We start from the raw sequence: 52,589 nt of genomic DNA, 5'->3' as shown, positions 1-52,589 counted from the left end.
CTGTCAGCCCGACAGATAGGTCCTGGTAGCTGGCGGTTCCCAGGACCTTCCTGGCAGGTGGAATGTGAACCGCCCATCGAAAACCCATCACCAACCCCGCCGCTCAGCGGCGCCTCATCGCGTCGTGCTCGGTCACTGCGGGTCGGCTGTCGATGGCCCTGGTCGTCAGGGCGTCGGCCATGCACCTGGCCGGCATGGACGATATGGCGGAGCCTTCGGGCCCGTGGAGTCTGGAACCACTCATCGACATCGAGGAGCTGGCCGAGTACCTCGGCGTCCCGGTGACGACGATCTACGACTGGCGCACCCACGGGAAGGGTCCGCCGGCGCATCGGTTCGGGAAGCGGCTCAAGTTCGCGGTCTCGGACGTGCGGGCGTGGCTGGCCGCGCAGCGCGAGCCCGGGGCGGGGTGATCCGCGATGCCTAGGCCCCGGCTGAAGCTGTCCGAGCGGTCGCTGTTCCAGGGCTCGTTCACCCAACTCACACCGGACAGCGGGTTCCCCGCCCTCGTGGAGTACTGGCTCGAAGACCTCGACCTCGAGGACCGGCTGTCACCGTCCACGCGCCAACTCTACGAGCGCGACATGCGCACCCTCGTCCTGCCGGCCTTCGCCGAGCTCACGCTCCGCGAGATCGGCGTCGCCAGATGCGACCGATTCATCAAGCAGCTGGCCAAACAGAGCTACAGCCGCGCCAAGCACGCCCGCGTCGTCCTCCGCCTTGCGCTCGCGCTGGCGGTGCGGCACGAGATTCTCCCCAGGAACCCGATGGACCATATCGCCCGCCTGCACCGCACTCCGTCGACTCCGGATGCGCTCACGGTCGCCGAGGTCGACGCCGTCCGGCACTGGGAGTCCGGGCTGTCGCGGTCCGGGCCGCGTCCCGATGGTCAGCTCGGCCAGATCATCGAGGTCATGCTGGGTTCGTCTGCCCGCATCGGGGAGGTGCTGGCGATCCGGCGCTGCGACGTCGACGTCGCCGGCTCGCCTCCGACACTGCGGATCGCCGGAACCATCGTGACCCGCTGTGGCGAGCCCGCTCACCGGCAGGACCACCCGAAGACCGCCAAGTCCCGTCGGATCGTGGCGCTGCCGTCCTATGCGGCCGAAGCGGTGCGCCAGCGGCTCGCAGTGATGGGGGAGCGGTCCCCGGAGGCGCTGCTGTTCTGCAGTCGCAACGGGACACCGCTGACGCCGAACAACGTGCGGCGCCAGTTGCGTCGCGTCATGAAACTGGCCGAGATCGACGGCGTCACACCGCACGCCTTCCGCCGCACCGTCGCGACCGCGGTCAACGCGTTGATGCTGGCCAAACACGCCGAGGACTACCGGATCGAGTACAACCAGACCCGCCCGCACGAGGCCATCGCCTGGAACCGGCCCCAGGGCGTCCATCTGGCCCGGCCGACCCCGCCACGCCCACCCTCAACCAAGATCAATGCCTGCCGACTACGTGACGCGAGACATCCCACCACCACGACGACCATGATCCACTCACTGATGATCAGGTGCCGTTGCAGTATTAGAACCTGGGTGCCACGATCTCGCCCGTCGCGCAACCCGCGGCGTCGAGCAGCCAGCCCAACCGCTTCCGGGTCGCTAGCGCCACGGCGCTGTCGACCAGCCGCAGCGTGGGACGTGCCTGAGCGATGTGCCGCTCGATGCGCAGCAGGTCGCCGACTGAACGCGTCCACGCCGTGAACATGAAGTTCGCGTCCCCCGCCACCGAGAAGCAGCCACGGATCTCAGGAACCGTCCGCAGGAACTGAGCCGTCTCAGCGTGCTGGCGCGGGTCGACCCGACAGAACCAGGTGCAGCAGATCGGCCAGCGCGAGCTTTCCTGCGAAACCTCGCATCGGAAGCGCATGCTGTCCGATGCCACCAGTTTGGAGAACTGGCGGCGCACACTCGAGGTGGAACGGCCACTCACCCGGGCGAGTTCGGTGAACGTCATCCGTCCGTCCGCGACCAGGAAATCGAGGAGACCGGTGTCGACCGGCCCTTCACGCGCCGCGCAGGGTGTGTCGGTCGCCTCGATACGTGTCACAGCTGCGATCTGCTCACTGTTCAGCGCATCCAGACGCCAGTCGCTTCCCTCCTGGTGGATCGCGGTGACAAGACTCGCGCGGTGCCGCAGGATCCCGTCGACCTGGAGTCGCGTCAAGATGAGGTCGGAAAGTGCGGTCCAGTCCGAGCTCACGACGGTCAGGAACAGATCCCTCCCTCGAGCCGAGATCTCGATCGAGATGATCTCAGGTGAGGCGCTGAGGGTTTCGAGGACACTGTCGCGTCGTGTTGGCAGGCAGTCGACCTCGACGAAGGCCATCTGCGTTCCGGACCCGCGGATGACCGGGTGCACCGTCACCCATGCCAGCCCCGAGGAACGCAGCCGGGACCATCGAGCGGCCAGCGCCGCCGGTGAGCGTTCCAGCACGTCCGACAATGCCGTCCAGGTGGCGCGAGGATGAATCTGCAGCGCGTGCAGAAGGGTCAGATCCTCCTCGGACAGGACTGAGATCGGCATGAACTACCTCCGACGACCCGTATTCTGATGGATTCCGCTGATCTGTGAGCCAGACCTCACGACGTTCCTAGCGTAAGGACGACTCGGCCGGCCCCACGCGGGACATGGAGTCACCGGGTGCACCCGACGCCTCGGACGAAGGAGACCCCGTGAGTGAGCTGCCCCGGTCCATCGAGTGGATGGAGCGCCTCATCGGCTTCGACACCGTGAGCCGGCACTCCAATCTTCCGCTCATCCACGAGGTGGCCGATCGCCTCGATACGGCGGGCTTCGTGACCGCGGTCCGACCGGACGTGACCGGGGACAAGGCCAACCTCGTCGCGACCCTGCCCGCGGCGGACGGCTCGATGGACGGTGGACTCGTCCTGTCCGGGCACACCGACGTCGTGCCGACGGAGGGGCAGGAGTGGACGAGCGACCCGTTCGCGGCGACCGTCCGCGACGGTCGGATCTACGGTCGAGGGACGTCCGACATGAAGTCGTTCCTCGCGGTGGCGCTGGCGGCGGTGCCGACGATGCTGGAGGCACCTCTGCGCGAACCCGTCCACTTCGCGCTCACCTACGACGAGGAGGTCGGCCTGTTCGGCGGCGCTCAGATCGTCGGTGATCTGCGCGATCTCGGTCTGACACCGGCGCGCTGCATCGTGGGCGAACCCACGGGGATGGCGGTCGTCGCCGCGCACAAGAGCATCACCCTGGCCCGGATCGTCGTGCGTGGGCTGCCCGGACACTCCTCCATGGCACCGCACCTGGTCAGCGCCGCCTTCCACGGCGCGCAGGTGATCACGTTCGTCCAGGAGCTCGCCGAGGAGTTCGAGCGCGAGGGTCCCTTCGACGGCGGCTACACGGTGCCGTTCAGCACCATCAGTGTCGACTATCTGAACGGTGGCAGCTTCAGCACGACGGTGCCCGGGGAGTGCGAGATCAGGTTCGACCTCCGCACGATCGACGGCGTGGAGTCTGACGACGTCGTGGCACGCATCCGGGAGCGGGCAGGGCAGGTCGAGGCCGCGATGCGGGAACGCCACCCGAGCACCGGCATCGACGTGACGGTACTCGCGCAGGCGCCCGGACTGACGGCGACGACGGACTCCGCGCTCGTCGATGTGTTGACCGCGGCCGGTGCGGAGGCGCCGGGTGTCAAGGTGGCCTTCGGCACCGAGGCCGGCTTCTTCTCCTCAGTCGGCATCGACACCGTGGTGTGCGGACCGGGCCATATCGAGCAGGCGCACATCGCCGACGAGTACGTCTCGATCGAGCAGATCCGCACCTGTGAACGGGTTCTCGACGGTGTCATCGCCACCATGCGGGACGCGTGACATGGGCGAGACGACGGGCAGGGCCCGGTCGGAGGTCGCGCCGAGCGGGCGGTCGCACACCCGGCGGGCGGTGACGGCCGCGTCCATCGGCAATGCGCTCGAGTGGTACGACATCATCATCTACGGCTACTTCGCCGCCGTCATCAGCCGCCTGTTCTTCCCGGGCGGGAGCGACTTCGAAGCCCTCATGCTGACCTTCGGCACGTTCGCGGTGTCGTACCTGATCAGGCCGGTGGGAGCGCTGGTGATCGGCAGCCTCGGCGACACCCGGGGGCGCAAGCTCGCCCTCAATCTCACGATCCTCTTGATGTTCACCGGCACGCTGCTCCTGACCGTTGCCCCGACCCACCAGCAGATCGGAGCGGCGGGCGCAGCGATCGTCCTGTTGGCCCGCCTCCTGCAGGGGTTCTCGGCCGGCGGAGAGTTTGGTTCCGCCACGACGTTCCTCACCGAGCACGCTCTCGAGCGCAAGGCGTTCTACGCCAGCTGGCAGACGGCCACGCAAGGTGCGGCTCTGCTTCTCGCGGCATCGGTCAGCCTGATCGTGACCGCGACGCTGAGCGACGTCCAGCTCGACTCGTGGGGCTGGCGGCTGGCCTTCGCCATCGGGTTGTTGATCGGACCGGTGGGCTTCTACATCCGGACGACGATGGACGACCCTGCCGAGTTCAAAGCCGTCGAGGTACTCAGGTCGCCGATCGGTGAGCTCCTGAAGAGTCATGTCGTCCGGGTATGCACGGCGGCGGGCTGCGTCGGGTTCGCCACCGTAACGATGTACCTGTTGATCTACCTGCCGACGTACGCGGTCAAGCACCTCGACCTTCCGCTCTACTCGGGCTACCTCGGCGGCATCATCGGCGGGGCGTTACTGCTGGCGTGCAGCCCGGCGATCGGAGCATTGGCCGACCGGCGAGGGTGCGTGGCGGTCATGCGGATCGCCGCCGGCCTCGGCGTCTTGACCGTCGTCCCCATCTTCCTGCTCGTCACCCAGCAGCCCAGCGTCTGGATGCTGACGGTGGCACAGGCGGTCTTGGGTGTCGTCCTGGCCTTCTACTTCGCGCCTCTTCCGGCGCTGATGAGTTCCCTGTTCCCGACGCAGATTCGGACCTCGGGCGTCTCGACGAGCTACAACCTCGGCGTCGTCCTGTTCGGCGGTACCGCGCCCTTGGTCTTTACCGCGCTCGTGGAAGTCACGGACTCGCTCGTAGCGCCGGCGAGCTTCGTCACCGCTGTCGCCGCCATCTCATGGTGTGCCGTGGGAGTGGCTCGATCCAGGTTCGGACAGCGCTGACGGAATCGGCCGGTCGAACCTCGGATGCTGAGGAGGATCGACGGGCACGGCTGACGTGCGAACGCGGCTAGTGTGGTACTGCTGAATCTCCTGTTCGTCACCACGCGAACCGCTCCGCACCCGGTCATGGTCGGCAGCCAGTTCCCCTGGAAGACCACCTGCGCCCCCGAGCGCGCCAGCACCAGCCCAACAAGTACCCGAGCGTTAGAGCCGGCTGGGTGGCGTCGGTGCGCGACAGGGGCGGGTCGTGATCGGCGCCGTCCCCCAATGGAGCCTGGCGATCGCGGCGTTCGGGTCCGCCATGGAACGGTGGCTCGCGCTGACCCCTGCTCGAGCTCGCCGACGTCCGGTCGAGCATCTTCGGGCCACCCTGCTGTGGGTGAGCGTGCCGACCGAGCTGTGCGGTCGGCTGAAGTCGTTCGTGGTCGCGACGGCAGCGACCATTACATGACGGTCATCCTCGTCAGGCAGCGGCAAACCCCGACAGCCGTCTGTACGCGGCGACAGGAAGAACGCCCGGAGGAAGTGGCGCGACCGCTCGGGTTCGAGAACATGACTCCCCGATGCGTTGTCAAGGCTTCTGATCGCCGAGTACCCGGCTCAGATGCTCGCCGTGGACTCGAGCGCGGTTGCTCGGCTGCGCGGTGCCACGGACGCATCGAACATCGTGGCGCCCGAGCGTGCGCGCGCGCCCCGATCGCGGCCGACAGGATGGTGCCTCTGCTGGAGTAGGCCGGCATCGCTCTCGGCTGAGACGGCACCACCGCGTGCTCCATCGCTTACCCATCGCAAACAACCCGCATTGACCATCGGAGACCCGATACAGTCGGAGAGCGAGAACCAACCGGTTCCCAGCTAAGAGCAGGGGATCCGCAAGCTTACGAGATGACCGTAGGTGCTTTGACCAGCGGTTTTATCCAGGGGTCGCAGGTTCAAATCCTGTCAGCCCGACAGATGGGTCCTGGTAGCCGGCGGCTTCCAGGGCCTTCCTCGTTTGTGGGATGTCAGCCGCTCATTTGATCGCCATCTCAACCCCTGGTGCCGCCGTGCGGCTGCATGCGTGTGCTGCGGCTCGCGCGCGGGTGCCTCTGGTCGACATCGTGCTGGCGACGCATCTTGCCGGCAGTCGTGCATCCGCATTCGGGTGTCAGAGCCGCGGATGCCCAGGCGGCTGTGCGCCCGTGCTAGGTGAACGCGCCGCGGGCGATGCCGTAGCCATCAGCCCCTGCGGCCCAGGAGCATCCTGTTGGCGGCGATCGTCGCGGCAGCGATCGTGGCGGCTTTCGCCGCGAACGCCATTGGAGCTGCCGAGGTGGTGAAGCAGGTGAAGGTCCTCCGCCGCAGGGCCGGGGTCTTAGCTCGCGCTGCGTCATTTGCCGCGAAACGACGCACCTCGTTGGATGATGTGTCCCCCGACCGCCTGGAGTGGTCGCATTCGCTATTGAACGTTCACGGCGTGCTCATTGTCGCCCTCGGCGAGAGCGTCACGCCCTCAAAGTTGGTTGGTGTGGCCGGCTGACACCTGCGTCGGCGTTGGTTGAGGCTGATCGGAGTGAGGGCATCAACGAAGGTCACAGGATCCACCTTGCGACAGCCGGTTGACCGCTTGCCGCGCGAACCCGAGCTACTCGCCGAACCATGTACCGAAGCTCACGGAGGGCGTAGTGCTCGACGGGGCCTCGATCTGGAGGAACGACACGCTGTTGGCCCGTCGCCCTCTCATCTGCCTAGCCGGGAAGTCGGCCCTAAGAGCCGAGGTTTGAGGAGCTACTCGCTGTATGGGTTCGGCCGCTATGGCGGCCGAACCCATACAGCCGCTCGTCCAACGCGGTGACGACGTTGTACCACCACGGCCTGCCCTGATCGTCGTAGCGCCCTAGCAGCTCGTCGAGCTGGGTATCGTTCCAACGCGACATCAACTGGTCGAGCGCAACCATCCGGAGGTCCTGGCTGTCCAGGTACAGGGCCTCCTCCAGGTCCGCGTCCGACACTTCGGGCTGACGAAGCTCCCAAGCACGACTCGAGTCCCGCAGCGTCTGGATGTCGCTATCCCGCCAAACCGGTACGACCATCCTCCCCAACGGGCTGTCCAGGACGAGGTCCATGTCGTTCGAGAACCCATAGCTGTCAAACACCGAAAGGTCGCCGAGATCCGGCACGGTGCGGTCGGGGTCCGCGTCCAGCCGCTCAACCATCGTCACCAATGCCAGGAGCGCATGGGAGCGAGATACGTAATGGTCGCGCCGAAGCTCTGTGACGACACGCTGGACGTCTGCCTCGGTGATCTCGGCAGCTTGCGATAGCACGCTACATGCCGCACCCTTGGCTGTCGCGGTCGTGTGGTTAGCGATCGCGGCGTACTTTTCCATCAGCGGCGCATTGCGCTCGTTGAGCCACTCGGAGGTACCGTCCAACACCTCGCGTGCCGACTCAAGATAGCTGTTTGGTTCCCGAATCGTGAGGGCCACCCATGTCGTTGCGCTGAGCGCCTCGTCTCGATCGAGACCCTCCAGGATCTCTCTCGGCAGGGCCGCTGCCATGATCCGACTGACCAAGTCCGCGGACCCGTACTTGTCGAGATCTGCCAGTTCCTGAATCTGGGTAACTGCCCAGTCGAGATCGCTTTTCGCGCGCTCTACGAGAGCCTGTTCGACGTCGGCGGATCCCAGCTCGAAGATCGCCTTCAACTGCTCCGCTGAAACATTCTCGTGCTCAACGATCTGGATGGCCGCCGCAACAGCGATCTGTCGATGGGTTCCTGTCAGCAAGCCGTCCCACTGCTCGGCCGTCAACTGAGGAATCGAGTTTACGACGAGGTCACGAAGCGCCGACGTGTCGTCCCCGCTGTATCTAGTCGGTGCGAGATCGGTGACAGACTTCGAGTCGCCAGCCACCACATTGGCGGCGACCCGAATCAGATGTCGGGTTCGGTCATCGGGTCCGTCCGATTCGGCAACACTCGTGAGGAGCTCGGCATCCTGCGGGCGCGCGACCGTAACCACGTAGTTCAGAGCCGAGTCGATGCCCGGGAATCTCTCGAACAATTCGGCCCACCGAGCTGCCACCTTCTTCGTCGTCCGCGACTCGACGAATACACCTTCGCCATCGACGTCGGCTGGGTTGGGCTCCCAGAGCGACTCTGGACGGACCTGATGTTCGGTCATGAACCGCAAGACTCCTCGCACTACGTTCTTGTCCTCGTCGGACGCCAACGCTCCCAAGTCGGCGATGAGCCGGTCATCCAACCGGTCAGGCTCGACCAGACCCCACATCGGAATGATGCGGCCGGCGCGCTCAGTCGATGCGTAGCTCTCGAAGAACGTTCGGTACCAGATCCTGATCTCGCCGAGCGTCAGGTAAAGGTCGTCACGATCGCTGAACAGACGGTTGACGTGGTGCGGCCCGAGCGTCCGGACGTCCTGTGCGAACGCCGCGGCAGCCAGTGTCACGCGATCACGAGCGCCCGGATCGATAGGCGCGCGACTTGAGAACATATTCGAGAACGAGGTCAGCGCGGAAACGATCTGACGCTGTGCCGAGTCCAGCCCTTCCGGCGCTGCGTCGGCCGAGGAGCCGTCATCGGCCTTGGTCTCGGCCGCCTCCAGGGCCTCAGGCTCGTCATCCGCAGGAGTCGATCCCGATGAACCTGAACCCTGACCCCCCGCCCCGGCTGGCACTTCGTCAGCCAGACGCAGCACGTGCGGCAGCAGGAAGTTCATCACCTCCAAAGCGAGGTGAGCTGCGCTGCTGAACGGCTTATGCAGGACCAGCCGCTCGGCCTCGACCCGCTCCTTGAACGCGAGCACCGCCTCAAGCTGCGGCCCCTTGTCTCGCAGCCGCTCTGGGTCGATGTCGCGGAAGTACATCCCGATCGCCGGCGTGGTCCCGCTTTCTTCGCGACGCCTCAACGCGATGTTGAACTCCTCGGAGAAGCCGGACGAGTCATTGTCAGTGGGCGTGCCCCAGCGCATGTTCAGTAGGCCGACGAACACGTCGCAGTCGTAGACCAGGGGGTTGATCAGGTCCTGGGGGGCGCCCGCGTCAGGCAGCACCTCTTCCCAGCCCTCGATGGAGACACGGACGCCTCGCCCGCGGAGCATCGCGTTCAAGCGGCGCTCGAGGTCACGAAGCGCATCACGCTCGTCGGTCAGGTCCCCAGGAGAGGCCATAAAGACGCGCAGCTCGCGCAAGTCCATCTCCACCACCACTCCTGACCGCAGGATCCGGTCCTTGGGTTTGCCTGCGAAGCAGACTAGTGGATCACCACCACAAGGACTCGTCGCATCAGATGCGCCCAATTGCCATGGCTCTGGGCCGCGTCGTCGAACAAGCCATGTGAGCTGAGCACGCTTGCCGAGGTGTCACTGAGCGAACTGAGCGTGGTCTTATCTAGGTCGGTGGCGACACCGGCGCGTCATTCTGGGCGGAGTGACTCGATGAGGTGATGTCTTGGCTGTGTCGCGCCGGCTGCGCGGTGCCACGGACGCATCGACCATCGCGGCGCTGCGGCGTGCCGGCGCGCCGATTGCGGCCGACAGGATGGTGCCTCTGGTGGAGTCGGCGGGCATAGCTCTCGATTGAGGTGCTCGCCCATGGTGTCGCGGCCGGTCATTACGCTGAACCGCATGCCGAGAGCCCGAGCGTCGTTGATCGGCCGCTCGCGTGAGCTCGCCGCACTGAACGAGACGTTCGACGAGGTTCGCGGTGGGGCTCGACGCACGGTGGTGATCGGTGGCGAGGCGGGTATCGGCAAGACGCGCCTGGCGACGGAGTTTCTCGGGGTGCTGCCGGACGACGTGCTGGTGTTGCGCGGGCAGTGCGCCGATTCAGGTGGCGGACCGGTGCCCTACGCGGCGCTGACCGACCTGGTGCGGTCGCTGGCCGATGTCGTGGGCCGCCAGGCGCTGATCGACGGCGCGGGCCCGGCCGCAGGCCTGTTGGGCAGGCTGTGGCCAGGCTTGGTCGAGGCTCCCGCGGACGGCGACCGGCACGGGATCCCCGACCTCGTGGCCGACCTCCTGGCCGCTCGGGCGAGTGAGCGGCCGCTGGTGGTGCTGCTCGAGGACCTGCACTGGTCGGACGACGCGACCCGTGCGCTCGTCGTGCGGCTCGCGCGTCGGACGGCGGAGGCGCCGCTGCTGGTGCTGCTGACGGTCCGGACCGATGACGTGGGGCCGCGGCACGTGCTGCGGTCCTTGCTGGCCGAGCTGGAGCGGGCGCGCCTTGCCCGGCGACTGGACCTGGGGCGCCTGGCGCAGGGCGAGGCCCGGCGCATGGTCCGGGCCCTGGCCGACGCCGGAGAGCGCGGCGACGTCGATGTCGACCGCGTCGTCGAGCGGAGCGGCGGTGTTCCGTTCTACATCGAGGAGCTGGCGAGCGTCGCCCGGGACGAGCTTCCCGACTCGTTGCGCGCGATCCTGCTGGTGCGCTACGAGGAGCTGACCGGCGACGCGCGGGCGTTCTGCCGCGCCGTCGCGGCCGGTGGGATCTCGGTGCCGCACGACCTCGTCTCCTCGGTGCTGGCCGATGCTCCGGCGAGCGATACCGCCATCCGGGAGGCCGTCGACGCCCGGTTGCTGCAGGCCGACGCCTCGGGCTTCACGTTCCGGCATGCGCTGGTCCGGGAGGCGGTCTACGGGGAGCTGCTGCCGGGCGAACGACGTGACCTGCACGCGGCGTACGCGCGTGCGCTGGAGCAGCAGTCGGAGTCGGTGGCAGGTCTCGCGCGGGTCGCCGATCACTGGTGGCGGGCGCACGACCTGGAGCGTGCGCTCGGCGCCGCGGTGCGCGGCATGCGGGCGGCCCGTGCGGCCTTCGCCGCATCGACCGCCGTCCAGCTGGGCGAGCGTGCCCTGGACCTGTGGGACCGGCTCGAGGCCCCGGAGCGGGTCGTGGGCGTGACCCATGCGGCGCTGCTGTACGAGGTGGCCGATCTGGTGCGAGAGGACACCCGCCCGGACCGCGCCCGGGAACTGGCCTGGCAGGCCTACGAGGAGTGGCCGAGACACGATGTGGCCGGGCGGGCCGAGCTGCTCGGCGGCCTGGCGCGCATGTCGGCGATGGCCGGACGGGACGACGGCCCGGCCTTCGTCGAACGCGCGCTCGAGCTGCTGCCGCCCGGGGAGCATCCTGCGATCCGGGCGGAGCTCCTCCTGGAACGGACACGTTCCACGCTTCGGGCCGGCCGGGACGAGGAGGGCCTCGGCCACGCGCGTGCGGCGCTCACCGCGGCCGGCGACTCGGGGGACGAGCAGTACGTCTCTCGTGCGCTCAGCTACCAGGCCACCGCACTGGCGCGCTTGGGCGACCCCGGCGCCGCCGTCGTGTTCGAGGCCGCCCGTGAAGCGGCCGGCGACGACTGGCGGGCCCAGGTGGTCTACTACACCACGCTGGCCGACGTGCTGCTGCTGAGCGGCGCGTTCGCCGACGCGGCCCGGGTCGCCCGCGAGGGTGCCGCACGGGCCCGGGAGCTGAGGGCGGGGCGGGGTGCACGCCTGGCTCTGGAGAACACCCTCGCCGAAGCGCAGCGCGCCCTCGGCGAATGGTCCAGTGGCCCGGCCCTGCTCGCGCGGTGGCTCGACGTCGTCGGCGAGGACACCTACACGACGCATCTGCGCGTCGACCATGCGTGGCTGCTGCTGTGGATGGGCGACGTGGAGGGCGCCGAGTCGGTTGCCGCGTCCTGGCGGGCGACCTGGGAACGGCATGCACGGACGCAGCTGCAGGTGCGCTCGCGGATGTCCGGCGTGCTCGGCCAGCTCGCCCTGATCCGGGGCGATCCGGACGAGGCCCTGCGGCAGGTGTCCTGGGTGCTCGACGACGATCCCCGGCCGAGTCCGCCCTACGTCCTGCCGTTGCTGTTCATCGCCGCGCACGCCGTCGCCGACCTGCGTACGCGTGGCCGTGCGGCGGACGACCTGCCGTACCGGGAGGTCCTCGTCCGCTGCTCGGACTGGCCGACGTTCGCGGTGTGGTCGGCGCTCTTCGCCGCACAGCTCGGTGAGGGCACGTGGTCGGCGGTCATGGACCTACCCGGCGCGGCGATCCATCGCCCCTACGCGCTGTACCGCGACGGCGCCGACCTGATCGAGGCCGGCGATCGACTCGGTGCCCGCGACCGCCTCACCGCGGCCCTCACGGAAGCACGGGCGATCGGTGCGGGCCTCGTGGCGGACCGGGCCGCCGCACTCCTGGACCGTGCGGGGCTCACCAGGCCGCCCGATCGCGGGCAAGGCGCTGCCGACGGACCCGAGACCCTGACGGCCCGGGAGGAACAGGTGCTGGCGCTGGTCGCCGACGGGTTGACGAACAAGCAGATCGGCGAACGGCTGTTCATCTCGCCGAAGACCGTCTCCGTGCACGTCTCGGCGGTGCTGCGAAAGCTCGGCGCGGCCACCCGGACCGAGGCCGCCACGCGCCGTCGTGCCTGACCCGGTGTCGTAGCCGGCGAGCCTGCCGGGCCCGGGAAATACGGCATCTGCCTGATCCGGAGGCGGAGCCCGGCGATCGATGCTGGCGACCATGGCATCGACAACACCCGCCCAGCACACCGACGCCGAAGCGTCCGTCCGCGCAGTCGTCGCCGAGCTCGAACGAGCGCAGCAGACCGAGGACGTCGATGCGTTCGTGCGCCTGTTCCGGTCCGACGCGGTCTGGACGACCGCCCATGGCCGGCGGCTGACCGGGCTGGCGGAGATCGCGGAGTTCACCGGCAAGGTGCTGCCCGGGGCGATGCGCGAGACGACCGCTCGGTACGAGGTCACGCACGTCGTCTGGGTCCGCGCGGACGTCGCCGTCGTGAACGTCGCCCAACGCGCCGTGGACCTCGACGGCCACGCGCTCGACGAGATCCCGCAGGGCAGGCCGACCTACGTCGTCGCCCGCGGGGAGGAAGGCTGGCACCTGGTCGCCGGCCAGAACACGCAGATCGTGCCGTGACGGCGGTGACGTCGTCCCGCGTCCTGGTGGTCGGCGCCGGGCCGTCGGGCTTGACGATCGCCCTCGAGCTGGCCCGCCGCGGGGTGCCGGTCCGCGTGATCGACAAGGCCCCCGGGCCGAGCGGCGAGACCCGCGCGCTCGGCATGCAGGCCAGGACCCTCGAGCTCTTCGAGCGGCACGGCATCGTCGGCGAGTTGCTGCGACACGGGCTCCGGGCCACGCGGTTCAACGTGTTCAGTGAGGGAAGACCGATCTTGGACGCCGACTTCGGCGACCTGGACTCGGCCTATCCGTTCCTCCTGATGATCCCGCAGGACCGCACCGAGGCGATCCTCGCCGCCCAGCTCGCGACCCACGGCGTCCGGGTGGAGCGCGAGGTGACCCTCGCCGGGCTGACCCAGGTCGACGGCGGGGTGCTGACCGTACTCGAGCACGCCGACGGCACCGCCGAGCACTCGAGCGTCGGCTGGACGGTCGGCGCCGACGGTGCGCACAGCACGGTGCGCAAGCAGCTCGGACTGGACTTCGCGGGCACGTCGTTCGAGGAGAATTTCACCGTCGCCGACCTGCGCGTGGAGTGGGCCCGCCAGCACGACCAGTTCTTCGCGTTCCTGAACCGTGGACGGTTCGTGGCCATGTTCCCGATGCTCGAGGGCTGGCACCGGGTCGCCATCGCCCGACGTGCCGACGACCCGGGAACGGGCGACGTCACGCTGGAGGAACTCCAGCGCGCGTTCGACGCCACGGTTCCGGGGCCGGCCAGGATCGTCGAGGTCCGCCAGTCGGGACGATTCCGGATCAACCAACGCCGGGCGTCTCGATACTCGGTCGATCGGGTCTTCCTGGTCGGTGACGCCGCGCACATCCACTCGGTGGTGGGTGCGCAGGGCATGAACACCGGCATCCAGGACGCGTTCAACCTCGGCTGGAAGCTCGCCGCGGTGATCCGCGGCGACGCCTCTGCGGACCTGCTGGACTCCTACGGTTCGGAGCGCACCCCCGTCGCCGAGCGACTCGTCGACGGCACGCGCCGGATCACCCGGCTGACCCTGCTGAAGGGTCCGGTGCGCACCTGGTTCCGGCGGCATCTGGCGCCGCGTGTGCTCAGCCGGGTGCGGACGCGACTCACCCGTGCGGTCGCGCAGCTGGACGTCTCGTACCACGACCGGTCCGGGGCCGCGCCGCGCGGGCGGGCGGCCGTCGGTGACCGGGCGCCCGACGCGCCCCTGGTGCGCGGCGCCGGCGGGGCGCGCCGCGTGCACGAGCTGCTGGACGACCGCGGCCACACCCTCCTGTGCTTCGACCTGCCGGACGGGGTCGCCGAGGAGGCGACCGCGGGAATCGCCGCCGGCGGCGCCGGGCCGGTTCACGTCGCTCATCTGACGGGCGAGCACGAGGCCGCGTCGGCCTACGGCCTCACCGCACCCGGTGCGGTGCTCGTCCGCCCCGACGGCTACGTCGCGAGGCGACCAAGGCTCGAGCACCCGGGGAACGACACCGCCGCCGACCGCGTGAGGAGCCGGACATGACGAGGATCCAGGGCAAGGTGGCCGCCGTGACCGGAGCGGGTTCGGGGATCGGGCGAGCGCTCGCGCTCGGACTCGCCGCGCGCGGGGCACGGGTGGCGGTGTCCGACGTCGACCAGCTGGGGCTGGCCGGGACCGTCGAGCTCCTGACGAGCGCCGGCGCGGACGTGTGCTCGTCGGCGGTGGACGTGAGCGACCGGGCGGCGGTCGCGGACTGGGCCGAGCAGGTCGCGGCCCGCTTCGGCGTCGTGCACCAGATCTACAACAACGCCGGCATCGGTGTGCCGATGACGTCGGTCGCGGAGACGTCGTACGAGACCTACGCGAAGGTGCTCGACATCAACCTCTGGGGCGTCATCCACGGGACGAAGGAGTTCCTGCCGCACGTCATCGCATCGGGCGACGGGCACGTGGTGAACGTCTCCAGCGTCAACGGCTTCGCCGCGCAGCCGAGCCTCTCGGCGTACACGACGTCCAAGTTCGCCGTGCGCGGCTTCACGGAGAACCTCCGCGCCGAGATGATGCGAGACGGGCTTCCGGTCCAGGTGACCGTCGTCCATCCCGCCGGCGTCGCCACCGACATCGCGAACAGGGTCCGGACCGGGCCGGACGCGGCAGCCCTGGTCACCGACGCCGACGGCGAGGTCGACACCGCCATGGTGGCCCAACTCGCCCGCGAGTCCGAGGTCTACAACAGGGACCTGCTCAAGACTCCCGTCGACGTGGCCGTCAGGGCGATCCTGACCGCCGTCGAGCGGGGCCGGGCGCGCGTGCTGATCAGCGAGGCCAGGCGGCTCGACCGGCTCGTGCGCCTGATGCCGAGCAGGTACGTCAGCCTCATGGTCGGCTTCGACAAGCGGGTGTTCGAGCGAGCACGGCGATCCGTCGGCACCACACCTCCCGGGGACGAAGCCCGGCCTTGACCTCGACCCGGCGCGCTCGACCGAAGAAGCAGGTCACCGCCGCATCCTCGGATCGTGCGTGGGGTCGGGGTACATGGGACGGCAGCCGTGGACGACGGCGTCGGGGCGCAGTTCGTAGTGCCAGGGCTCGTTGGCGTAGATCTGGCACAGTCCGTACCGGGCGCCGTGCTCGGACAGCCACGCCCTGGCGTCGGAGCGTCCGATGTCGACCGCGTGGCCGAGCACGTGGGCCGACGTGTCGGGGGTGGCGACCCAGCGGGCGGCCTCCTCGGCCGAGCCGTACTTGGCGACGGCGTCATCGAGCAACCGGATCTGGTAGGCCGGGGAACGCCAGCCGCTGTTGACGAAGAACTCGACGCCGTCGTCGGCGGCGTCCGTCGCCGCCTTGCGCAGGGCCTGAAGCAGATCGGGGTCGAGGTTGGCGACGCCGGGGTACTCGTCGAACACGGTCGCGCCGTCGGGGAGGACGCCGTCGGCCTGGGTCGTCGTGCCGGCGTGGTCACCCGGGGCGACCTCGGTGAACGTGTGCGCCGACGACGACGCCGACCGATAGACGGCGGTCGCGATGATCGCGGCGGTGACGACGATCAGGCCGAACGCCGTGGGCCAGGGAGTCCGGGGGGACCTCGTTCGTGCTGCTGCCGTATGACTCATGCCGCCAGTCAAGGCAGCGCCGTGTTGTCAGCCCGTATGTGGTTTTCGGTATGCCGACGATATGCGCCGCCTCGTAGCATCCAGAGCATGCGTGTGTTGGTCGTCGAGGACGAGCCCTACATGGCGGAGGCCATTCGCGACGGCCTGCGCCTGGAAGCCATCGCGGCCGACATCGCCGGTGACGGCGATGTCGCGCTCGAGTTGCTGAGCGTCAACGCCTACGACATCGCGGTCCTCGACCGCGACATCCCGGGCCCTTCCGGCGACGAGATCGCCGAGAGCATCGTCGCGTCCGGCAGCGGCATGCCGATCCTCATGCTCACCGCCGCCGACCGCATCGACGACAAGGCCACCGGGTTCGAGCTCGGCGCCGACGACTACCTCACCAAGCCGTTCGAACTGCGAGAACTCGTGCTCAGGCTCAGAGCACTGGAGCGCAGACGCACGCACAACCGGCCGCCCGTGCGAGAGATCGCCGGTCTGCGGCTGGATCCGTTCCGCCGCGAGGTCTACCGCGACGGCCGCTACGTCGCGCTCACCCGCAAACAGTTCGCGGTGCTCGACGTCCTCGTCGCCGCCGAGGGCGGTGTCGTCAGCGCCGAGGAGCTCCTGGAGCGGGCCTGGGACGAGAACGCCGACCCGTTCACCAACGCGGTGCGCATCACGGTGTCGGCGCTGCGCAAACGCCTCGGCGAGCCGTGGCTGATCGCCACGGTGCCCGGCGTCGGGTACCGCATCGACGCAGCATCCGACGGCGATGACCGTGGATAGGGCGCCCGGGCTGAGCGTCCGCCTCAAACTCACCCTCAGCTACGCCGGATTCCTCGTGCTCGCAGGGGTTCTGCTGCTCGCCCTGTGGCTGTTCCTCATGTGGAACTTCCCCAACGCCGTGGTCATCAGGGACACGCGGTCCGGCATCGGCGGGGCGTTCGCTCCGGGCCGCTCCGGCGCCCAGCGAGCCTTCACCCAGGTGGCGATCATCGCGCTGGCGTTCCTGCTGGTGTTCGGTCTCGTGGGCGGCTGGATCCTGGCCGGTCGCATGCTCGCGCCGCTGACGCGCATCACCGACGCCACCCGCATGGCCGCGCACGGGTCGCTGTCGCACCGCATCCGGCTCGAGGGCCGCAAGGACGAGTTCCGCGATCTCGCCGACAGCTTCGACACGATGCTGGCGCGGCTCGAGTCGCACGTCGCCGAACAGCAGCGCTTCGCCGCCAACGCCTCACACGAGCTGCGCACCCCGCTGGCGGTCACGCAGACGCTGCTCGACGTCGCCCGCAACGATCCGCACAGCGACACCGGCGAGCTGGTCGACCGCCTCCACGCCGTCAACACCAGAGCGATCGACCTCACCGAGGCGCTGCTCCTGCTCAGCCGCGCCGACCAGCGCTCGTTCACCCGCGAACTGGTCGACCTCTCGCTGATCTCCGAGGAGGCCACCGAGACCCTGCTCCCGCTGGCGGAGAAGCGCGGCCTCACCATCGAGACGTCCGGCGACCCGGCCCCCGTCATGGGCTCGCACGCGCTGCTGCTGCAGCTGACGATGAACCTGGTGCACAACGCGATCGTGCACAACCTGCCCGATCAGGGCAGCGTCTCGGTCACGACCAGCGCCGACGCCAAGCAGGCGGTGCTCACCGTCGAGAACGCCGGCAAGCGGCTCGACCCGCACTCGGTCGCCACGTTGGTCGAGCCGTTCCAGCGTGGCACCGGACGCATCCGCACCGACCACGTCGGGGTCGGCCTCGGCCTCGCCATCGTCAAGGCCATCACCGAGGCCCACGACGGCACCCTCACGCTCACCGCCCGCCCCGCCGGCGGACTCAGCGTCACCGTGCGGCTGCCCGCCGATCGCTGATCGCCGTCAGCACGTGCCTGGCCAGGACGACGTCGGCATCGGGCGCGCCGGCCGCCGACGCGTGGGCGGACATCGCCGCGATCCGCCCGGGATCGGTGAGCACCGGGAGCAGCGTGGTCTCGATCCAGGCCGCGTCGAGGCCGGCGTCGTCGACCAGCAGCGCTCCGCCGGCCGCGACGACCGGCCCGGCGTTCAGCCGCTGCTCGCCGCCTCGCGCCGGCAGCGGGACGTACGCGGCCGGCAGGCCGACGGCGGCCAGCTCGGCGCACGTCATGGCCCCCGAGCGGCAGATCACGAAGTCGGCCGCGGCGTACGCGTATCGCATCTCGTCGACGTAGGGCACGACGACGTAGGGCGGGTCGGCGTGGTCGCCGTCCGGCACCTCGACGACGTGCCGCGGCCCGGTGACGTGCAGCACCTGCACGCCGGCCGCCCGCAACGCCGCGGCCGCGCCGGACACCGCGGCGTTGATCGTCCGGGCGCCCTGGGAACCGCCGGTGACCATCAGCACCGGGCCGCCGGGTCGCAGGCCGAAGCGCTGCCGGGCCGTGTCGCGCAGCGCGGGCCGGTCGAGCCCGGTGATCGCGGGCCGTAGCGGGATCCCGATGGCGGTGGCGTGCGCCAGCCGCACCTTCGGCCCGGCGGTGAACACGTGCGTCGTCATCCGGGCCGCCAGCTTGTTGGCCGCTCCGGCGCGGGCGTTCGCCTCGTGGACGACGATCGGCAGGCCCCGCCTGCGGGCGGCGAGGTAGGCCGGCGCGGCCACGTAACCGCCGAAGCCCACCACCACCTCGGCCCGCACGCGGTCGAGCACCGCCCCGGCCGCCCGCACCGAGTCGCGCAGCCGGCCCGGCGCCCGCAGCAGGTCCCTGTTCACAGTGCGGGGGAGTGGCACCGGCGGGATGAGCTCGAGCGGGTAGCCGCGGGCCGGGATGAGCGTGGTGTCCAGGCCGCGGACGGTGCCGAGGGCGGTGATCTCGGCCGCGGGCTCCAGCCGGCGCAGCGCGTCGGCGAAGTTCATCGTGGGCTCGATGTGCCCGGCCGAGTGGCCGCCGGCGACGACGACGCGCGGCGCCGTCACGTGATCAGTGCCTTCGCCGCTGTGCCGATTCCGCCGGCCGGCCCCGACTGGGTGATGGGGAAGTCGAAGTAGGTGGCCGGATAGGGCTCGTCCTTCAGCGTGTAGTGCCACCACTCGAAGTCGTACGAGCGGAAACCGCCGGCCTCCATGATCGACCGCAGGTACTGCCGGTTGCGCGCCTCGACCTGCGTGATTCCCGGCGCTCCATGGTGGGAGATCGAGTCCATCAGGTCGTGGTCGCCGCCCATCGGAGCGCGTTCACCGGTGGCCAGATGGTAAAGCGTGAGGTCGACCGCGCTGCCCCGGCTGTGGCCCGACCTGGCGGCCACATATCCCTGCTCGACCATCGCGGCCCGGTCGATGTTCGGATAGTGACGCCGCTTCGTCCGGCCGTCCTCCGGCTGTTTCGACCAGCGCAGGAAGCAGTCGACGGCACGCTGCGGGCGATAGCCGTCCCAGAGCAGCAGGCCGAAGTCCAGGGCCTCGGCCCGCTCCCGCGCCCGGTCCAGGGCCGTGCACAGCGCCCTGGTGCCGACGATGCGATTGGCCAGGTACCCGTCCACCGGTTTGCCGGTGAAGTTGTCCCAGGTGGCGTACTTGGCATCCCAGCGCACTCCGGCGACGAACTCCTCGACGAAGACGAAGTCGTCATTCACCGGAGCTTCCCCGTCAAGGTCAGCGACACCAGCTTGTCGATCATCTCGGCGAACGACACCCCCGCGGCCGCCATCATGCGCGGGTAGCGGCTGTAGGAGGTCATGCCGGGAAAGGTGTTGACCTCGTTGAGGACCACCCTTCCGTCCTCCAGGAGGAACGTGTCGACCCGCGCCAGCCCACTGCATCCCAGGGCTCGATAGATGGCCTTCGCCGTCTCCTGGACGAGGGCGCGGGACTCGGCCGGGATGTCAGCGGGGACGATGGGCGTCGAGTTCTCGGAACCGCTCTCCGGCGTGTTCTCCTGATGGATCCTGAAGAAGCCATGGGTCAGCGCGATGTGATCGACCTCGCCGGTGATCACCTCCAGCTCGTTGCCCAGGACGGCGCAGCCGACCTCGCTGCCGGCGACGGCTTCCTCGATCAGCACCTTCGAGTCGTACCGCCGCGCGGTCTCCACCGCACCCGGCAGCTCCTCCTTGCTGGTCACCTTGCTGACGCCGAACGACGACCCCGAACGGGCCGGCTTGACGAAGACGGGGTAGTGGAGCCGGTCGGGATCGATGGTCTCGTTCGCCGTGACGGTCCAGAAGTTCGGAGTGGCGATGCCGGCGCCGCGGACGATGGCGTAGGCCAGGGACTTGTCCATGCACACGGCGGAGCTCTGGATGTCGCAGCCCACGTACGGGATGCCGGACAGCTCCAGCAGACCCTGGATCGCGCCGTCCTCGCCCTGCTTGCCGTGCAGGGCGGGCAGCACCAGGTCCAGGCCGATCGTCTCGTGTCGCCCCTCCTCCAGGACGAGCAACCCGCGGGCGCCGCGGTCCGGTGACAGCACGACCGGACGGCCGGCGCCGCTCTCCAGGTCGGCGTCCGGGCCGTCGCAGAGCCGCCAGGCGCCGTCCTTCGTGATGCCGATGTAGAACGGTTCGTATTTCTCGGCATCGAGGTGCTTCGCGATCTCCCGCGCGGACTTGACGGAGACGGGATGTTCTTCGGAACGTCCCCCGAAGATGATTCCGATCCTCAACTTATCCACGCTGATCCCCACTTTCGAATGTCAGGCAATTGATGATGGAGTTCTCGACCGTGTCGCTCAGGGCGTGATCGGTGTAGAAGGCCGTGTGCGGACTGATGAGCACATTCGGCAGTTCCTGCAGCCGCGCCAGCGACGTGCTCTCGATGGCTCTGTCGCTGCAGTCGGCATAGAAGATCCCTTCCTCGCCTTCGAGGACGTCCAGCGCCGCGCCGCCCAATCGGCCGCTCGTCAACGCCGGCAGGAGCGCCTCGGTGTCGATCAGCGCACCGCGTCCGGTGTTGATGACGAACGCGCCGCGCTTCAGCCGCTCGATGCGCCGGCGATTCAGCAGATGGTGTGTCTCGGCGGTGAGCGGGGTGTGGAGCGTGACGATGTCGCTCTGCCGCAGCAGCTCGTCGAGCGGCACGTAGACGGCGGAGGTCATGGGGCGGCTGTCGTGCGCCAGGATCCGGCAGCCGAACCCCCGCAACCGGTCGATGACCGCGGCGCCGATGCGTCCCGTTCCGATGACCCCGATGGTCAGATCGCGCAGTTCTCTCCCACGGACCTCGTTGAGCCGGTAGTCGTGCACATCGGCGCGCCTGATCATGGCCTTGGCGTGTCGCACCGCCATCAGCATCAGCATCAGGCTGTAGTCGGCCACGCTGTCGGGCGAATAGGCGACGTTCTCGACGACGATGCCGACGCTCGCGGCGTAGTCCACGTCGATGTGGTCGTATCCGATGCTTCTCGTGGAGACGTACTCGACGCCGGCACGGCTGAGTGCCAGGAGAGTGGCGTCGGTGATGCGGGTCTTGTGACCGACGCTGACGCATCGACTGCCGAAGGCGAGGTCGACGTTGGCCTCGGAGGCCGCTGCCGCCGTGATGGCCGGCCGTACGCCGAAGCGAGGTGCCAGCTCGCGGAACAGGGCGGCCTCGTCCGGTCCGCAGCCGTAGATCGCCATTCCCATGGCCGCGACGGCCGAGGGGGACGCGGGCGCCAGCGCCGTCCGCGCCGGCTCGCTGTGGGTCATGCGACCCATCTAAAACAGCGTGGTGTTGCCGGCACGTATGTGGTTTTGAATACGCCGACGATATCCTACCGGCGGGTAACATATCGTCGGCATATCGGAAATCGCATACGACCCGGCAACGCCGGCTTTCCTTGACTGGGTCGCATGACCCCTGGCGAACCGGCTTCGGCCCGGTCCTCCCTCCTCAGCCCGCTCCCGCACACCGGCCCGCGCGCGGTCCGGGCATGATCCCGCTCAGCGTCGACGAGATCGCCGCGGTCGTCGGCGGGACGGTCGAGGGCGACGGCGCCGTGACGGTGACCGCGCCGGCCGTGCTCGACGGCCGGCAGGCCGAGCCGGGCGGCCTCTTCGTCGCCTTCGCCGGCGAGCACGTCGACGGCCACGACCACGCCGGCCAGGCCGGGCGGGCCGGCGCGGTGGCCGTGCTCGGCTCCCGGCCGACGACGCTGCCCACCGTGGTCGTCGCGGACGCCCAGGCCGCACTGCAGGCGCTCGCCGCCCACGTGGTCGCCCGGCTGCGCGTCGGGCTGACCGTCGTCGGGGTGACCGGATCCCAGGGCAAGACGAGCACCAAGGACCTGCTGGCGGCGGTGCTCTCCAGCGCGGGGCCGACCGTCGCCACGATCGGCTCGCTCAACAACGAGCTCGGCGCACCGCTCACCATGCTGCGCGCCGACGAGAGCACCCGGTTCCTGGTGCTCGAGATGGGAGCCCGCCACATCGGCCACATCGCCGACCTCGCCGCCCTGGCCGTGCCCGACATCGCCGTCGTCCTGAACGTCGGCCGGGCACACCTCGGCAAGTTCGGATCGCGCGCGGCCATCGCCCAGGCCAAGGGCGAGCTGGTGCGCGGGCTGGCGCCCGGCGGCACCGCCGTCCTCAACGGCGACGATCCCCTGGTCGCCGCCATGCGCTCGCTCACCGACGGCCCGGTGCTGACCTTCGGCGGGGCGGAGCACGCCGACGTGCGAGTGCTCGGCCTGACGCTGGACCGCCTCGCCCGGCCGTCCTTCACCCTGCGTGCCGCCGGCACCTCGGCGGCCGTCGTGCTGCCACTCCTGGGCGCCCATCAGGCCTACAACGCGTCGGCCGCGGCGGCGGCCGGGCTGGCCGCCGGGGTACCCCTCGACGCGGCCGCGGCGGCGCTGGCCACCGCCTCGCTGTCGAAGTGGCGCCTGGAGCTGCGCGACCTCGCCGGTGGCGCGACGCTGCTCAACGACTCCTACAACGCCCACCCCGAATCGACCCTCGCCGGCCTGGACGCGCTGGCGGCGATCGAGGGCGGGCGCCGCATCGCCGTCCTCGGCGCGATGCTCGAGCTCGGCGACGACAGCGAGGCCGAACACCGCGCCGTCGGGGAGTACGCCGCCGCCCGCGCCGACATGGTGGTCGCGGTCGGCGCGGCGGCGCGGCCGATCGCCGACGGCGCGGGGGAGCGGGCCGTGGCACTGGCCGACAACGACGCGGCCGTCGACTGGCTGCGCGGCCACCTCGCCGCCGGCGACGTGGTCCTGGTCAAGGCCTCCCGCGCGGCTCGCCTCGACGAGGTCGCCGCCGCGCTCGCCTAGACGGTGCTCTACGAGGCATGCGTTCCGTGGTCATGGCGCTGTCGTTGCTGCCCTGGCGACACCAACCACGCCATGATCATGGTTCTCGTCCAGGGGCGGGCTGGGCCGAGAGGTCGGGGAGGTCACGGCGGAAGCGGGACGACGTCCCGGCCAGGTCGAGGTAGCCGCGGTGGCGGTAGAACGCGTGCGCCTCATGCCGGCGATCGGAACTGGTGACCTCCATCCGCACGCAGCCGTGAGCGGCGGCGAAGGACTCCGCGGCCGCGACGAGCCGGGTGCCGACGCCGCGGCCGCGGGCTCGATCGGAGACGACCAGGGCGACGATGCGGCCCCAGGAGCCGGCGCGTTCGAAGAACGGGCAGATGTGGACGGCGATCAGCCCGAGCAGGTGGTCGCCGGCCTCGGCCACGTACGCCGCGCTGGCGGCGTCGTCGGCCCAGCTCTCGATGCGACCGGCCGTCGCCGCCGGACCGTCCTGGGGATAGCCCAGCTGGTCGAGCAGCTCGTTGACGGCCGCGGCGTCGGCGCGGCGTGCCGGTCGGATCCGCATGCTCGTCGTCCTCTCGGCGTGGTCCGGCGTCATCGCCCGCGCCGCATCCTGGACCCGCGCCGCCGCAGGTAGAGGTCGAAGGCCCGGTAGACCATCGGCCGCAGCGGCAGGTCCCACTCGCCGACGTAGCGCACCGCCTGGCCACCGGTCCCGACCTTGAACTGGATCAGCCCGACGTGCGGGTCGTCCACGTCGACGGTGGGAGTGATGCCACGCAGGTCGTAGACGTCGCAGCCGGCCGCCAGCGAGTCGCGGATCATCGCCCACTGGCAGGCGTTGGAGCCGCGCACCTCGCGCTTCTCGGTGGAGGAGGCGCCGTAGGAGTACCACGCATGGGCACCGGCGCGGACGAGGATGGTGGCGGCGACCAGGTCGCCCTGGTGGTGGGCCAGGTAGAGCCTGATCCGCTCGGGGTCCTCGGCGCTCATCGCCGCGAACATGGTCTCGAAGTAGCCCAGCGGGCGCGGCGTGAAGCGGTCGCGCTCGGCGGTGTGGACATAGAGGTCGTGGAACGCCTTCAGGTCCGCACCGACGGTGACCTCGACGCCCGCTCTCGCAGCCTTCTTGATGTTGCGCCGCCAGAGCTGGTTCATGCCCCTGAGCAGGTCGTCCTCGGTCCGGCCCGCCAGCGGGAGCTCAAAGGTGAACTGCGGCTGCCCGGCCGCGAAGCCGTCCTCCGGACTCTGCGGCAGCCAGCCCGCGTCCCTGAGCCGCCTGGTCACGCGGGCGCCGACCGGATCGGTCCGCTGACCGGGAATCTCGGTGAGTCGCTTGATGCCGGGGTCGGCGATGCCCTCCTTGACCTGGGCGGCGCTCAGGGTGTTCGTGCGCACCGGCGGGCCGAGCCGGATCGCGAACGCGCCGTGTGCCTCGAGGTGGGCCGCCAGCGGGTCGAGCCACGCGTCGAGCTCACCGGTCCAGTCGATGACCGGGCCCTGGGGCAGGTAGGCCAGCGTGAAGCGCCCGAGCCGCGGCACCGGGCGGTGCAGGACGAGCCCGGCGCCGACCAGCCGCCGGCCGTCGTGCCAGCCGAGGGACTCGCCGCGCCACTCGGTCTTGACGCGGCCCCAGGCCGGGGTCTGCAGGAAGCTGACCGACCGCTGAGTCCGCACGAACGCGAGGTGCTCGGCGGCGCTGATCGGCCTGACGGTCAGGCTCACGCCCGTGACCCCGGCGCCTCGGTGGTGTGCTCCGACGTCGAGGAGGGCGAGGACACCAGGGGCCGGGCGGGGCGTGCCGGTTCGCTGTCGGACATGCCGCCAGTCAAGGCGGCGTGGTGTTGCCCGCGCGTATGGGGTTTTCGATACGCCGACGATATGGTCCCGAGCTCCGCGCCTTGACCTTGACACGATGTCAACGCTTCCACTGGTGTGCGGGAGGTGGTCATGATGACCTTGCCGCGGCAGAGCGCGGGCGACACGGGACTGGTGGAGGCGCTGGACCATCCGCGGTCCTCGGTGCGACTGCGGGCGGCGATGTCCGCGGGCACCCGGCCGGACCCTCGCCAGGTCGAGCAGCTGGTCGAGCGCTGCGCGATCGAACCGGACTTCTTCGTGCGCGACATGCTCACCTGGGCGCTGACCCGGCACCCGGCATCGGTCACCGTTCCCCGACTGGTCGAGGAGCTCGGCTCGGAGCGCGCCCAGGCGCGGAGCCAGGCGCTGCACACGCTGTCCAAGATCGGCGACCGGGGTGCGTGGCCGGCGATCACCCGGGCGTTGCTGTTCGATGCCGACAGCGAGGTGGCCCGAAGCGCGTGGCGGGCGGCCGTCGTGCTCGTGCCCGAGGGGGAGCAGGCCGAGCTGGCCGCGGCGCTCTCGACGCAGCTCGGACGTGGAGACCGTGAGACCCAGCTGAGCCTGAGCCGGGCGTTGATCGCGCTCGGGGACGCGGTTCCGCCGGTCCTGGCGGCCGCCGCGACGAGCTCGGAGACCATGGTGCGCACGCACGCGATCGCCACCGAGCGGCTGTGGCACGATCCAGACGTGGGCTTCGAGCTCGCGATCGAGGAGGCCAAGCGGGTGGTCGCACTCGGCCCGGACGAGGAGAAGGGCGCTGGGTAGTGCTGATCGGTGAGGTGGCGCGGAGATCGGGGGTCAGCGCGCGCATGCTCCGGCACTACGACGCGCTGGGCCTCGTGCACCCGACGGGGCGAAGCGCCGGCGGCTACCGGGAGTACTCCGGCGACGACATCCGCCGCATCCTGCACGTCGAGAGCCTGCGGTCGCTGGGACTGTCGCTGCGCGAGGTGGGGCGCGCCCTCGACGACCCCGGATTCGACCCCGCCGGTCTGCTCGACGATCTGATCCGTCAGACGCACGAGCGCATCACGCGTGAGAACGAGCTGCTCGCGCGGCTGCGACACATCGATGCCGCGGAGCCCGCCGACTGGGAGGAGGCGCTCGGCATCGTCGCGCTGCTGCAGGCGCTGGGGTCGGAGAGCGCGCGGATCCGCCAGCGCGCGGCTCTGTCGTCGGCCGGTGACGCCTCGGCGCCCGTGGAGCTGCTGGTCGAGGCGGCGCTCGCCGAGGCCGACCCCAACGTCGCCGGCGCCCTGCGATGGGCGCTGAGGCGATCGGACGGCGACGGGCTCGCGGAGCTCGGCGCGGGTCTCGTCGCGGCCGATGCCGAGGTCCGCAGGCGTGCCGTCCTGCTGATCGCGCAGGTGCCGAACGACGAGGCGACGGCCCTGCTCGGGGACGCTCTGGCGGACGCCGACGGCGCGGTCCGCGGGGCCGCGGCGCTGTCGCTGGGGGTGCGCGGCGTGGCCGACGCCGTACCGGTGCTGATCGACATGGTGGTCGACGGCGCCAACGACGTCGACGCCGCGGACGCGTTGAGCACGCTGGCGGGACGTCGTGACGTCGCGGATCGGATCGTCGGCGAGCTGGTCGCCCGGCTCGGCGAGGACGGCGCCGGTGCACCGGCGGGGCGGCGGGTCGGCCAGGCGCTGGCGGACATCCCCGGAGCCGCGGCCACCCGTGCGCTCACGGACCTCGCGCGCAGCGACGACCCGTCGATCGCGCTCACCGCGGCCTACGTCCTTCGGCAGCGCGAGGCCACGGCCGGGGAGTAGGTCAGCGCTGGTCGGCGCGGTGGTCCGGAAGCGGAGTGATCGCGCCGAGGTCGAGCGGGTCGAGCTCGTCGAGCGCGTGTTCCAGCGAGCCGGCTTCCGGTGGTGACGGCTCGTGGCCTCGGACCGCGCCGCCGAGCCGTGCCCAGAGGCTTCGGTGCTGTGGCCGGGCCCGCTTCTCGCGTGCGGCGACGGCGGTGGCGCCGATGTGAGCGACGAGCTCGGCTCCGCCGTAGGCCCGAGCGACGATCAGCGCGGCGCGGAACGCGGTGGGGCCGCCGGAGCAGGTGATGATGCGGCCGTCGACGATCAGCCGCTCGTGGGACGGGTGGGCTCCGTAGTGTTCGAGCAGTGGGCCGGCGAGCCAGTGGGTGGCCGCGGTGGCGTCGTCGAGGAGGCCGGCCGCTGCCAGCAACGCGGAGCCGGTCGAGCTCGCGAGCAGCCAGCGCGGCGACACGCGGCGCAGCCAGGCGGCGATCTCGGGTTGCCGGTCGGATCCGACCCCTCCGGGGACGGCGACGACCGCGGGCGCGTTGACCTGGCCGAGGGTGGCGTCGACGACCTGGACTCCGCCCGGACCCGCCACCTGCCCGAGCGCGGTGCCGACGGTGACGGTGCGGAAGTCAGGGAGCTGGGACAGCACGAAGCGGAAGATCTCTGCCTCGTCGGCGGAGACACCCTGGTAGGCGACGATCGCGGTCGTCGAACTGGCATCCATCGGACAACTCCTCGCCGGGATCCATCCTAGTCGAGCCGAACCGCTCGGCGTCGTCGCACGGGGCGTCACGGGAATAACCGGAGGCCGGATCGGGCTGGATCTGGTAGAAATCGCGGCAACGCGCACCCCATCCGGCGCCGTACGGGCCGCGTAGGCGTTAAACTCGGCTGGAAGCCGCCCCGGCAGGTGGGGAGCCCGCGGAACGGGATCTCCCACATGCGGTCAGGGACGCGAGAGTCCGGACGACACCGGACTCGCTCGTATCGGCGTGGCTCTCAGGGCCACGCCGGGCCAAGGGGGGCCGGGTCACACCAAGGGACGGTGACCCGGCGTAATCCGGCTCAGGCGTCCCCGAGACCGGGACGCGAGCGGTATGACGTCCCGGCGGCCACGGCTCGACAGCGTGGCAACTCCAGAGGAGGAGCACTTGGCGAGAGACGCCAGGCGCCGTCCCGGCACCAGCCGGACGGCGAACCGGTCGCGGCGACGCGACCGTGCCCAGGACGACCAGGGCATCATGTCGGTGCTCGCCCGCGCCGTGCGCGAGGTCGAGGGAAGCGTCCAGCGCGGCTCGGTGAAGCCGTCAGTGAGCACGAAGTTCCAGGTCATCGCCCTGCTGGTGCGTGAGGAACGGGCCCAGGTCAAGACCGACGAGTCGCGCAGCGAGGCGTACCGCGCGGAGCAGCTCAAGCGGCTCGACGGCATCGCGACCATCCTCGCGAAGGTCGCCGTGCGCGACGCGTCGCTGCTGGGGCTGCTGGCCGAGGACGCGCCGGTCACCGACGCGGCCAGGACGCTGCGACGGGAGATGCTCCTCGACGCCGGCCGGACACCCGCCGCCGACGAGGTGCCGGTCGCGGCGCCCGCGGCTTCCGCCGTCACCGCGCCGAAGCGTCGGGTGGTGCCGCAGGCGGTCATCTCGCGGCAGCTCGCCAACCCGTTCCTCGCTCCGGACTACGAGTCCGCGGCCGCGGCCCGCCCGGCGCAGAAGAGCGAGACACGGCCGCGCCGGCTGGTCAACTGGGAGCTGATCGGCCCGCTGCTCAGCTCGTTCGAGAACGCCACCGACGGCACGACCGCCTCCATGGCGCTGCCCGCCGCGGCCCACGTCCGGCTGCCCGACAGCCTCGAGCTGATGCCGCACCAGGCCCGCCTGGTCGCGGCCGCCGAGGCCGGCCACCGGACCTTCCTGCTCGCTGACGAGCCCGGGCTGGGCAAGACGGCGCAGGCGCTGCTCGCCGCGCAGGCCGCGAACGCCTACCCGCTGCTCGTCGTCGTCCCGAACGTGGTGAAGACGAACTGGGCGCGTGAGGCCGACCTGTGGACGCCCGGCCACCCGGCCACCGTCATCCATGGCGACGGCGACACCATCGACGGCTTCGCCGACATCATCGTCGTCAACTACGAGGTGCTCGACCGCCACGTCGGCTGGCTGGGCGACCTCGGCTTCCGCGGCATGGTCGTCGACGAGGCGCACTTCATCAAGAACAAGAAGTCGCAGCGCTCGCAGCACGTCCTGCAGCTGTCGGCGCAGCTGCGCTCGCGCGCCGTCCGCCCGCTGCTGATGGCGCTCACCGGCACGCCGCTGATCAACGATATCGACGACTTCCGCGCGATCTGGCAGTTCCTCGGCTGGATCGACGAGCGCAAGCCCGGCCCGCAGCTGATGGAGTCGCTGGAGGAGACCGGCCTCACGCCCGTCGATCCCGGGTTCGCCTCCGCCGCCCGCGGCCGCGTGATCGACCTCGGCATCGTGCGCCGGCGCAAGGCCGACGTCGCCGCCGACATCCCCGCCCGCCGCGTGGCCGACCTGCCGGTCGAGCTCGACGACGCCGCCGGCAGGTCCATCCGCGCGGCCGAGCGCGAGCTGGCCGACCGCCTGGTGGCCCGCTACCGCGCCGCCCTGGAGGCGCGCGGCGAGGGCGCGACCGTCGACGGCGTCGACGCCGACCTCGTCCGCCGCGTCGCCGGTGCGGAACTGGCCGACAAGTCGGCGAAGACCGGCGAGAACGTGTTCAGCATGATCCGCCGCATCGGCCAGGCCAAGGCCGGGCTGGCCGCCGACTACGCCGCGCAGCTGGCCCGCAGCGTCGGCAAGGTCGTCTTCTTCGCCAAGCACATCGACGTCATGGACGCGGCCGAGGCGATCTTCGCCGAGCGCGGTCTGCGCTACTCGTCGATCCGCGGCGAGCAGACGACGCGGAAGCGGCAGCAGAACATCGACGCGTTCGTCAACGATCCCGACGTCGCCGTCGCGGTCTGCTCGCTCACGGCCGCCGGCGTCGGCATCAACCTGCAGGTCGCGTCGAACCTGGTGCTGGCCGAGCTGTCGTGGTCCGCCGCCGAGCAGACCCAGGCCATCGACCGCGTCCACCGCATCGGCCAGGCCGAGCCGGTCACGGCGTGGCGCATCATCGCCGCCCAGACCGTCGACACCCGCATCGCCGAGCTGATCGACGGCAAGGCCGGCCTCGCCGCCCGCGCCCTCGACGGCTCCGACGAGGAGATCTCGTCGGCGGCCGACGTGCAGCTGGAGGCGCTGGTCGCGCTGCTGACGGACGCTCTGGCGCCGACTCACGTATAGGAGTCGGCGTAGGAGCCGGCGGGCGCGATGTTCGTGATCACGTCGACCAGGACGCCGTCCGGTCCGGCGACGATGAAGTGGCGCTGGCCGAAGTCCTCGGACCGGATCGACAGCAGGGGCGCCAGCGGCCCGTCGACGACGAGGCGCTGCCACTCGTCGTCGACGTCGTCGACCTCGAGGTTGACGAGCACGCCGCCGGCCGGGCGGCCATGGCCGCCCGGGATGGTCGGGTGCGCGTGATCGAGCACGGCCAGCTCCCAGGCGTCGCGGCGCAGGCTCACGTACCAGTCGCTGACGAACGTCACCTCGAAGCCGAAGTGCTCGGTCCAGAAGGCGGCCTGCCCCGCGACGTCGTCGGTCATGAGGACGGGGTAGATGCTGGAGACGGTCATGGTTCCTCTTTCCTGAGTGATGGGTCGGTACGGGGGAGGAGCAGGACGCCGCTGGGCAGCCGCGTCCGCTGGTAGCGGCGGAGTTCGCCGTCCAGGTCGAGCAGGAGGTCCGCGCCGTCCGGCGCGCCGGCCGCCCAGAGCCGGCGGACGTCGGCCCGCCGTGACCAGAGCCGGCCCGCCAGGGCGACGGCGTCCGGATCGCCGTGGCCGGCGGCCCGCCGGAGCCGGGCGACCACGACGGCGGCCTCGCCGGCCCAGCGGGGGAGTCGCGCGCGTGCGGCGTCGGCGCACAGCACGTAGTGCGCCCAGCTGAGCGGCACGGGCCGGGCCCGGCCGGTGAGCCGCCGCAGCAGCTCGGTGCCGGCCGGATTGGCGCGCACCACCCGCAGCGCCGGGGTCACGACCAGGAACGGCACGCCGACCGTGTCGGTGAGCAGCGGTCCGGGCCGGCCGGGTCGCGCGGACCGCGGCCGCCCGCCCGGCCGGGCGGCCAGCCGGGTCTCGACCGCGGCGACCTCGGCCGGGTCGAGCCCGAGCACGCGGAGCACCGGCCGCAGTGCTGACGGCGACGGCGGCGCGCCCGCCTCGAGCCGGGCGTAGTGGGCCGGGTCGACGCCGGCCAGCAGCGCGATCTCGGTCGCCGACGGCGCCCCGCCACCGCGGGTGGACCGCAGGGCCAGCCGCCGGGCCCGCAGCATCCGCGCCGGCCACGGACCCGCGACGGTGTCCGGCACGGAACGGGACCCGCTCATCGGGCCTCCTGCCGTGCCGGATGCGGCCGGAGCAGGAGCAGCGCATGCGCGTCGCGCGGCGACGCCGGGGTGCACTGCACGAGGATGGGCGCGCCGGCCGCGCGGACCGGAACGATCAGCGGCCGCACGGCGACCGGGCCGACGGTGGGATGGTGGACCCGGACGACCTCGGGCGTGGGCGGCTGCCGCGCGGGTGCCGGCTCGGCGAACGCCGCCGCGACCTCGTCCACCAGCGCCAGCCGGCCGAGTACCGCCGCCAGCCGGGCGCCGGCGGCCCGCGGTCCGGCGGCCCGGCGGCGCAGTGCCCAGGCCGAGAGCCGGAGCAGCTCCGCACCCGGCTGCACCGAGGCCCGGACGTGCGGATCGCAGGCGAGCAGCACCGCCAGGTTCACCGCCTCGAGCGGCTGCCGGTAGCCGCCGACGTGGCCCGCGAACAGCTCGCGGGCGTCGGCGGACCAGTACAGGACGTCGAGGTCGGCGCTGAGCAGGAGCGTCAGACCGGGCTGCGCGCGGGCCAGGGCGCCGGCGAGCCCGGCGGGTGGGGCGTCCCGAGCTGCGGCCCGGCGCGGCGGCCGGCCGGTCACCAGGGACTGGACCAGCTCCCGGGCGGCGTGGTCGAGGCGGAACAACCGCGCTAGGTCCTCGGCGAGTTCGGCGTCGATCGCCCGGACCCGGCCGGTCTCGAGAGCGGCGACGTAGGAGGCGCTGACGCCGAGCAACTGCGCCACCTCGAACCGCCGCAACCGGCCACGGTGGCCCGCCAGCCCCACGTACTCGGGGCGCAGCGCGACCCGCTGCTCCCGCAGCAGGCGGCCCAGCCGCAGCGACGTCGTCGCCCGTTCGGCCATCGTCGATCACCTCCCGTCGTCGATGCCCCGGCGGCCGGTGGACGCGGCCGCCGGGGACCCGGTGTCACCAGCGCCGCTGGGGCCCGGTCCGCAGCGTGCCGGCCTGCAGGACGGCCAGGCCGCCCACGACCAGCGCCTGCAGCACGATCCACACCCGGCCGGCCGTGGTCAGGTCGCCCGGCCCGGCCGCCGCGACCACCAGCGAGGCGACGACCCAGGCTGCGTTGACCGTCACCAGGACCCACCCGGCCCGGGTGCCCGTGCTTCGCCGCAGCGCGTATCCGCCGACCAGCAGGCCGAATCCGAGCAGGAACGCCCCGGCCGCGCGCAGGGCAGGGACACCGGCGCCGAGGACGCCGTCGAGCAGGCCGGCCAGCGCGAGGTAGCCGGCGCCGTTGGCCGCGGTCACCACGGCGTCGAGGCCGAACCAGAGCCGGCGCCGGTCGGCGATGGCGGGCAGCGGCCGCCGGCCGGCCTGTGTCGCGGCGGCCATCACGCGACCCCGCCCGGCAGCGGCGCCAGAGCGCCGAAGAACCCGGTGAGCCGCGTGATCCGGCCGTCGGCGTCCAGCGTGGCGTAGTCGGTGCCGGCGAGGACGACGGAACCGTCGGCGCCACGGAGCTCCCAGCCGACCCGGAAGGCGTCGTGGTGGACGTCGACCTCCGTCGTGCGGACGAAGCGCGTGCCGGGGTAGTGCTGCTGCAGCGTCTGCATGAGTGCGTCGATGCCGTCGTGACCGTGGCCGTCGAGCGGCGGGTCGACGACCGCGCCGGCCGGGCTCCAGCACCGCTCGATCAGCGTGCGCCGGCGATCGGCGACGGGCTCGGTCCAGGCGGCGAGGTAGGCGTCGACCGTCGCCGTGACGGCCGGCGCCTCCGGTGCCGAGGTCGTGAGGGTCATGTGGGTGTCCTTCCGTCCGTCCGCCGGACTGTCTCGGCGGCTGTCTGGTCTCCACCCTGGGCGAGCCGGGACCGGGCAACCACACTCCAGTCCGGCTATCCCTGACAGGGTCAGGCACGAGCCGTCGTGGCCGCTTCCGGGCGGGCTAGGCTCGCCTGCACGGCACCGCGGACGGACGAGGGAGGCGCCGATGACGCAGCGCGACACCCAGGTCGGAGCGTTCCTGCGCGCCCGGCGCGAGCAGCTCGACCCGGACGAGGCGGGCGTCGTGTCCTACGGCACCCGCCGGGTGCGCGGGTTGCGACGCGAGGAGGTCGCCCAGCTGGCCGGCGTCAGCCCGTCGTACTACACGCGCATCGAGCAGGGCCAGGCGCAGGCGGTGTCGCCGGAGGTGCTGCACGCCGTGGCCCGTGCGCTCCGGCTCGACACCGCCGACCGCGAGCACCTGCTGCGGCTGTCGTCGCCGCTGACGGCGGTCACGGGAGATCCCGGCGACGAGGTGGTGGGCCACCCGCTGCGGGTGCTGCTCGGCCAGCTCGGCCATGTGCCCACCGCCCTGCTGGGCCGCAGGCTCGACGTTCTCGCCTGGACCGAGCCGTGCCGGCTGCTGTTCGCGCCCTACGCCGCGCCCGACGCGCCGGACCACGCCGAGACGCGGCCCAACTGGGCCCGCATCGTCCTGCTCGACCCCGACCTGCGGCAGGCGCTCGGCCACTGGGAGCACAAGGTCGACGACGTCGTCGGCGTGCTCCGCGCGCATCGCGCCCGCTATCCCGACGACGCCGCGCTGGAGCGGCTGGTGGCCGAGCTCGTCGACGTCAGTCCCGTGTTCGCCGAGCGCTGGGCCGCCCACGTGCTGCGCGACCGCAGCCCGGCGCAGACCGCGTTCCGCCACCCGGTCGCCGGCGACCTCGACCTGGTGCACCAGTCCATGCGGCTGCCCGATCACGACGACTGGATCCTCGGCACCTACGTCGTGGCCCGCGGTTCGGAGTCCGAACGACGGCTCCAGGCCCTGACGGCGCCCGCGAGGGCCTCGTGAGCCGGATGCACCCGGCGGCCGCCGCCGTGGTGGCGGCGATGGCCGAGGCCGGGCAGGCCGAGCCGCACCGGATGCCGCTGGCCGAGGCGCGGCGGCTGCTCGACGGCGCCTACGCGGCGTTCCCGCCCCTTCCGGTGGCGGCGGTCTCGACCGTCCGCATCGAGGCACGCGACGCGGTCCCGCTGGCCGTGCGCCGCTACGTCCCCGATCACCCGGGCGGGGCCGCCCGGCGGGCGATCGTGTTCGCGCACGGCGGCAGCTGGGTCCGTGGCAGCCTCGACTCCCACGACCGCGTCTGCCGTGCGGTGGCGAACGCCAGCGGCCTGCCCGTCGTCGCCGCCGGCTACCGGCTGGCTCCGGAGCACCCCGCTCCGGCCGCGGTGGACGACGTCGTCGACGTCGCCACCTGGGCGGCCGGCCGGCCCGGCACCCGTGAGCTGGTGCTGTGCGGCGACTCCGTCGGCGCCGGACTGGCGGTGGCGGCCGCGGCCGCACTGCGGGCGGCGGGCGTCCCGGTGGCGCATCAGCTGCTGCTGTGCCCGATCGTCAGCTCTGACCTCGACCGCTGGTTCGATCCGGTGTACGACGGCGTGCTGCTCTCGCGCGCCGAGCTCGCCTGGGGCCGGAGCCTCTACGCCGGCGGCGCCGACGCCGCGGGCGATCCGCTCGGCCTGCTCGGCCCGTCGTCGCCGCCGACCACCGTGCTCGCCGCCGAGTGCGATCCGGTCCGGCCCCAGGGCGAACTCGTCCGTGACGTCCTCGCCGGTGCGGGTGTGGACGTCCGGCTGCACGTCGCGGCCGGGATGGTGCACGGCTACGTCGGTGTCGAGGACGTCCTGCTCGGCGCCACGCCGGCGCTCGATCTCGGCGCCGCCCGGGTGACGGCGCCGGGCTGAGCGCTCAGGCGTTGCGGGCGAAGACCGGAGCGGCGGTGCGCTCCGTGCGCAGGACGACGAGTCGCTCGGTGCGGTCCTGCAGCCGCTGCCAGCGGCGGCGCAGTGGGTCGTCGGCGGCGAGGCCGGTGTGGCAGGCGGTGGCCGCGCGCTGCCGCTCCCGGTCCACGTCGACGACGAGAACCTGGTGGCCGCGGAAGGCCTGACCGGGCCGCAGGGTCCACGCGTAGAGCGTGCTGCCCTGCTTCACCGCCGCGCGATAGGCGGCCCGCATGGCACGCACATGGTCCGGGTGCGCGTCATCGGTGGTGGCGTCGACGGTGAGCATGGCGTCGGCGGCGGGACGGATGGTGAGGATCTCCTCCGCCAGTGCGTCCAGGCTGGTCAGCGCCAGAGTCCCCGGAGCGTGGTCGAGCAGCGTCACGTCGTCGGCGCCGAGGTGGCGGGTGGCGCGACCGAGGTCGCGGGCCCGGTCCAGGCGCCGTCGTGGCCGCGGGTCGAGGTTGCGGCCGTGCGTCAGGCACACGATGTGGACGGACGTCCCGGCGCCGGCGAAAGCGGCGATGACGCCGCCCAGCGCGAACGTCGCGTCGTAGGGATGCGCGCACACCACCACGAGGGTGCGGACGGCCGGCACCGGCCTCACGTACTTGCTCATGCCTCAGGATGAATCCGCCTGATTCATCACCGTAGGGCCGTAAAGACCCTGATCAAAGGACTATCGTCCCAAGGCAGTCCATGGCCGGGTATCGACGGAGGAGAGCCGATGAAGGCAGAGCAGCTGACGGCAGCGGTGTGCGAGCACGGCGAGGGCCCGGTCCACTCGGACCGCTGGGCGGGGCCGCGCTGGGTCGACATGCTGGCCGGCGACGTGCTCGAGCTGAGCCCGTCCGGCGAGGTCGCCCGCCGCGGCGTCGGCACGGTCGCGGCGATCATCCGGCCCCGACGGGGTGCGGGCTGGCTGGTCGCGACGGAGCGGGCGGTCGCGGTCGTGGCCGGCGACGCTCTCGACGCGGACCTGACCAGCGGGCCGGAGCTGTGGACCGACCCGGGCATCCGCTCGAACGAGGGCGGCTGCGCCCCCGACGGCGCGTTCTACCTGGGCTCGATGGCCTACGACGAGACGCCCGGCGCCGGCGCGCTGCACCGCATCGACCCGTCCGGCGCCGTGACCACGGCGGTCGGGAACGTGACGATCTCCAACGGCCTCGGCTGGTCGCCGGACGGCACCCGCGCGTACTACGTCGACACCGACACCGGCCGCATCGATGCGTTCGACTGGTCCGCGGACGACGGGCTGACCGGACGGCGCCCGTGGGCCGACGTGCCGGGTGGGCCGGACGGTCTCGCCGTCGACGTCGAGGGCGGTGTCTGGGTCGCGACGTACTGGACCGGCGAGGTGCGCCGCTACGACGCCGACGGCCGGCTGGACGCCGTCGTCGACCTGCCGGTCCAGCGGGCCACCGCGGTCGCGTTCATCGGCGCCGGTCTCGACGAGCTGATCGTGACGACGTCGCGGCTGGGCCTCGACGACGCCGGGCCGGGCGACGGCGCGCTGTTCGCGATCCGTGAGCCCGGCGTCCGCGGCCTGCCCGTGCTGGAGTTCGGCGGCTGACCGGCGGCGCTCAGCCGGCCAGCTCGGCCTCCAGCCACGCGCCGAGCACCCGGGCGCTGGCGTCGACCACCGACGGCCAGTCCATCGCCGACTCGTCGGCGGCGTCGGAGATGTGCTTGACCAGCCGCACCGGCACACCCAGCCGCCGGCACGCGTACGCCACGGCGTAGCCCTCCATGTCGACGAGGTCGGCCCGGCGCGCCAGCTCGTCGCGCAACGCCGGGTCGGCGACGAACCTGTCGCCGGTCGCGAGCGTGACGTCGTCGCCGCCGGGCAGCTCGATCAGCTCCTCCGGGTCGAACCCGAGCGCGCGGATCAGTTCGGCGTCGAGGTCGTGGTTGAGCACCCGGCCGGGGGTGAACAGTCCGCTCAGCCCTGGACGCAGCGCGCCTGCCGTGCCGATGTTGACGACGACGAGCTCGCCCGGCGCCCGTCCGGCCAGCGCCTGGGTGGTCGCCGTCGCGGCCGCTGTCTTGCCGATGCCGGTGACGACGACGGGCAGCCCCGCGGGGACGTAGCGGGCCTCGGCCTCGGTGGCGCTGACGATGAGGTAGCTGGTCACCCGCCGAACCTACGCTCAGGCGGTGGCGGCCGGCAGCACCGGTGCCAGCGCCGGCCGGGTGAGCTGGTCGAGCAGCTCCTGGGCGACGGAGTCGAGCGCGATGGGGTTGGGCGTGGCCGGACGCCGTTCGTCGTAGTAGGTGCCGTTGTCGCGCTCGCCCCGGGCGACGGCGAGCAGGTTGCCGGCCGCGTGCTGCGGGGTGTCGCCGCCGACGGAGAACATGGCGTGCAGCAGGTCCGTCGCGATGACGCCGGGGTGCATGCTGACGACGTCGACGGTCGGCCGCGGCCGGTGCCCGGCGAGCCGGCAGCTCCACGTCACCAGCGCCAGCTTGGAGCGCGCGTACGCCGACGCGGGGGAGTAGCGCGGCCCGGCCAGCTCGAGGTCGTCGAGCCCGAGCTCGGCGGAGAAGTGCGTGGCCGACGCGACGTTGACGATGCGCCCCGCGCGGCCGGCGCCGATGGCGTCGAGCAGCAGTGTGGTGAGCGCGACCGGCGCGAGGTAGTTGGTCTGCCACGTGGCCTCGTGGCCGTCGCCGGTCAGCGTGCGTGTGCGCGGGCCGGGGCGGGCCGCGTTGTTGATCAGCAGGTCGACGCCGTCGGGGCAGGCCGCCCGCACCGCGGCCGCCAGCGCCGCGACCTCGTCGAGAACGCCGTAGTCGGCCGGCAGGTACACGACGTCGCCGGCCCGCCCGAGCGTGGCGGACAGCTCGTCGACCAGCCCGGCCACCTCGGCGGGCGGCTGCGGGCCGTGCACCACCAGCCGCCGCGGCCGCGTGGCGGCCAGCTCGAGCGCCGTCGCCCGACCGATGCCGGACGTCGCGCCGGTGAGCACGATGGTGGATCCCGTGAGCCGCATGCGCCCGCCCCTCCGCTCTTGGTGAGGTCACAGTAGGACACGGGCCGGACAGTGACGGCATGGCCGGGTGCCGCCGGCGGAGGCCTGGACGCTGGAGGCCTGCGAGCGCTACGCCGCCGAGACCGGTCCGGAGGCCGTCGCCGACCTCGTGGTCCGCGCCGACGACCCGCGGCACCCGGCGCTGCTGCTCAGCTGACCTCGACGCCGACGAAGCCGGTGCCCGGCCGGTAGTCGGGGGACTGGTGCCGGAAGTAGGTGTTGTAGACGTCGCAGTAGGCGCCGCCGGCCCGCAGCAGGGAGTCGTGCGTGCCCTCCTCGACGATGCCGCCGTCGCGCATGACGATGATGCGGTCGGCGTGCTCGATGGTGGACAGCCGGTGCGCGATGACGATGGACGTGCGCCCGGCCAGCGCGACGTCGAGGCCCTCGGAGATCTGCGCCTCGGTGAGTGGGTCGACGCTGGCGGTGGCCTCGTCGAGGATGACGATGGCGGGGTCCTGCAGCAGCAGCCGCGCCAGCGCGACCAGCTGGCGCTGGCCCATGGACAGCGCCGACCCGTGCTCGCCCACCTCGGTCGCGAGGCCGTCGGGCAACGCGTCGAGCCAGTCGCCGCCGGCCACCGACTCGGCCGCCGTGCGGACGTCGTGGTCGGAGGCTCCGGGCCGCGGGTAGCGGATGTTGTCGGCCACGGTGCCGGAGAACAGGAACGGCGACTGCGGCACGACTCCCAGCTGGTGGCGGTAGCCGGTCAGTTCGACGGTGCGGATGTCGGTGCCGTCGATGAGGATCTGCCCGTCCTGGAACTCGTAGAACCGCACCAGCAGCCGGCCGATGGTCGACTTGCCCGCGCCGGTGTGACCGACCAGCGCGACGGTCTCGCCGGCCTCGATGGTGAGGTCGAACGCGGTGAGGACGGCGTGCTGCGGGGTGTAGCCGAACGTGACGTCGCGGAACTCGATGCGCCCGGCCAGCCGCCCGACCGGAGCGGGGTCGCGCTGCACGACCAGCGGCTCGGCGTCGATCAGCGCGAACACCCGCTCGGACGCGGAGAGGCCCTGCTGGAACTGCGACCAGAACGACGCGATGGACGTCAGCGGCAGCCAGAACAGCGCGACGCTCTGCAGGAACAGATACCAGTCGCCGGCCGAGATGCCGCCGTCGAGGACCCGCCCGCCGCCGACGTGCACCAGCAGGACCGTCGCCAGCCCGGCCACCGCGAACAGCGCGGGGAAGATCGCCCCGAACACGAAGCCCTGTTTGAGCGTGACCCGGTAGTTCTGCCCGTTGATGGGCTGGAACTCGCCGTAGATGGTCTGCTCCTGGCGGAAGTTCTTCGCGACGGAGATGCCGGCCATGGTCTCCTGCAGCGTCGCGTTGACCTTCGCGAGCGACCGCTGCTGGTGCCGCGTCGTCTCGCGGGCGATGCGCCGGAACCCCAGCGCCATGGCGACGATGACCGGTACGACCGCCATGACCAGCAGCGCCAGGCCGAGGTTGCGGGTGAACAGCAGCACCGTGATGAGGCCGACCAGCAGCACCTGGCTGACGAGGTTCAGCGTCAGCGTGACGACGGTGGCGAAGTCCTCGGTGTCGGAGGTGACCCGGCTGACCACCTTGCCGGAGGAGTGCTCGTCGTAGAAGGACATGTCGCGGTCGAGGACGGCGTCGAAGGCGTCCTCGCGCAGGTCGAGCACGACGTCGCCGACCACCTTCGCGGTGTACCAGCGCTGCACGAAGTTGAACACCCAGCCCAGCACGCCGGTGACCAGCACCGCCGACACCAGCGCGACCACCAGCCCCGTGGTGCGGTCGTCGACGACGCGGTCGAGACCCTCGCTGACCAGGATGGGAAATGCCGCCTGCATGAGCGACTGCAGCACGATGGCCGTGGCGATGAACCCCATGACCCGCGCCTTGGACCGGAAGTAGCGCAGGATGCGGCGCAGCAGCTCGCGGTCGTCGTAGGTGCGGTCGTAGGCCTCGGCGTCGAGGCCGTTCATGATGAAGGCCATCAGCCGCTCACCTCCACGTCGTCGGGGTCGGCCGAGCCCGCAGCCGGACTGGATTCGTGGTGGGCGAAGATGCGCCGGTAGAGCGCGCAGCGGCCGAGCAGCTCGTCGTGCGAGCCCTCGTCGACCAGCCGGCCGCGCTGCAGCAGCAGGACCTTGTCGGCCCACCGGATCTGCGACAGCCGGTGCGTGATGAGCAACGTGGTGCGGCCTTCGAGGACGCGCTGGATGGCCCGCTGGATCTCGTCCTCCGTCGCGCTGTCGATGGCGCTGGTGGAGTCGTCGAGCACGAGGATCGCGGGGTCGGTGAGCAGTGCCCGCGCGATGGCCAGCCGCTGCCGCTGCCCGCCGGAGAGGGTGACGCCGCGCTCGCCGATGACGGTGTCGTAGCCGTCGTCGAGCGCCGTGACGAACTCGTGCGCCTGGGCGTCCTTCGCCGCGCGGACGACGTCGTCGCGGTGCGCCTGCTGACCGAGGCTGAACGCGATGTTCTCGTGCACCGGCCGGCTGAACAGGACGATGTCCTGCTCGATGGTGGAGATCTGCGAGCGCAGGGAGTCGAGGTTCCAGTCGCGCACGTCGACGCCGTCGACCAGGACGCGCCCGGAGCCGGTGTCGTAGATGCGGTTGACCAGCTTGGTGAGCGTGGTCTTGCCGGCGCCGGTCTCGCCGACGATGGCGACCGTCTGGCCCGGCTCGATGCGGAACGACAGGTGCTCGAGCACCGGCTGCCCGCCGTAGCCGAACGTGACGTCCTGGAACTCGATGACACCGCGCATGGGCGCGGCGTGGCCGGCCTCGTTGTGGTCGAGCTCGGTCTCTTCGCGCATGAGCGCGAGCAGCCGGTTCGCGCTGGCGATGCCGTTCTGCACCAGCGAGAACGAGAAGATCGAGATGAACGCCGGGAAGCCGAGCAGGCCGAGCAGCCCGATGTAGGTGATCAGCCCGCCGACGCTCAGCTCGCCGGCGTCGAGCAGCCACAGCCCGTGCAGCAGACCGCCGGCCGTGGCGATGGCCAGCAGCAGTGTCGGCAGGTACCGCGCCTGGATGAGGCCCTGCTCGACGTAGGCGTCGCGGTAGCGGCCGGCGTTGCGGCTGAACTTGCCCAGCTCCTGCCGCTCCTGGCCGGTCGCCTTGACCACCTCGATGCCGCGGATGGTCTCGTTCAGCCCGGCGTTCAGCGTGCCGTAGTGCTCGCGCAGCCGGGCCGACACCGGCGACAGCCGCCGCGTGAACCGGCGGATCGACCACACGAACGCGACGGCGAAGATCAGCGGCGCCACGAGCAGGCGGGGGTCGAGGAACGCGATGAACACGATCGGGACGATGCCTTGGGTGAGGGAGTCGACCAGCAGGTCGACGCCCGGGCTGAACATGGTGCCGAGCTGCCGGACGTCGCCCGCGCCGCGGGCCATGAGGTCGCCGACCCGCTGCCGGTTGTGGAACGTCTGGCTCTTGCCGAGCAGGCTGACGTAGAGCTCGTCGCGTGCGTCGCGCTCGATGCGTTTGGCCAGCACCTCGGTGCACAGCCGGGCCACGAAGTCGAGCACCGACCGTCCGATGACCACGACGAGCAGGATCACCACCACGGTGGTGAGTTCGGCCCGGCGGTCGGCGGACTCGTCGAGGACGGCGTCGAAGGCGCGGCCGACCAGTCCCGGCACCATGGAGTTGAGCACCACCATGGTGACCGAGCCGATGAGGAAGCCGGCCAGGTGCCACGGGTTGCGCAGCTGATGCGACACGATCCAGCGCACCGGGCCGCGCCGGTCGTACTGCGGCCGGCCGGCGACGGTGAACTCGGTGCGTGTCGCGGTGGTAGTCATGGTGCGGAAGTTCTAACACGTGGCACCGACAGACCTCATCCGGTTAAACCGGGGGTTCTATGCTTCGGTCCTGGACCGGGGGAGGGACGGCGATGGCGAGGAGCCGGCTGGGGTCGCTGGAGGCGGCCGTCATGGACGTCATGTGGACGTCGCCGGGGCCGCTGACGGTGCGTCAGGTGGCCGAGATCCTGACGCCGTCGCGGCCGGTCGCCTACACCACCGTGCTGACCGTCATGGACAACCTGTTCCGCAAGGACGTGCTGGCCCGCGAACTGGCCGGCCGGGCGCACGTCTACCGGCCGCGCACGTCGCGCGAGGAGTTCGCCGCCGACCTCGTCGAGTCGGCGCTCTCGGACAGCCCGGATCCGGCGGCGGTCCTGATCCGGTTCGCCGACCGCCTCGACGACGCCGACGTCCGGCGGCTGGTGGAGGCGCTGGAGCGGCATCGGGACCGGCCGGACGCGACGTCGTGACGGCGTGCGCGGTGGCGGCGCTCGGGCTGACCGGGCTGTGGCTGCTGCCGCGTCCGCTGCTGGCCGCCCGGTGGACCTACCGGTTCCCGCGCGCCGGGATCGCGGCCTGGCTGCTGCTCTTCCCGGCGACGGCGGGCGCGCTGCTGGCCGCGGGGCTGTCGATGGCGCTGCACCTGCTGCCGGCCGGTCCCGGCGGGCTGGACGGAGCCGGCGACGATCACGTCGGCGGGCCCGCGCTCGACGGCGTCATCGCGGCCGCCGAGGCGGCGGTCGTGCTGGCCGGCGTCGTCGCGGTCGGGGTGACGGTGCGCCGGGCGGGGCTGGCGCGGCGCTCGCACCTGCGGTCGGTCGCGCTGGTGGCCCGGCCGGCCGCGCACACCGGCGTGCTGGTCGTCGACGCCGTCCAGCCCGCCGCCTACGCCGTACCGGGCCGGCCGGGCGCCGTCGTCCTGACGACCGCCGCCCGCGACCTGCTCAGCCGGCCCGAGCTGGATGCGGTGCTCGAGCACGAACGGGCGCACCTGCGGGCCCGGCACGACCGGCTGCTCACCGTCGCGGGGACGTTCGCCGCGGCGGCGCCGTGGCTCCCGGCCGCTCGAGTGGTTTCTCGGGCGCTGCGCGTGCTGGCGGAGATGCACGCCGACGACGCCGCGGCTCGCCGTACGTCGCCGTTCACGACGGCGTCGGCGCTGGTGAAGCTGGCCGGGTCGGCGCGGCCGGTCGTGGGGCTGGGCGCTGCGGCGACGGATGTCGCGGTGCGGGTGGAGCGACTGCTCGGACACGCCGGCCCGGGGAGACGTGGGCCGATGGTGCTCGGGCTGGCCGGGCTGGGCGTGCTGGCGGCCGTCCCGCTCGGCGTGGTGGCGGCGGCCGTGGTCCGTGCCGTGGGGTGAGCCCGTCGCTCATGGTGCCGGCGCCGTCAGCGGATGCGGACGAACACCGGGTTCGAGTAGAACCAGAGGTCGTCCCACGGGCTCTCCAGGCCGTCGGCCTCGGGCTCCAGCTCGTCCGTGCCGGTACCGCGGACCCTGGCGTAGAAGCTGGCCTGAGCGTCGCGGACGGTGTGCCGGATGACGTACTCGTCGCCCTGGCGCTGCCAGTCGCCGGGGCCGTAGCGGCCGATGACCTGCGTGGTGGGGTTCGTGGCGGCGTCGAGGTCGCCGACCGGGCCGGTGACCGCACCGATGATGAGGTCGACGCGGCTGACCTCGGGGCGGTCGCCGTGGGCGTTCCTGCCGTCCAGCGGCCGGAAGCGGATCTCGATCTCGACGTCGTTGCGACCGCGCCGATCCAGGGTGAGGGTCTCGCCGACGGTGACCTTCTTGCGCCGGCTGGTGGCCGACAGGTCGAGGGACGTGATCAGGTCGCCGGTCGTGACGAAGATCCGGCCCGCGCGGATGCCTTCCATGATGTCGGCGTAGTCCTGCCTCGCGTGCACGTACGTCTTGCTGTACTCGCCGGGCCAGAAGTCCGAGCCGCCGCGGGTGTGGTGCACGTGCGAGTCCGACGTCGCGGTGATCCACCACTTGCGGCCCTCGCCGAGCAGCGAGTCCCACAGGCCGCCGACCCGCGCGGTCATCTGGTCGTAGCCGCCGTGGGTCGGGTAGTTGCCGTAGCCGCCGCGGGCGCCGCCGTTGAGCGGGCCGGCCTGGTGACCGGGCGCGCCCTCGAAGCCGACGTAGACGTCGGGGGCGGCGTCGTTGCCGTTGCGGAACTCGTGCGGAGTGTCCTGGCCCCAGACGCCGAGACCGGTCGCCGAGCGGGCCGCGTGGTGCGCGATGACCAGCGGCTTCGGGTTCAGGTCCTTGGCCGCCCTGAGGAACTCGACCATCTTCGCCTCGGTGTTGCCGTCCGGCGCGGGCGGGAACGGGTCGTTCTTGGCGAACCGGCTCTCCAGCTCGTACAGCATCCGGGCCTCGTCGTCGTGACGGGGGATCATCAGTGTGTGGTGGTCCAGCGCCGGCGCGTCGAACTCCATGCCCCAGAACTGCAGCACGTCCGGGACGAGGCGGCGCGACAGCAGCAGGTCGGGGTAGGCCTGCTCCAGGTTGACCTTCGAGTGCGCCGGCCCGCCGTGGTCGGTGCACATCGCCCAGGTCAGGCCGAAGTTCTTGGCCATGATCGCGTTGGTGACGATCGGATAGACCGCGTCGGCGCCCTTGTGGAAGACCGGCGGGCTGACGGACGTGTCGAACTCACCGCTGTACTCGGAGTGGATGTGGTGATCGCCGGCCCGCCAGGCGCGACCGCGCGGCGCGCTCGGCGACCGGCCCCGCCGGTCGTCCTCGGTGGCCCAGGAGGTGGCGCCTCCGGCCACGGTGGTCGCCGCTGCGAGCGTCGCCCCGACGCCCGCGTACCTCACCAGCTGGCGCCGCGACAGACCCTGGTCCGGTCCCTCGACCCGCTCGCCCATGGGATGCCCTCTCTCTACTCATGACGGCAGTACTAACCCGCATAGTTTTGAGTGGGGCATTGAATGGGCGATGAACGATCCGGGAACGACGGCGCGCGGTGCGGCGAAGGCTCAGTCGACGGGCCAGGTGTGGACCGGCTCGTTGCTGTGCATGTGCTCGATGTACGAGCGCAGCATGCCGCGCAGCGCGTCGTGGCGCTCGGCGGAGGTGCGGTCGAACCGGCGGTGGAACGCGGCGACCTGCCAGTCGGCGCCGTTGCGGTGCTCGGCGCAGCGCCGCTCGACGATGCCGAGCAGCCGCTCCTGCTCCTTGATGCCGACACCCCACGAACGCAGGCCGTCGTAGGCCAGTGGGAGCAGCCGCCGCAGCACCAGCTCGGCGACCGGGACGTGCCCCAGCCCCGGCCAGTACACCTGGGCGTCGAGGCCCTCACGGGCGCAGGCGTGGAAGTTCTCCTCCGCGGCGCTGAACGACATCTGCGTCCACACCGGCCGGTCCTCCTCGGACAGCTTCCGCACCAGGCCGTAGTAGAACGCGCCGTTCGCGAGCGTGTCGGCGACCGTCGGCCCGGCCGGCAGCACGCGGTTCTCGACCCGCAGGTGCGCGCGGTCGCGGACCACGTCGTACACCGGCCGGTTCCAGCGGTAGACGGTGCCGTTGTGCAGCCGCAGCTCGGTCAGCTCCGGGGTGTCGCCATGGTCCAGCACCGCGATCGGGTCCTCGTCGACGACGATCGGCAGCAGCGCGGGGAAGTAGCGCACGTTCTCCTCGAACAGGTCGAAGATCGAGGTGATCCACCGTTCGCCGAACCACACCCGCGGCCGCACGCCCTGCGCCTTGAGCTCCTCGCTGCGGGTGTCGGTGGCCTGCTCGAACAGCGCGATGCGGGTCTCGGCCCACAGCTGCTTGCCGAGCAGGAACGGCGAGTTCGCGCCGACGGCGATCTGCACGCCGGCGATCGCCTGGGCGGCGTTCCAGACGGCGGGGAACTGCTCGGGACTGACCTGCAGGTGGAACTGGGTGCTGGTGCAGGCCGCCTCCGGGACGATGGTGTCGCACGAGACCCGCAGCCGTTCGGCGCCGTCGATGGCCAGGTGCAGGTCCTCGCCGCGGGCGGCCAGGATCTGCTCGTTGAGCAGCTCGTAGCGCGGGTTCACCGACAGTGCGTGTCCGGTCAGGTGGTCCAGCCGCAGCGTCGGCAGGGTCCCGATCATGGTCAGGTGCGTGCCGATGGCGCCGGCCTTCTGCTCGGCGGCGTTGAGGCTGGCGCGGACGTCCTCCTCGAACTCCGTCACGCCGGGGCCGTCGAGCTCGCGAGGGGCGAGGTTGATCTCCAGGTTCCACTGGCCCAGCTCGGTCTGGAAGGCGGGGTCGGCGATGGCCGCCAGCGCCTCGGCGTTGCGCATGGCCGGGTCGTACTGGTCGTCGACGAGGTTCAGCTCGATCTCCAGCCCGGTCAGCGGCCGGTCGAACTCGAACTGCGACTCGCGGAGCATGCGCTCGAAGGCGTCGAGACACCGGTGGACCTTGGCGCGGTACTTCGTGCGGTCCGCCCGGGTGAACTCCTGCCGGCCGACGTCCTCGCCCATGTGACCTCCAGCGGCTCGTCAGCACAAGTCTTACCCCAGGATGCCTGGAGATGGAGCACCATCCGGGCGGCGATCACGAAGTCGGCCGGTCCTGCGACCAGCGGCCGTACTCGGCGGGCCGGCGCAGCATCGCCAGCCACATGAGCGGCAGCATGACGACGTGCTCGGCGATCAGCAGGACGTCCGCGCCGAAGAGGCCCAGCCAGTGCAACGGCGCCAGAACGGCGACCGGCGCGACCATGACGGCGGCCATCTCCAGCGACGCCGGCCAGCCGTGGCCGCGGATCCGCATCCAGACGACCATCGCGACCGACATGTCGACGGCCATCAGCACGGCGCCCGCGCCGGCGGACGGCTCCAGCCCGGCGGCTGAACGCAGCAGCGGACCGGCCATCATCCCGGCGACCATGGCCGCCAGCATCTCGAGGTAGTGACGGACGAACGCGCGTCGTCCGTGGTGGTGGGTGGCGTGTGCGACTGTCATACCCGCAGCCTCGGCCCGTACGGCGCACGGTCGTAGATGCACGCTGTCACCTCCCGGCCGTGCGGATCGCATGGGCCGGCCGTGCATGACCGTGTCAGCCGATGACGACCGCGTTCGGGCTCGGCCGCGGCGCCTGGCCGAGGCCTATCGGGCGGAGCCGCCTACCCCGGCGGCGGCTCGCCGGTGATGTTGACCAGCCAGGCGACGCCGAACTGGTCGACGCACATGCCGAAGGCGTCGCCCCAGGGCGCCTTCTCCAACGGGACGGTCACGGTGCCGCCGCCGGACAGCTGCTCCCAGTAGCCGCGCAGCGTGGGCTCGTCGTCGCCGCTGAGTGAGATCGAGACGCTGCCGCCGGGCGTGTACTCCATCTCGTTCGGGGTGTCGGCGGCCATCAGGACCAGGCCGTTCTCGGCCTCCAGCTGGCCGTGCATGATCTTGCCCGCCTCGGCCGGGTCCTCGCTGGCGCCGAAGTCGGCGAACGTGCTGAGCTGGAGATCTCCGCCGAAGACCGACTGGTAGAACTCCATCGCCTGCCGGGCGTTGTCGCGGAACCCGATGTAGGGGTTGAGGCGCGTGCTCATGACCGACCTCCTCGTCGGAGAACGTCCGGGCCCCCGGACGGGACCCGTCCCGAGTTCGACACTAGACCCGCGTCGCGCAGGGGAGCGGCCGGCGACTCCGGCCTTCCATGATCATCAATGATCCAACCACCCATAAGGGGTCGGATCATTGATGATCATGGGCCGGGCGTGAGAAGGGGCGGGACCGGTCAGTGCAGGACGACCGGCGGCGCCTGGCTGGCGTCGTCCTCGCCTTCACCCTCCTCGCGGGGGTCGGTGCGCAGCTCCTGCTTCGACCGCGGCAGGAAGAGCGCCGGGATGATGCAGAGCACCACGAGCACGATCGCCACCAGGTAGGTGTTGCCGAACGCCTCGGCCAGTGCGTTCTGGCCGGCCTGGAGGAGGTCCGGCGGCAGTTGGTCGGTGGCGCCGGCCTGCACGGCGCCGTAATACGCCGTGGCGGCCTGGTTGTTGAGGATGTGGTTGGTCAGGATGACCGACATGACGGCGGTACCGATGGAGCCGCCGGTCTGCTGGACGATGTTCATCAGCGTCGACCCGCGGGCCACCTCGCCGTGGGTGAGGCTGGCCAGCGCCGCGCTCATGATCGGCATCATCGTCATGCCCATGCCGAGGCCCATGACGAACAGCGAGCCCAGCAGCAGCGCGTACGACGTGTCGGCCTCGAGCTGGGTGAACGTCCCCATACCGATGGCGATGAGCACGATGCCGCCGAGCACCAGCTTGCCGGGGCCGGTCTTGTCGGTGAGCCGGCCGGCGATCGGCATGGTGACCATGGCGCCGATGCCCTGCGGGGCCAGCAGTACGCCGGCCATGAGCGTGCTCTCGCCGCGGACCTGCAGGAAGTAGCTCGGGAACAGCAGCCCGGCACCCATGAACGCGACGATGAACAGCGACATCGTGACGACGGCGATGGTGAGGTGCCGGTTGAGGAACAGGTGCAGGTCGATCAGCGGGTGGTCCTTGCGCAGCGCGTGGAAGACGAACGCGGCCACGAGGACCAGGCCGATGATGGCCGGCGCCAGCACCTCGGTGGCCCGCACGGTGCCGTGCTCCGGGATGGACGAGACGCCGTAGAGGAACAGCGCCAGGCCGGGCGAGAGCAGCGCCATGCCGACGAAGTCGAAGCTCTCCGACGGCTGCGGCTGGTCCTTCGGCAGCACGCGGAACGCGGCGATGAAGGCGACGATGCCGAGCGGCAGGTTGATCAGGAAGATCCAGTGCCAGGACGCGACGTCGATGAGCCAGCCGCCCAGGATCGGGCCGCCGATGGGGCCGAGCAGCATCGGGATGCCCAGGACGGCCATGACGCGGCCGATGCGATCCGGACCGGCGGCGCGGGTCATGATCGTCATGCCCAGCGGCATCAGCATGCCGCCGCCGAGACCCTGCAGCACGCGGGCGCCGATGAGCGGGCCGATGTCCCAGGCGAAGGCGCACAGCACCGAGCCCAGCACGAACAGCACGAGCGACGTCAGGTAGAGCCGCTTGGTGCCGAAGCGGTCCGCCGCCCAGCCGGTGATCGGGATGACCGCGGCCAGCGCCAGCGTGTACGCCGTCATCGTCCACGCGACGGTGGCGACGGAGGCGTTGAACTCGGACTGGAAGGTCGGCAGCGCGACGCTGACGACCGTGATGTCGAGGATCGACATGATGGCGCCGAGCACCACCACCCCGGCGACCTTCAGGACGCCGCGATCGAGCTTGTCGTCGGACCCGGTGTCGGGGGGTCCGGCCGGTGCACTCATGAGAGTTGTTCCTCCAGGCGAGATGGTGCGGATGGTTCGACGATCGGAGCGAGCGCGGCGGTCAGCCGATCCCGGTCCGTCGGGTCCAGGGACCGGGCGAAGGTCCGTACGGCGTTGTGCCGGGCCTCGTCGATCTCGGTCATGATCGTCCGGCCGGCGTCGGACAGCGAGACCAGCCGGACGCGGCGGTCCTGCGGGTCCTCACGCCGTTCGACCAGGCCGTGCGCGACCAGGCGGTCGACGTTGCGCCCGGCGGTGGCCAGGGTGAGGTCGAGCCGGTCGGCCAGCTCGTTGATGGGCAGCGCCTCCGTGTGCTGGCGGAGCAGGATGAGGCAGCGGAACTGCGAGATGGAGAGATCCAGCTCGACCATGGACCGCAGGTCGGAGTCTGCCTTGGTGCACGACAGCTGACGGAGGAACGCCTCCAGGGCGGTGACGAGCTCGAGCTCGGAGTCGGGCACCCGAGAATGCTAACGCACGTGCAACCATTGCGGGTGTGAGAGTGATCACGCCCGTGCTGCCCCCGGTCCCCGTCCACGCCCGCAAGCATGACCGCGGAACAGGTGGTCGCGCATCGCATTTTCCGTCCCGGTCTCCTGGTCGCCACACCACCAAGACGTACGACCCCGCCGGATCGTGACGCGTACGCTGGGGGCGGCAACACGACGTACGGGGGAGGGGCGGGCCGCGATGGCGCAGGAAACGGCGGTGCAGACCGACCGGGTGTTCACGATTCCGAACATCCTGTCGTTCCTGCGGCTGCTGGGTGTGCCGGTGTTCCTCTGGCTGGTGCTGGTCGAAGAGGCCGACACCCTCGCGATCATCCTGCTCGCGGTCTCGGGGTTCACCGACTACCTCGACGGCTATCTGGCGCGCCGCTGGAACCAGATCAGCCGGGTCGGGCAGCTGCTCGACCCGCTCGCCGACCGGCTCTACATCCTCACCACCATCGTCGCGTTGACGCTGCGCGACATCATCCCGCTCTGGTTCGCGGTCCTGCTGGTCGCCCGCGACGTGTACATGGCCGGCATCGTCGCGCTGCTGCGCGCCCGCCGCGGCATCACCGGCCTGCCCGTCCACTTCCTCGGCAAGTCCGCCACGGCCTGCCTGCTCTACGCGTTCCCGCTGCTGCTGTGGGGCGACGGCGACGGCACCATCCCCATGCTGGCCCGGGTGTTCGGCTGGGCGTTCGTCATCTGGGGCGTGGCGCTGTACTGGTGGGCGGCGGTCCTCTACACCGAGCAGACCCGCAAGGTGCTCGCCACCGCCCTGGCCGCGGGCCGGAATTCCTGAGTGCTCGACGCGGATGTCGGTACGGAACGCCGTGACGTGCGTGCGAGCATAGGACCGTGGTGACAGGGCAGGCTTCCCGCGTCCGTCCGCTGCGGCGGCCGGACGAGTCGATGTCGCTGCTCAACGACCTGTTCGCCAAGCCGCTCGACCCCGGCTACGAAGAGGCCGCGGCGCGCAGCCGGGCCGCGGGCGAACGGCCGACGTCGAAGCGCACCTGGCGGTCGCCCGCGCTGGCGATCGGGCTGGTCGCGCTCGGGCTGTTGCTGACCATGTCGGTGTTGCAGGTCCGCAACACCGCTAGTGTTGTCTCTTCGGAGCGGCAGGGGCTCATCGAGCAGATCCACAACGAGGACGCGCGCGTCAGCAGGCTCCAGGACGAGGTCAGCTCCCTGGAGTCCGAGATCGGGCGGCTGGAGAGCGACCTCCTGCAGAACTCCGCGGCCGGGCAGCAGACGCGGGAGGAAGTCGAGAGCTTGCAGGCGACAACGGGCGCGATCGCCGTGACGGGACCAGGGGTGGTGGTCACGGTCGACAACGCCGAAGAGCAGAGCGCCGAGAACGGTACCGATCGCGTCCTCGACCTCGACCTGCGCCAGGTGGTCAACGGACTCTGGGCCGCCGGTGCCGAGGCCGTCGCCATCAACGGCCAGCGCATCACCCCGCTCACCGCCATCCGCTCCGCACAGGACGTCATCCAGATCAACTACCGGCCCATGAACGCGCCGTACGAGGTCTCCGCCATCGGCGACCCGCGCTCGCTGGCGCGCGACTTCGGTGACGGCAGCGGTGGGGTGTGGCTGCGCGAGGTCGCCTCCAAGAGCGGCATCCGGTACGACGTCGACTCCGACGAGTCGCTGACGCTGCCGGCCGGCAACACGCCCCTGACCATCGCGATCCCGGGGGAGGGCGCTCCGTGATCCCACTCGCCGGGCTCCTGGTCGGCATCCTGGCCGGCCTCTACTTCGACGTCTCCGTGCCGCTGGAGTTGCAGCCGTACCTGCCCATCGCCATCGTCGCCGCGCTCGACGCGGTGTTCGGCGGCATCCGGGCGGTCATCGAGGGCATCTTCAACGACAAGGTGTTCGTGGTGTCGTTCATCGCCAACGTGCTGATCGCCGCGTTCATCGTGTTCCTCGGCGACCAGCTCGGCGTCGGCTCGCAGCTGTCGACGGCGGTGATCGTCGTGCTGGGCATCCGCATCTTCACCAACGTCGCGACGATCAGGCGGCACATCTTCCATGCCTGACTCCACCACCGACCCCTCCGGCGCCGACGGCGTCACGTCCCCGGCCGCGCCGGGCGGCGCGCCGCGGCACGCGCACCACCGTCACGACCCTCAGGAGCCACCTGAGACGCCGCCTGAGGCGCCTGAGGCGCCTGAGGCGCCGTCCGAGCCCGCGGAGGCCGCCGACGCGGCTCCGGTGGAGCCGGAGGTGGGCGAGCGCGGTGAGCCCCGGCCCACGGCGCCGGACGGGCGCGACGAGCCCGTGGCCGCCGGGGAGCCCGCGGCGGCGCCGCAGCCGTTCGTCCCGGGCGGCGGACGGTTCACGCCGGCCGCGCCGTCGGGCACCAAGCGGCTCTGGAACGCCGTCCGGCAGCGGCCCGACGTCGGCCAGGTGCTGGTGGCCCTGCTGGTCGCGCTGCTCGGGTTCGGTGCCGTCCTGCAGGTGCGCTCCGACGACGACGACGCGCTGGCCAACGCCCGGCGCGACGACCTCGTGCAGATCCTCGACGGCCTGCGCCGTCAGGCCGACCGCCTCGACGACCACGTCGGCGAGCTCGAGTCCGACCGCCGCGACCTCGTCAGCGGCGCCGACACCGAGGCCGCCGCGCTCGAGCAGGCCGAGCAGCGGGCCCGTACCACCGGCGTGCTGGCCGGCACCATTCCGGCCACCGGCCCGGGCATCATCATGACCATCAGCGACCCCGACCACCAGGTCAACGCCTACACCATGCTCCGCGCCGTCAACGAGCTGCGGGTGGCCGGCGCCGA

General features: G+C 71.4%; 50 protein-coding genes and 2 pseudogenes. 26 read left to right on the top strand and 26 right to left on the bottom strand.

The features are described from left to right. Positions 1–203 precede the first annotated feature (203 nt). Positions 204–413, top strand: coding sequence for a helix-turn-helix transcriptional regulator (locus DZA62_RS33410; protein ID WP_116953306.1), 210 nt, complete (start codon positions 204–206; stop codon positions 411–413). 96 nt (positions 414–509) lie between these two features. Beyond that, positions 510–1,700, top strand: coding sequence for a tyrosine-type recombinase/integrase (locus tag DZA62_RS37755; RefSeq protein ID WP_198664477.1), 1,191 nt, complete (start codon positions 510–512; stop codon positions 1,698–1,700). On the opposite strand, the pseudogene DZA62_RS37075 reads toward DZA62_RS37755, so the two are convergent. Next, positions 1,672–2,325: pseudogene (locus tag DZA62_RS37075) on the bottom strand (Lrp/AsnC ligand binding domain-containing protein); the annotation flags it as partial. The gene DZA62_RS37755 and the pseudogene DZA62_RS37075 overlap by 29 nt on opposite strands. A gap of 347 nt (positions 2,326–2,672) precedes the next feature. On the opposite strand from DZA62_RS37075, the gene argE reads away from it, so the two are divergent. From argE to DZA62_RS36100, 4 genes are all read left to right on the top strand, one after another. Continuing rightward, positions 2,673–3,842, top strand: coding sequence for an acetylornithine deacetylase (argE, locus tag DZA62_RS33395; RefSeq protein ID WP_198664476.1), 1,170 nt, complete (start codon positions 2,673–2,675; stop codon positions 3,840–3,842). Position 3,843: 1 nt separating this feature from the next. Next, positions 3,844–5,133, top strand: a complete 1,290-nt coding sequence (locus tag DZA62_RS33390) for an MFS transporter (protein ID WP_116953297.1) — start codon at positions 3,844–3,846, stop codon at positions 5,131–5,133. Positions 5,134–5,380: 247 nt separating this feature from the next. Next, positions 5,381–5,584: a hypothetical protein gene (locus DZA62_RS36105; RefSeq protein WP_157988068.1), complete on the top strand. Its 204-nt coding sequence runs from the start codon at positions 5,381–5,383 to the stop codon at positions 5,582–5,584. A 795-nt stretch (positions 5,585–6,379) separates the two neighbouring features. Continuing rightward, positions 6,380–6,652 carry a hypothetical protein gene (locus tag DZA62_RS36100; protein ID WP_157988067.1) on the top strand — a complete coding sequence of 91 codons (273 nt, stop codon included), beginning with the start codon at positions 6,380–6,382 and terminating at the stop codon, positions 6,650–6,652. A 226-nt stretch (positions 6,653–6,878) separates the two neighbouring features. On the opposite strand, the gene DZA62_RS33385 is transcribed toward DZA62_RS36100, so the two are convergent. Then, positions 6,879–9,329: a DUF4062 domain-containing protein gene (locus DZA62_RS33385; protein WP_232827672.1), complete on the bottom strand. Its 2,451-nt coding sequence runs from the start codon at positions 9,327–9,329 to the stop codon at positions 6,879–6,881. A gap of 429 nt (positions 9,330–9,758) precedes the next feature. Between DZA62_RS33385 and DZA62_RS33380 the strand changes: the two genes are divergently transcribed. From DZA62_RS33380 to DZA62_RS33365, 4 genes are all read left to right on the top strand, one after another. Then, positions 9,759–12,563: a helix-turn-helix transcriptional regulator gene (locus DZA62_RS33380; RefSeq protein ID WP_198664475.1), complete on the top strand. Its 2,805-nt coding sequence runs from the start codon at positions 9,759–9,761 to the stop codon at positions 12,561–12,563. 91 nt (positions 12,564–12,654) lie between these two features. After that, the gene (locus DZA62_RS33375) at positions 12,655–13,071 is read left to right on the top strand and encodes an SgcJ/EcaC family oxidoreductase (RefSeq protein ID WP_116953305.1); all 417 of its coding nucleotides are present in this window, start codon (positions 12,655–12,657) and stop codon (positions 13,069–13,071) included. A gap of 5 nt (positions 13,072–13,076) precedes the next feature. Continuing rightward, positions 13,077–14,600 (top strand): FAD-dependent oxidoreductase, encoded by a 1,524-nt coding sequence (locus DZA62_RS33370; protein WP_157988065.1) that lies wholly within the window; start codon positions 13,077–13,079, stop codon positions 14,598–14,600. Beyond that, on the top strand, positions 14,597–15,520 hold the full coding sequence (locus DZA62_RS33365) for an SDR family NAD(P)-dependent oxidoreductase (RefSeq protein ID WP_116953293.1): 924 nt from the start codon (positions 14,597–14,599) through the stop codon (positions 15,518–15,520). Before DZA62_RS33370 ends, DZA62_RS33365 begins: the two co-directional genes overlap by 4 nt. A gap of 33 nt (positions 15,521–15,553) precedes the next feature. Here the strand turns inward: DZA62_RS33365 and DZA62_RS33360 are convergent, their stop codons facing one another. Then, the gene (locus DZA62_RS33360; protein WP_116953292.1) at positions 15,554–16,174 is read right to left on the bottom strand and encodes a M15 family metallopeptidase; all 621 of its coding nucleotides are present in this window, start codon (positions 16,172–16,174) and stop codon (positions 15,554–15,556) included. Between the two features lie 87 nt (positions 16,175–16,261). Between DZA62_RS33360 and DZA62_RS33355 the strand changes: the two genes are divergently transcribed. Together DZA62_RS33355 and DZA62_RS33350 are read left to right on the top strand one after the other, a co-directional pair. After that, positions 16,262–16,945, top strand: a complete 684-nt coding sequence (locus DZA62_RS33355; RefSeq protein WP_116953291.1) for a response regulator transcription factor — start codon at positions 16,262–16,264, stop codon at positions 16,943–16,945. Next, on the top strand, positions 16,938–18,032 hold the full coding sequence (locus tag DZA62_RS33350; protein WP_116953304.1) for a sensor histidine kinase: 1,095 nt from the start codon (positions 16,938–16,940) through the stop codon (positions 18,030–18,032). Before DZA62_RS33355 ends, DZA62_RS33350 begins: the two co-directional genes overlap by 8 nt. Here DZA62_RS33350 and DZA62_RS33345 read toward each other — a convergent pair. The 4 genes from DZA62_RS33345 to DZA62_RS33330 are packed head-to-tail and all read right to left on the bottom strand — an operon-like array spanning position 18,004 to position 21,821. Next, positions 18,004–19,113 carry a UDP-N-acetylglucosamine--N-acetylmuramyl-(pentapeptide) pyrophosphoryl-undecaprenol N-acetylglucosamine transferase gene (locus DZA62_RS33345; protein ID WP_116953290.1) on the bottom strand — a complete coding sequence of 370 codons (1,110 nt, stop codon included), beginning with the start codon at positions 19,111–19,113 and terminating at the stop codon, positions 18,004–18,006. The two genes, DZA62_RS33350 and DZA62_RS33345, sit on opposite strands and share 29 nt — an antisense overlap. Further along, a complete protein-coding gene (vanX, locus tag DZA62_RS33340; protein WP_116953289.1) occupies positions 19,110–19,769 on the bottom strand; it encodes a D-Ala-D-Ala dipeptidase VanX in 660 nt (219 codons plus the stop codon). Before vanX ends, DZA62_RS33345 begins: the two co-directional genes overlap by 4 nt. Next, on the bottom strand, positions 19,766–20,806 hold the full coding sequence (gene vanA / locus DZA62_RS33335; RefSeq protein ID WP_116953303.1) for a D-alanine--(R)-lactate ligase: 1,041 nt from the start codon (positions 20,804–20,806) through the stop codon (positions 19,766–19,768). Before vanA ends, vanX begins: the two co-directional genes overlap by 4 nt. After that, the gene (locus DZA62_RS33330) at positions 20,799–21,821 is read right to left on the bottom strand and encodes a D-isomer specific 2-hydroxyacid dehydrogenase family protein (RefSeq protein WP_116953288.1); all 1,023 of its coding nucleotides are present in this window, start codon (positions 21,819–21,821) and stop codon (positions 20,799–20,801) included. The genes vanA and DZA62_RS33330 overlap by 8 nt, the downstream gene beginning before the upstream one ends. A gap of 224 nt (positions 21,822–22,045) precedes the next feature. On the opposite strand from DZA62_RS33330, the gene DZA62_RS33325 reads away from it, so the two are divergent. Further along, the gene (locus DZA62_RS33325) at positions 22,046–23,389 is read left to right on the top strand and encodes a UDP-N-acetylmuramoyl-tripeptide--D-alanyl-D-alanine ligase (protein ID WP_116953287.1); all 1,344 of its coding nucleotides are present in this window, start codon (positions 22,046–22,048) and stop codon (positions 23,387–23,389) included. A 76-nt stretch (positions 23,390–23,465) separates the two neighbouring features. Here the strand turns inward: DZA62_RS33325 and DZA62_RS33320 are convergent, their stop codons facing one another. Together DZA62_RS33320 and DZA62_RS33315 are read right to left on the bottom strand one after the other, a co-directional pair. Beyond that, complete coding sequence (locus DZA62_RS33320) at positions 23,466–23,939, bottom strand: GNAT family N-acetyltransferase (protein WP_116953302.1); 474 nt, start codon at positions 23,937–23,939, stop codon at positions 23,466–23,468. A 29-nt stretch (positions 23,940–23,968) separates the two neighbouring features. Then, positions 23,969–25,099: a lipid II:glycine glycyltransferase FemX gene (locus tag DZA62_RS33315; protein WP_116953286.1), complete on the bottom strand. Its 1,131-nt coding sequence runs from the start codon at positions 25,097–25,099 to the stop codon at positions 23,969–23,971. A gap of 228 nt (positions 25,100–25,327) precedes the next feature. On the opposite strand from DZA62_RS33315, the gene DZA62_RS33310 reads away from it, so the two are divergent. Together DZA62_RS33310 and DZA62_RS33305 are read left to right on the top strand one after the other, a co-directional pair. Then, complete coding sequence (locus tag DZA62_RS33310; RefSeq protein ID WP_116953301.1) at positions 25,328–26,002, top strand: HEAT repeat domain-containing protein; 675 nt, start codon at positions 25,328–25,330, stop codon at positions 26,000–26,002. Beyond that, positions 26,002–27,015, top strand: a complete 1,014-nt coding sequence (locus tag DZA62_RS33305) for a MerR family transcriptional regulator (protein WP_116953285.1) — start codon at positions 26,002–26,004, stop codon at positions 27,013–27,015. Before DZA62_RS33310 ends, DZA62_RS33305 begins: the two co-directional genes overlap by 1 nt. A 1-nt stretch (position 27,016) precedes the next feature. Here the strand turns inward: DZA62_RS33305 and DZA62_RS33300 are convergent, their stop codons facing one another. After that, entirely contained in the window at positions 27,017–27,730 is a 714-nt protein-coding gene (locus DZA62_RS33300; protein ID WP_116953284.1) for a DJ-1/PfpI family protein, read from the bottom strand. A gap of 427 nt (positions 27,731–28,157) precedes the next feature. On the opposite strand from DZA62_RS33300, the gene DZA62_RS33295 reads away from it, so the two are divergent. After that, positions 28,158–30,314 carry a DEAD/DEAH box helicase gene (locus tag DZA62_RS33295; RefSeq protein WP_198664474.1) on the top strand — a complete coding sequence of 719 codons (2,157 nt, stop codon included), beginning with the start codon at positions 28,158–28,160 and terminating at the stop codon, positions 30,312–30,314. Here DZA62_RS33295 and DZA62_RS33290 read toward each other — a convergent pair. The 5 genes from DZA62_RS33290 to DZA62_RS33270 form a co-directional block, all read right to left on the bottom strand. Further along, positions 30,305–30,706, bottom strand: coding sequence for a VOC family protein (locus DZA62_RS33290; protein ID WP_116953282.1), 402 nt, complete (start codon positions 30,704–30,706; stop codon positions 30,305–30,307). The two genes, DZA62_RS33295 and DZA62_RS33290, sit on opposite strands and share 10 nt — an antisense overlap. Next, positions 30,703–31,458 (bottom strand): MmyB family transcriptional regulator, encoded by a 756-nt coding sequence (locus DZA62_RS33285; RefSeq protein ID WP_157988064.1) that lies wholly within the window; start codon positions 31,456–31,458, stop codon positions 30,703–30,705. The genes DZA62_RS33290 and DZA62_RS33285 overlap by 4 nt, the downstream gene beginning before the upstream one ends. Next, the gene (locus tag DZA62_RS33280; protein WP_116953280.1) at positions 31,455–32,306 is read right to left on the bottom strand and encodes a helix-turn-helix domain-containing protein; all 852 of its coding nucleotides are present in this window, start codon (positions 32,304–32,306) and stop codon (positions 31,455–31,457) included. Before DZA62_RS33280 ends, DZA62_RS33285 begins: the two co-directional genes overlap by 4 nt. Positions 32,307–32,370: 64 nt before the next feature. Continuing rightward, the gene (locus DZA62_RS33275; RefSeq protein WP_116953279.1) at positions 32,371–32,799 is read right to left on the bottom strand and encodes a hypothetical protein; all 429 of its coding nucleotides are present in this window, start codon (positions 32,797–32,799) and stop codon (positions 32,371–32,373) included. Then, positions 32,799–33,206, bottom strand: coding sequence for a nuclear transport factor 2 family protein (locus DZA62_RS33270; RefSeq protein WP_116953278.1), 408 nt, complete (start codon positions 33,204–33,206; stop codon positions 32,799–32,801). The genes DZA62_RS33275 and DZA62_RS33270 overlap by 1 nt, the downstream gene beginning before the upstream one ends. 190 nt (positions 33,207–33,396) lie before the next feature. On the opposite strand from DZA62_RS33270, the gene DZA62_RS33265 reads away from it, so the two are divergent. Further along, positions 33,397–34,248: a helix-turn-helix domain-containing protein gene (locus tag DZA62_RS33265; protein ID WP_198664473.1), complete on the top strand. Its 852-nt coding sequence runs from the start codon at positions 33,397–33,399 to the stop codon at positions 34,246–34,248. Positions 34,249–34,253: 5 nt separating this feature from the next. Continuing rightward, entirely contained in the window at positions 34,254–35,144 is an 891-nt protein-coding gene (locus DZA62_RS33260) for an alpha/beta hydrolase fold domain-containing protein (protein ID WP_232827671.1), read from the top strand. Between the two features lie 4 nt (positions 35,145–35,148). On the opposite strand, the gene DZA62_RS33255 is transcribed toward DZA62_RS33260, so the two are convergent. Beyond that, positions 35,149–35,799 (bottom strand): PIG-L deacetylase family protein, encoded by a 651-nt coding sequence (locus tag DZA62_RS33255; protein ID WP_116953275.1) that lies wholly within the window; start codon positions 35,797–35,799, stop codon positions 35,149–35,151. A 108-nt stretch (positions 35,800–35,907) separates the two neighbouring features. Here DZA62_RS33255 and DZA62_RS33250 point away from each other — a divergent pair, with 108 nt between their 5' ends. Next, positions 35,908–36,756 (top strand): SMP-30/gluconolactonase/LRE family protein, encoded by an 849-nt coding sequence (locus DZA62_RS33250; RefSeq protein WP_116953274.1) that lies wholly within the window; start codon positions 35,908–35,910, stop codon positions 36,754–36,756. Positions 36,757–36,766: 10 nt separating this feature from the next. Here the strand turns inward: DZA62_RS33250 and DZA62_RS33245 are convergent, their stop codons facing one another. Both DZA62_RS33245 and DZA62_RS33240 read right to left on the bottom strand, forming a co-directional pair. Next, on the bottom strand, positions 36,767–37,318 hold the full coding sequence (locus DZA62_RS33245; RefSeq protein ID WP_116953273.1) for a nucleosidase: 552 nt from the start codon (positions 37,316–37,318) through the stop codon (positions 36,767–36,769). A 15-nt stretch (positions 37,319–37,333) separates the two neighbouring features. Continuing rightward, positions 37,334–38,176: an SDR family NAD(P)-dependent oxidoreductase gene (locus DZA62_RS33240; RefSeq protein ID WP_116953272.1), complete on the bottom strand. Its 843-nt coding sequence runs from the start codon at positions 38,174–38,176 to the stop codon at positions 37,334–37,336. 64 nt (positions 38,177–38,240) lie between these two features. Here DZA62_RS33240 and DZA62_RS37365 point away from each other — a divergent pair. Then, positions 38,241–38,372, top strand: a pseudogene (locus tag DZA62_RS37365) (uridine kinase); the annotation flags it as partial. Here the strand turns inward: DZA62_RS37365 and DZA62_RS33230 are convergent. Both DZA62_RS33230 and DZA62_RS33225 read right to left on the bottom strand, forming a co-directional pair. Further along, positions 38,365–40,188, bottom strand: coding sequence for an ABC transporter ATP-binding protein (locus DZA62_RS33230; RefSeq protein WP_116953271.1), 1,824 nt, complete (start codon positions 40,186–40,188; stop codon positions 38,365–38,367). The pseudogene DZA62_RS37365 and the gene DZA62_RS33230 sit on opposite strands and share 8 nt — an antisense overlap. Further along, a complete protein-coding gene (locus tag DZA62_RS33225) occupies positions 40,188–42,011 on the bottom strand; it encodes an ABC transporter ATP-binding protein (protein WP_116953270.1) in 1,824 nt (607 codons plus the stop codon). The genes DZA62_RS33230 and DZA62_RS33225 overlap by 1 nt, the downstream gene beginning before the upstream one ends. 92 nt (positions 42,012–42,103) lie before the next feature. On the opposite strand from DZA62_RS33225, the gene DZA62_RS33220 reads away from it, so the two are divergent. Then, positions 42,104–42,484, top strand: a complete 381-nt coding sequence (locus DZA62_RS33220) for a BlaI/MecI/CopY family transcriptional regulator (protein WP_116953269.1) — start codon at positions 42,104–42,106, stop codon at positions 42,482–42,484. After that, positions 42,481–43,377, top strand: a complete 897-nt coding sequence (locus tag DZA62_RS33215; protein ID WP_116953268.1) for a M56 family metallopeptidase — start codon at positions 42,481–42,483, stop codon at positions 43,375–43,377. Before DZA62_RS33220 ends, DZA62_RS33215 begins: the two co-directional genes overlap by 4 nt. 26 nt (positions 43,378–43,403) lie before the next feature. On the opposite strand, the gene DZA62_RS33210 is transcribed toward DZA62_RS33215, so the two are convergent. The 6 genes from DZA62_RS33210 to DZA62_RS33185 all read right to left on the bottom strand — a co-directional run bounded on the left by DZA62_RS33210 (position 43,404) and on the right by DZA62_RS33185 (position 49,764). Then, positions 43,404–44,897: a CehA/McbA family metallohydrolase domain-containing protein gene (locus DZA62_RS33210; protein ID WP_116953267.1), complete on the bottom strand. Its 1,494-nt coding sequence runs from the start codon at positions 44,895–44,897 to the stop codon at positions 43,404–43,406. Positions 44,898–45,008: 111 nt separating this feature from the next. Next, positions 45,009–46,487: a glutamate--cysteine ligase gene (locus DZA62_RS33205; RefSeq protein ID WP_116953266.1), complete on the bottom strand. Its 1,479-nt coding sequence runs from the start codon at positions 46,485–46,487 to the stop codon at positions 45,009–45,011. A gap of 73 nt (positions 46,488–46,560) precedes the next feature. Next, entirely contained in the window at positions 46,561–46,971 is a 411-nt protein-coding gene (locus DZA62_RS33200) for a hypothetical protein (protein ID WP_116953265.1), read from the bottom strand. Between the two features lie 161 nt (positions 46,972–47,132). Then, entirely contained in the window at positions 47,133–47,555 is a 423-nt protein-coding gene (locus tag DZA62_RS33195) for a VOC family protein (RefSeq protein WP_116953264.1), read from the bottom strand. Positions 47,556–47,743: 188 nt separating this feature from the next. Further along, the gene (locus DZA62_RS33190; protein WP_116953263.1) at positions 47,744–49,303 is read right to left on the bottom strand and encodes a DHA2 family efflux MFS transporter permease subunit; all 1,560 of its coding nucleotides are present in this window, start codon (positions 49,301–49,303) and stop codon (positions 47,744–47,746) included. After that, positions 49,300–49,764 (bottom strand): MarR family winged helix-turn-helix transcriptional regulator, encoded by a 465-nt coding sequence (locus DZA62_RS33185; RefSeq protein WP_116953262.1) that lies wholly within the window; start codon positions 49,762–49,764, stop codon positions 49,300–49,302. Before DZA62_RS33185 ends, DZA62_RS33190 begins: the two co-directional genes overlap by 4 nt. A 229-nt stretch (positions 49,765–49,993) precedes the next feature. Here DZA62_RS33185 and DZA62_RS33180 point away from each other — a divergent pair, with 229 nt between their 5' ends. The 4 genes from DZA62_RS33180 to DZA62_RS33165 all read left to right on the top strand — a co-directional run. After that, complete coding sequence (locus tag DZA62_RS33180; protein ID WP_116953261.1) at positions 49,994–50,596, top strand: CDP-alcohol phosphatidyltransferase family protein; 603 nt, start codon at positions 49,994–49,996, stop codon at positions 50,594–50,596. Between the two features lie 56 nt (positions 50,597–50,652). Continuing rightward, the gene (locus DZA62_RS33175; protein WP_157988063.1) at positions 50,653–51,513 is read left to right on the top strand and encodes a DUF881 domain-containing protein; all 861 of its coding nucleotides are present in this window, start codon (positions 50,653–50,655) and stop codon (positions 51,511–51,513) included. Then, complete coding sequence (locus DZA62_RS33170) at positions 51,510–51,842, top strand: small basic family protein (protein WP_046770129.1); 333 nt, start codon at positions 51,510–51,512, stop codon at positions 51,840–51,842. Before DZA62_RS33175 ends, DZA62_RS33170 begins: the two co-directional genes overlap by 4 nt. Beyond that, a partial coding sequence (locus DZA62_RS33165; RefSeq protein WP_116953259.1) for a DUF881 domain-containing protein occupies positions 51,835–52,589 on the top strand: 755 nt, incomplete at its 3' end. The genes DZA62_RS33170 and DZA62_RS33165, both read left to right, overlap by 8 nt.

The sequence above is a fragment of the Jiangella endophytica genome, from assembly GCF_003427025.1.
Lineage (GTDB): Bacteria > Actinomycetota > Actinomycetes > Jiangellales > Jiangellaceae > Jiangella > Jiangella endophytica.
This window is presented reverse-complemented; position numbering and strand designations above follow the sequence as displayed.

What these genes read in the sequence shown, in the direction of transcription:
- DZA62_RS33390 (WP_116953297.1), top strand. Translation starts at nt 3,844, where the DNA reads ATGGGCGAGACGACGGGCAGGGCCCGGTCGGAGGTCGCGCCGAGCGGG.
- DZA62_RS33285 (WP_157988064.1), bottom strand. Translation starts at nt 31,458, where the DNA reads ATGAGCGGGTCCCGTTCCGTGCCGGACACCGTCGCGGGTCCGTGGCCG.
- DZA62_RS33325 (WP_116953287.1), top strand. Translation starts at nt 22,046, where the DNA reads ATGATCCCGCTCAGCGTCGACGAGATCGCCGCGGTCGTCGGCGGGACG.
- DZA62_RS33255 (WP_116953275.1), bottom strand. Translation starts at nt 35,799, where the DNA reads ATGAGCAAGTACGTGAGGCCGGTGCCGGCCGTCCGCACCCTCGTGGTG.
- DZA62_RS33320 (WP_116953302.1), bottom strand. Translation starts at nt 23,939, where the DNA reads ATGCGGATCCGACCGGCACGCCGCGCCGACGCCGCGGCCGTCAACGAG.
- DZA62_RS33250 (WP_116953274.1), top strand. Translation starts at nt 35,908, where the DNA reads ATGAAGGCAGAGCAGCTGACGGCAGCGGTGTGCGAGCACGGCGAGGGC.
- DZA62_RS33355 (WP_116953291.1), top strand. Translation starts at nt 16,262, where the DNA reads ATGCGTGTGTTGGTCGTCGAGGACGAGCCCTACATGGCGGAGGCCATT.
- DZA62_RS33210 (WP_116953267.1), bottom strand. Translation starts at nt 44,897, where the DNA reads ATGGGCGAGCGGGTCGAGGGACCGGACCAGGGTCTGTCGCGGCGCCAG.
- DZA62_RS33330 (WP_116953288.1), bottom strand. Translation starts at nt 21,821, where the DNA reads ATGACCCACAGCGAGCCGGCGCGGACGGCGCTGGCGCCCGCGTCCCCC.
- DZA62_RS33380 (WP_198664475.1), top strand. Translation starts at nt 9,759, where the DNA reads ATGCCGAGAGCCCGAGCGTCGTTGATCGGCCGCTCGCGTGAGCTCGCC.
- DZA62_RS33220 (WP_116953269.1), top strand. Translation starts at nt 42,104, where the DNA reads ATGGCGAGGAGCCGGCTGGGGTCGCTGGAGGCGGCCGTCATGGACGTC.
- DZA62_RS33365 (WP_116953293.1), top strand. Translation starts at nt 14,597, where the DNA reads ATGACGAGGATCCAGGGCAAGGTGGCCGCCGTGACCGGAGCGGGTTCG.
- DZA62_RS33260 (WP_232827671.1), top strand. Translation starts at nt 34,254, where the DNA reads ATGCACCCGGCGGCCGCCGCCGTGGTGGCGGCGATGGCCGAGGCCGGG.
- DZA62_RS33410 (WP_116953306.1), top strand. Translation starts at nt 204, where the DNA reads ATGGCGGAGCCTTCGGGCCCGTGGAGTCTGGAACCACTCATCGACATC.
- DZA62_RS33360 (WP_116953292.1), bottom strand. Translation starts at nt 16,174, where the DNA reads ATGAGTCATACGGCAGCAGCACGAACGAGGTCCCCCCGGACTCCCTGG.
- DZA62_RS33180 (WP_116953261.1), top strand. Translation starts at nt 49,994, where the DNA reads ATGGCGCAGGAAACGGCGGTGCAGACCGACCGGGTGTTCACGATTCCG.
- DZA62_RS33190 (WP_116953263.1), bottom strand. Translation starts at nt 49,303, where the DNA reads ATGAGTGCACCGGCCGGACCCCCCGACACCGGGTCCGACGACAAGCTC.
- DZA62_RS33310 (WP_116953301.1), top strand. Translation starts at nt 25,328, where the DNA reads ATGACCTTGCCGCGGCAGAGCGCGGGCGACACGGGACTGGTGGAGGCG.
- DZA62_RS33265 (WP_198664473.1), top strand. Translation starts at nt 33,397, where the DNA reads ATGACGCAGCGCGACACCCAGGTCGGAGCGTTCCTGCGCGCCCGGCGC.
- DZA62_RS33270 (WP_116953278.1), bottom strand. Translation starts at nt 33,206, where the DNA reads ATGACCCTCACGACCTCGGCACCGGAGGCGCCGGCCGTCACGGCGACG.
- DZA62_RS33200 (WP_116953265.1), bottom strand. Translation starts at nt 46,971, where the DNA reads ATGACAGTCGCACACGCCACCCACCACCACGGACGACGCGCGTTCGTC.
- DZA62_RS33230 (WP_116953271.1), bottom strand. Translation starts at nt 40,188, where the DNA reads ATGGCCTTCATCATGAACGGCCTCGACGCCGAGGCCTACGACCGCACC.
- DZA62_RS33375 (WP_116953305.1), top strand. Translation starts at nt 12,655, where the DNA reads ATGGCATCGACAACACCCGCCCAGCACACCGACGCCGAAGCGTCCGTC.
- DZA62_RS33385 (WP_232827672.1), bottom strand. Translation starts at nt 9,329, where the DNA reads ATGGACTTGCGCGAGCTGCGCGTCTTTATGGCCTCTCCTGGGGACCTG.
- DZA62_RS33225 (WP_116953270.1), bottom strand. Translation starts at nt 42,011, where the DNA reads ATGACTACCACCGCGACACGCACCGAGTTCACCGTCGCCGGCCGGCCG.
- DZA62_RS33275 (WP_116953279.1), bottom strand. Translation starts at nt 32,799, where the DNA reads ATGGCCGCCGCGACACAGGCCGGCCGGCGGCCGCTGCCCGCCATCGCC.
- DZA62_RS33290 (WP_116953282.1), bottom strand. Translation starts at nt 30,706, where the DNA reads ATGACCGTCTCCAGCATCTACCCCGTCCTCATGACCGACGACGTCGCG.
- DZA62_RS33300 (WP_116953284.1), bottom strand. Translation starts at nt 27,730, where the DNA reads ATGGATGCCAGTTCGACGACCGCGATCGTCGCCTACCAGGGTGTCTCC.
- DZA62_RS33280 (WP_116953280.1), bottom strand. Translation starts at nt 32,306, where the DNA reads ATGGCCGAACGGGCGACGACGTCGCTGCGGCTGGGCCGCCTGCTGCGG.
- DZA62_RS33195 (WP_116953264.1), bottom strand. Translation starts at nt 47,555, where the DNA reads ATGAGCACGCGCCTCAACCCCTACATCGGGTTCCGCGACAACGCCCGG.
- DZA62_RS33205 (WP_116953266.1), bottom strand. Translation starts at nt 46,487, where the DNA reads ATGGGCGAGGACGTCGGCCGGCAGGAGTTCACCCGGGCGGACCGCACG.
- DZA62_RS33240 (WP_116953272.1), bottom strand. Translation starts at nt 38,176, where the DNA reads ATGCGGCTCACGGGATCCACCATCGTGCTCACCGGCGCGACGTCCGGC.